Below are 56,826 nucleotides of genomic sequence, written 5' to 3'. Positions count from 1 at the left end.
GAGCTTTGCGACGCCCCGTCGTCGGCCAGTTGCGCCGCGGCGCTGCGCACGCTCGCGTGCGCCGGCTGGCCGTTCAGATCGGAAAGAGAGCTCGCCAGCACCTCGCCGGCCATAAAACGTGCGGCCTGCGCGGTCTGGATGGACGGCATCGGGCGGGCTGCGGCATTGCCGTCCGACGCACCGTTGGCCTGGCCGTTGGGCGCCGCGCCCGTGCCTTGCCGGCCTGTCGCATTAGAGGAAGAGGCCTGATCGGCGTCGCTCGCCCAGTCGAGCGGCAATTGCGCGGCGGCCGCCACCAGCTTGTTTTGCGCCTCGCCGGCCAGGGCGGCGGGCGACCGCTGCCCTGCCAGCCATTGCGCGAGATGGGATTCGTAGAACAGGCCGCTTTCGTCGACTGTCTGTTGGAGCGCGGCCGCGAGCGCCGCGACCGGCACCTGGGCCGCCGCTACATTGGGAGTGGTCGCAGTACCGGCGGTACCCATGGTGCTGGCGGTATTCGGATTCGCAGAGGATGCAGCGGGCGTGGCCGCCGTATCGAAGAGCGGCAAGCCACCTGCCTCGACGTCGAGCGCCGGCGCGGCCGGCCAGATCGGTGCCTGGCCGAGCACCGCCGGGGTCGCCTCGCCGCCTGAGTTCACAATCGCATTAAGCGTCAGCGCGACGGCGGACAGCGCGGTTTGCGCGGAAGCGGGCGGTGCCCCGGGAGGCGCCACAGGGGTGGTATTGAGAAGCTCGGTATCGACCCCCGCCGCACCGGTCTGCGAGGCGGTCGCACTACCCGGCGCGAGATTGAGCAGACTGTCAACCCGGTTCGCAAGCAGCGACGTGACGACCGCGTCGATTCCGTTCATACCGATTCCTTGGTCACATTGGCAGCGACGCGCTCAAATACAGTCAGGCGGACTCATGCAGCGTGTTGCCCGCGGGCCAATTCAGCGCGCCCCGTACAGTTCCTTGAGCACGCGAGTCGGCCGTCCGGCGAACAGCGCCGACAGATTGGCCATACGCGGATTCGCCAGATCGCGGATCGCAGCGTCGTCGGCCAGAATCTGACGGATCAGCGCGTATTTGCGCAGGCGTTCCGCATCGTCCAGCCTGACGCCGGTTTCCGCGTCTTTCAACGCGTCCACCAGCTTCCGATATTCCTCCTGCAAGTGGACCAGATCGTTCCACAGGGCGCGCCGGGCAGCTGTCAACATGCGGCGGGAAATCGCTGCAATCGCCTCGTAACGGGCGAAATATTCTGCGTTCGATGTCATCTCATGCTTTCCGCGGCCGGCTGGGCAGCCATCCGCGCGATCTCCGGGGCGATCCCGATCCATGCCTCTTCGAGTGTCGCCAGCAGGCCATCGACCTCGACCAGCATCGCCTCGCTCTGTTTTATGTTGGCTTCGAGCAGCCGGCGCGACATATAGCTATATAGCGCGTCCAACCGCTCTGCAATCTCGCCGCCCACCTCAAGGTTCAGCGACAGTTGCAGCCCGCTTTCGACGATCTGAATCGCCTTGCCGATCGCCTCACCACGAGCCGGCACATTGCCTTGCTGCACATGCATGCGCGCTTGCGCTATCGCTTGCCTGGCGCCCTGAAACAACATCACGATCAGACGATGCGGACTCGCGCCCATCACCCCTGTCTCGACGCCGACGCGTGCATACGCGTTGGCTCCAGAGTGTCCTGGGGAAAACATTGGCGCTCCTCCTCTCTTGCACTGCAGTTGGTCGTGGCCCCCGATCCGGGCACGTTGCCGCACCCGGACTTCTGCCTGTACCTGGTTATCGGATAGGCAGCGGGAAAGCTTTAGGCCGATGTAAGGAGGATTAAGGGGCCGATGGCGCCAATATCACGCTGAGCGCGGCAAGGCCGCCTGCCACAACGCGCCTAAAGACGCGCCGGGCGGACTGTCCTGCCGCGCAGCCGCACAGGGTTGCATCCGGGCGAAGGCGTTCGGGCGGGCGGAACAGCCCTGCCGCCCGAGTCGCACTTACACCGACATCTGCATGATGTCGTTATAGGCCGACACCAGTTTGTTGCGCACCTGCAGCCCGAACTGGAAGCCGACGTTGGCCTTCTGCATATCGACCATCACGTCGTTCAGCGAGACGTTGGACGCGCCGACTTCGAACGCCTGCGATTCGCCGATCGCCTTGGTCTGATCACCGCTGATCTTGTCGAGCGACGCCTTCAGCGCCGAGGCGAAACCGCCGGCTGTCGCCGCGCCTGACTGATCGGCGACGGGGCTGTTGCTGCCGGCCGCTTGCGCCGCCATCGACTGCATCTGTTGCAGCGCCGACGAGAGCGCGTTCACGGGCAAAGTCATGTTCTCTCCAGGGAATGACGACCGGCGTGCCAGAAACCGTACCGATCTGGACGAAAGCATAGCAGTGGGTTATCCGGGAAAGCCCCGAAACTAGGGGGGAAACCCCGCTCTATTCAAGCAATCGGGTTGAGCCGCGCTGCGGATAATTTCAATGGTGAAAGTCTCTGTCCGTACGCCCGCCGACCCTCGGTGCGCTCAAGCGGCAGAACGCAAAGGCATCCCGGAGATACCCGACGCATGGATTCGTCAGCCAACTCTTTGATCAACCCCGACGCCCGCATGGGCCTCGCCGGCGCGCAGCCGGGCGCCGGTGCTGCCGGCGCCGGCCAGGCCGGCGGCGCAGCGGACCTGGGCGGCCTGGGGAGCAACCTGGGCGGCAACTTCGGCCAGCGTCTGTCGGGTCTCGCGCAAATGCGCGGCAACCCGCGCGCCCCGCTGATTTTCGCGGTCGCGCTGCTGGTCGCCATCGTCGCGGGTCTGTTCCTGTGGTCGCGCGCGCCGGACTACAAGGTCCTCTACAGCAACCTGTCGGACCGCGACGGCGGCGCCATCATCACTGCACTGCAGGCGGCCAACATCCCCTACAAGTTCTCCGACGCCGGTGGCGCGATCCTCGTGCCGGCCGAGCAGGTGCATGAAATGCGTCTGCGTCTGGCTTCGCAAGGTCTGCCCAAGAGCGGCTCGGTCGGCTTCGAACTGATGGACAACCAGAAGTTCGGCATCAGCCAGTTTGCCGAGCAGATCAATTATCAGCGCGCGCTGGAAGGCGAACTGGAGCGCACGATCGAGTCGATTTCGTCGGTGAAGTCGGCACGCGTGCATCTGGCCATTCCGAAGCCGTCCGTGTTCGTGCGCGACAAGGAAGCGCCGTCTGCTTCCGTGCTGGTCAACCTCTACCCGGGCCGCGCACTCGACGAAGGCCAGGTGCTGGCGATCACCCATATGGTGTCGTCCGCGGTACCGGATATGCCGGTGAAGGGCGTGACCATCCTCGATCAGGACGGCAATCTGCTGACGCAGCCGTCCACCGGCAGCGGGCTGGACGCCTCGCAACTGAAGTACCGCCAGCAGATCGAGCGCAGCACCCAGCAACGCATCGACGCGATCCTGTCGCCGCTGTTCGGCTCCGGCAACGCGCACTCGCAGGTCAGCGCCGATATCGACTTCTCGCACACCGAGCAGACCTCGGAAAACTACGGTCCGAACGGCAACCCGCAGCAGTCGGCGATCCGCAGTCAGCAAACGAGCACGGCCACCGAAATGTCGCAAGCCGCGGCCTCGGGCGTGCCGGGCGCGCTGTCGAACCAGCCGCCGCAGCCGGCTTCCGCGCCGATCACGGCGGGCAACGGCACGCCTGGCGTCACCACGACGCCGGTCAGCGACCGCAAGGACTCGACGACCAACTACGAGCTCGACAAGACCGTCCGGCATCTGGAGCAGCCGATGGGCGGCATCAAGCGTCTGTCGGTGGCGGTGGTGGTCAACTATCTGCGGGTAGTCGACGCCAAGGGTCACGCGACGATGCAGCCGGTCTCCGCCGACAAACTCGCGCAGGTCAATCAACTGGTGAAGGACGCGATGGGCTTCGATCAGGCGCGCGGCGACTCGGTCAACGTGGTCAACAGCCCCTTCACGGTCGACGTCGACCCGGATGCCAACCTGCCGTGGTGGCGCACGCCGGACATGATCGCGCTCGCCAAGCAGATCGCGACCTACCTCGGCATCGGCGCAGTCGCCCTGTTCCTCTACTTCGTGATGGTGAAGCCGGCGCTGCGCCGCGCCTTCCCGCCGCCCGAGACCGTCGCTGCCGCCGCGCTGCCGTCGCCGGACGACGAACCGATCCTGCTCGACGGCATCCCGGCCGCCGAGCGCGAGGGCGCAGTCGTCCAGTTGGAAACGGACAGCGAAATGCTCGCGCTCGAAAGCGCCAAACACAAATACGAGCGGAACCTGGAGTTCGCGCGCAACATCGCGCGTCAGGATCCGAAGATCGTCGCAACCGTCGTGAAAAATTGGGTGACCGATGAGCGCTGAAGGCGTAATGAAGAGCGCGCTCCTGCTGATGTCGATCGGCGAGGAAGAAGCCGCGCAGGTGTTCAAGTTCCTTGGGCCGCGTGAGGTTCAGAAGATCGGCGTCGCCATGGCCGCGCTGAAAAGCGTGACGCGTGAGCAGGTTGATGAGGTCTTGCAGGAGTTCGTCCGCGAAGCGGAAACGCACACCGGCATGTCGCTCGATTCGAGCGACTACATCCGTTCGGTGCTGACCAAGGCGCTCGGCGACGACAAGGCCGGTGCGATCATCGACCGGATTCTGCAGGGCAGCGATACCAGCGGTATCGAAGGCCTCAAGTGGATGGACTCCGCGGCGGTGGCCGAGCTCATCAAGAACGAGCACCCGCAGATCATCGCGACCATCCTCGTTCACCTGGACCGCGATCAGGCTTCGGAAATCGTCGCCTGCTTCACCGAACGTCTGCGCAACGACGTGCTGCTGCGGATCGCGACGCTCGACGGTATCCAGCCGGCCGCGCTGCGCGAACTCGACGACGTGCTGACGGGCCTGCTGTCCGGCAGCGACAACCTCAAGCGCAGCCCGATGGGCGGCATCCGCACGGCGGCCGAAATTCTCAACTTCATGTCGAGCAACCATGAAGAAGGCGTCATCGAGAACGTTCGCCAATACGACGCGGAACTTGCGCAGAAGATCATTGATCAGATGTTTGTGTTCGAGAACCTTCTCGATCTGGAAGACCGCGCGATCCAGCTGTTGCTGAAGGAAGTCGAGTCCGAGGCGTTGATCATCTCGCTGAAGGGCGCGCCGCCCGCGCTGCGCCAGAAGTTCCTGTCGAACATGTCGCAGCGTGCTGCCGAACTGCTCGCCGAAGATCTCGATGCGCGCGGCCCGGTGCGCGTCTCCGAAGTCGAGACGCAGCAGCGCCGCATCCTGCAGATCGTGCGCAATCTGGCGGAAAGCGGCCAGATCGCGCTAGGCGGCAAGGCGGAAGATGCTTATGTCTGATCAGAACTCCTCGGCGAAGGAAAGCCTCTCGGCCTACCAGCGCTGGGAGATGGCCTCGTTCGATCCGGTGCCGCCCGCGCCGCCCGAACCCGAAGTCGACGACGGCGCGTTCGAAGCCGAACTCGAACGTCTGCGCGACGCCGCGCATGCACACGGCGTCGCGACGGGTCATGTGGCCGGGCAGGCGCTCGGTTATCAGGCGGGTTACGAGCAGGGTCATGCACAGGGTTTCGAGCAGGGCCAGAGCGAAGCGCGCGAAGAAGCGGCGCGTCTTGCGGCGCTGGCCGAGACCTTCAAGGCGGCACTCGACGGCGCGCAAGGCGCGATCTCCGAGACGCTGGTCGCGCTGGCGCTGGACATCGCGCAACAGGTGGTGCGTCAGCATGTGCAGCACGATCCGACCGCGCTGATTGCCGCCGCCCGTGAGGTGCTCGCCACTGAACCGGCGCTGGTCGGTGCGCCGGCGCTGATCGTTAGCCCCGCCGACCTGCCGGTCGTCGAAGCCTATCTGATGGAAGAACTGCAAACGCGCGGCTGGACCGTGCGTACCGATCCGGCCGTCGAACGCGGCGGCTGCCGCGCGCAAGCCGGCACCGGTGAGGTCGACGCCGGCATCGACACGCGCTGGGAGCGCGTCGCTGCCGCACTCGGCAAGGTGAGCACATGGTGAAGCCGACGCTGGAAGATATCCGCGCCAGCGATCTGACGCCGCTTGAACGCGAGCTGGCGCTGGCGTCGTTCGGCGCCGAAGCGCTGGTGGATGTGCCGGCTGCCCCCCCGTCCGCTGCGGAAGCAATTGCAGCCATCGAATCTGCGCTGCGCGATCCGGGCGACGGGCTTCCGGGGGCCGGCCATCCGGGCGCCGGGCACCCGGCTCATGCTCGTCCAGCGACGCGCGCGGCGGCGAGCCGCGAATCCGCCGCGTCAAATGCCCCTTCGAGCCCCGCTTCACCCCCCACCCCCGCTCCTTACGATCCCGCACTCGATAGCAACCCGCACATGCAAGCCTGGCGTGGCCGGCTCGACGCATTGCGCGCGCGCAATGCGATCGCCAAGCCGATGCGTGCCTGCGGACGTTTGACCCGCGCCGCCGGTCTGGTGCTGGAAGCAGTCGGCCTGCGCCTTTCGGTGGGTGCGGAAGTGATGATCGAACTGCCCTTCGGTAGTTCTCTGGCGATGGCCGAAGCCGAAGTGGTCGGCTTCTCCGGCGACAAACTGTTTCTGATGCCGACAACCGAAGTGATCGGCCTCCTGCCCGGCGCACGCGTCTATCCGCTTGAAAGCGCGCCCATCGCCGATCCCATGGCGGGTGCGAAACGCCTGCCGGTCGGCTGGGAATTGCTCGGCCGCGTGCTGGACGCGTCCGGCCGTCCGCTCGACGGCCTTGGCCCGCTCGGTGCGCATGCCGATGCGCCGCTGTCCTCACCGGTCATCAACCCGCTGAACCGCGAGCCGATTCACAAGGTGCTCGACGTCGGCGTGCGTGCGATCAACGCACTCCTGACCGTGGGCCGTGGCCAGCGCATGGGCCTGTTCGCCGGTTCGGGCGTCGGTAAATCGGTGCTGCTCGGTACGATGGCGCGTTACACCAGCGCCGAGGTGATCGTGATCGGCCTGATCGGCGAACGCGGCCGCGAAGTGAAGGAATTCATCGAACAGATTCTCGGCGAGGAAGGCCTCGCCCGCTCCGTCGTCATCGCCGCGCCGGCCGACGTCTCGCCGCTCTTGCGGATGCAGGCCGCGTCGTACTCGACCTCGCTCGCCGAATATTTCCGCGATCAGGGCAAGCACGTGCTGCTGCTGATGGATTCGCTGACCCGTTACGCGATGGCGCAGCGCGAAATCGCGCTCGCAGTGGGCGAACCGCCCGCCACCAAGGGCTATCCGCCTTCGGTGTTCGCCAAACTGCCGGCACTCGTCGAGCGGACCGGCAACGGCCCGGCGGGTGGCGGTTCGATCACCGCGTTCTACACCGTGCTGACCGAAGGCGATGACCAGCAGGACCCGATCGCCGACTCCGCACGAGCGATTCTCGACGGCCATATCGTGCTGTCGCGCTCGCTCGCCGAGGCCGGCCACTATCCGGCGATCGACATTGAAGCCTCGATTAGCCGGGCAATGACCGCGCTGATCGACGATAACCATCTCGAGAAGACGCGTATGTTCAAGCAGATGCTGTCGCGCTATCAGCGCAACCGCGATCTGATCAACGTCGGCGCCTATTCGAGCGGGCGCGACGCGTTGCTCGACCGTGCGATTGCGCTGTATCCGCGAATGGAAGCGTTTTTGCAGCAAGGTTTTCGCGAGTGCGCGAACTTTGAACCGAGTCTCGACATGCTGGACGCTCTGTTTGCCCAAGGAGGCTGACGATGGCGAATCACTTCCCGATCAAGACCCTCATCGGCCTGGCCCAGGACGACGTCGACGCCGCCGCACAACGTCTGGGCCGCGCACAGCGCGAGCGCAACGACGTGCAGTCGCAGCTCGACGCGCTAATCCAGTACCGCGACGAATATCACGCACGCTTCACCGCGACCGCCCAGACGGGCATGCCCGCCGGCAACATGCGCAATTTCCAGGCATTCATCGACACGCTCGATGCCGCCATCGAACAGCAGCGCAACCTGCTGGTGACCGCCAATGCCCGCGTCGAGGCTGCCAAGCCCGACTGGCAACGTCAGAAGCAGAAGCTCGGTTCATATGAAGTGCTGCAGGCGCGTGGCGAAGCGGCCGAGGCGAAAACCATGGCGCGGCGCGACCAGCGCGATTCCGACGAACACGCCGCCCGCATTCTGAGGATGCGCGCCGAGGGCATCTGACCCGCCCGAGCCCCGCCTCGGTTGACCGAACACCCCGTTTGACGGATTGACAGGATTCCCTATGTCGCTTCTTTCACAGATCGGCTCACTGCTCGGCTCTGCCAGCAGTACCTCCACCAACGCGGCCATGGCCGCGGCGGCGAACGCTATGCCGTTCTCGCAAACCTTGCAGCAGAGCATCGATCAGCAAAACAACGCGGCCGCGCAGAGTGCGAGCAAGCCACCGGCTCCGTCGTCCTCTTCGTCTTCGTCGCCCTCCTCTTCGTCTGCTTCATCGTCATCGGCATCGTCGTCGAGCGTGCACGACGCACCGCCGGCGCCCGATCCTTCGACGAACAACTCGAGTGCCGCGAGCAGCAACTCGACGAGCGCCTCTTCATCCGGCTCGTCGTCCGCTTCGTCGTCCAATACATCCAATACGCAGCAGGCCTCGAACGGCAACACCAACGCGACGCCCCCGAAGTCCGGCAACACGAGCACGCAGACCAGTGCGGGCACGGCAGCAGCAGCGGCCGCTGCGCAGGCGCAGGCTCAAGCACAGGCTCTCGCTCAGGCCAACGCGAACAGCGCCACCGACCCGGCGACAGCAGATCCCGCCACGGCGCTGACCGATGCCGCGACCACGCTGCCCGGCACGGGCACGGACGCCACGACGGGTAGCACCCCGGGCAAGAAGACGGGCGCGACCGATCCGAGGTCGGTGCAGGACGCCTTGCAGGCGGCGCTGGCCGCGCTGGCGAGCGGCCAGGGCGTGGTTCCGGCGCAGGCCCTCGTGAGCGCGGCGGCGAATGCTGCGACGCCGGCGGGCAGTCTGGGTACTGGCGCGAGCAACGGACTCAATGGAACGGCGGACGGCAAGACGCTTGCGGCCGGCTTGTTCGGCGACGGCAAGGGATCGGGCGCGGGCAAGACCGCGTTGACGGCGGCGGCCACGACGATGACGGATCCATCGGCGGCGTCGCAGGCTGCGGCTAACGCGTTGACCGCGACGGCTGCTGGTGGTGCGCAGGCTGACGATCTGGCGTCCTTCAGGAGCGCGGCCGATGCCGCGACGGCGGCGCTGGCAGCCAGCCAGGCCGCAGCGGGTGCCGCGAGTACGACGGCGGCTGTGCAAACGACGGGTAACGCTGGTGCTGCGGAAGCGGCGAATGCGTTGTCGCCGCCGGTGGGCACGACGGATTGGGACGAGGCATTGAGTCAGAAGGTGGTGTTTTTGTCGAATGCGCATTCGCAGAGCGCCGAGCTGACTTTGAATCCGAAGGATTTGGGACCGCTACAGGTTGTGCTGCAGGTTGCCGATAACCATGCACATGCGTTGTTTGTTTCGCAGCACCAGCAGGTGCGGGAGGCTGTCGAGGCAGCGTTGCCGAAGCTTCGCGAGGCGATGGAGTCCAATGGAATTGGGTTGGGGAGCGCTAGTGTGAGCGATGGGTTTGCCCGGCAGGGCGGGCAGCAGCAGAGTGCGGGGTCTGGGCAGGGCAGCAGGGCTGCTGGGAGTTTTGCCGGTGGCACTGGGGGTGATTCTGATTCTGCCCCTGTTGTCGCTAATGTTGCCGTGCGGCGCAGTGTGGGGTTGGTTGATACGTTTGCTTAATGGGGTTTTTTTGCCTGCGCGGCGCTTGTTGTTTGGTTGCATGCGGTTTTGGGCTTTGCTTGGTTTTTTTGCCTGTCTGGCGCTTGATTGTCTGTACGCCTGCGGTGTTGGCCTTTCCTTGTTTTCTTAGTGGTCTATTTGCGTTCGCCCCTGTGCGGGGCAGGCACTTACTTTCTTTGCCGCCGCAAAGAAAGATAAGCAAAGAAAGCGGCTCCAACCGCAAATTCTTAAGTGGGTCCCCTGGCTTGGAGGGGGCAGTGGTGCATCTGGAATCCGTGCCCTCGCACATTCCGCGTTAGTGACAAAGGTGTCATCAGCTCCCACTCCGCACTGCGTGCGTCGCGGATGGGTCTGCCAAGGAAACCGGGGGCTTCGTTCGTGCGCGGTGGGGGCCATCGGCTTCGCCTCGGCCGGACGGGGCTGCGTGGGAAACCAGGAACTTCGTTTTGGGGCAGTGGGCCATCGGCTTCGCCTCGGCGCGGACGAGTCTCCATGGGAGACCAGCCACTACGTTTGCAGCGAGGGCCATGCTTCGGCGCAGCGCCCAATTATTTGGCTGTGAGATGCACAGATGCGCGGTGATATGAGCTGGGCTTCGCACGAAGCGTTTGTGTGTCGGTGCCTCGTAGCGCGTTCGCGACGATGGCTGCGACCTGCTGTGCCGAGCAGTTGAGGGGGCGCGAACCCAAGCGAAAGGTTTGGTGAAATACCCTTCGGCGCGCGCAGCGCCGCCGGAAGTATGACTGCTTTGTCACCAGGGCCGAATGTGCGAGGGCACGGATTCCAGATGCACCACTACCGCGACTGTGCGGGGGACCCGCTTGGCAGGGGCTTCGAGCCGCTTTCTTTGCTTATCTTTCTTTGCGGCGGCAAAGAAAGCAAGTGCCGCCCCGCACAGCAACGCTAATAGACCACTAAGAAATCAAGGAAAGGCCAACGCCACAGGCAAACAGGCACAGGGGCAACGCTAATAAACCAATAAGAAAGCAAGGAAAGGCCAACGCCATAGGCAAACAGGCACAGGGGCAACACTAATAGACCAATAAGAATTCAAGGAAAGGCCAAAGAAGCCAGATCAAGGAAAAACCAACGCCACAGGCAAACAGACAATAAGCGCCGCGCAGGCAAAAAACCCAAACCGCGCGCCGTCAGGCAATCCCCCGCCCGAACGGGCAAAAACCAGAGATAGCCCTCAATAACCCTTCTTTTCGACCCATCGCGCCGCAGGCAAATCAACAACAATCACCCTCACCAGCACTAAAGGCAAGCAAAGCAAACCTCATGGCAACCACGACCGCAAACCAGCAAGCCGCGCCCGCCTCGCCGGGCCCCTTGAAGCGCATCATCCTGATCGTCGTCATCGCGATCCTCGCCGCAGGCGCTGCCGGCGCGGGTGTGTGGTTTTACATGTCCCAGCGCAGCCCGGCCCCCGCCTCAATGGCAACGGCCAGCGCGCCGGCGCCACTGGCCGTGCCATTGTTCTTCCCGCTCGAATCGATGACGGTCAACCTGCAATCGGACGACGGTCAGCAACACTTCCTGCGTATCGGCCTGACCCTCAAGCTCAACGACCCGAAAACCCAGCAGGAACTCTCCGACCATATGCCGGAAGTGCGCAGCCGCATCCTCCTCGCCCTGTCGAACAAACACCCGGAAGATCTCGCGCCGCTCGAAGGCAAACGCGCGCTGGCCACCGAACTCCAGACACTGATCGAACAGCCGACCGACAAAGGCGCGCCGCCGATCCACGTCCAGGACGTGCTGTTCACCGAATTCGTCGTGCAGTGACGTTATTCAGCGCCGCCATCATTAACCGCTTCGGCACGCACGAGGAATAAGAAATGGGCCACGAAGAGTTCATGTCCCAGGAGGAGGTCGATGCCCTCCTCAAGGGCGTCACCGGCGAGTCCGACTCGGAAGCCGAACAGACCGACCGCGCTGGCGTACGCCCGTACAACATCGCGACGCAGGAACGCATCGTCCGCGGCCGGATGCCCGGCCTCGAAATCATCAACGACCGTTTCGCGCGTCTGTTGCGCGTAGGTATCTTCAACTTCATGCGGCGCTCGGCGGAAATCTCCGTCGGTCCGGTGAAAGTGGTGAAGTACAGCGAGTTCACCCGCAACCTGCCGATCCCGACCAACCTGAACCTGGTCCATGTGAAGCCCTTGCGCGGCACGTCGCTGTTCGTGTTCGACCCGAATCTGGTGTTCTTCGTGGTCGATAACCTGTTCGGCGGCGACGGGCGTTTCCATACCCGCGTCGAAGGCCGCGATTTCACGGCAACCGAGCAGCGCATCATCATGAAGCTGCTCAATCTCACGTTCGAACACTACGCGGCATCGTGGAAAAGCGTGCGCCCGCTGCAGTTCGAATTCGTGCGCTCGGAAATGCACACGCAGTTCGCCAACGTGGCGACGCCGAACGAAATCGTCATCGTCACGCAGTTCTCAATCGAGTTCGGCACGACGGGCGGCACGCTGCACATCTGCATGCCGTATTCGATGATCGAACCGATCCGCGACATTCTCTCGTCGCCGATCCAGGGCGAGGCGCTCGAAGTCGACCGCCGCTGGGTCCGCGTGCTGTCGCAACAGGTGCAGGCAGCGGAAGTGGAGCTGACCGCCGATCTCGCCCAGGTGCCGGTCACGTTCGAACAGATCCTGAACATGCGCCGTGGCGATGTTCTGCCGATCAACATCCCCGAGCACATCACGGCGAAAGTCGACGGCGTGCCGGTGATGGAATGCGGCTACGGAATTTTTAATGGTCAGTACGCGTTGCGGGTCCAGAAAATGATCAGCGCAGCCGACACGATGAAGGAAGGTGGATATGAGTGACCTGAACGCAAAGACTGAGGCCGAACTGGCCGCTGGCGCGCCGCAAATGGCCGCCGACGCAGCCAGCGCCGAAGACGACGCGGCGATGGCCGACTGGGCCAGCGCTCTGGCCGAGCAGAACGACAACACGGAAGTCAGCGCAACCACGGCAGGTGTGTTCCAGCCGCTCTCGAAGGTCGAACCGACCTCGACGCGCAATGACATCGACATGATCCTGGACATTCCGGTCCAGATGACCGTCGAACTCGGCCGCACCAAGATCGCGATCCGCAACCTGCTGCAGCTCGCGCAAGGTTCGGTCGTGGAACTGGACGGCATGGCCGGTGAACCGATGGACGTGCTGGTCAACGGCTGCCTGATCGCCCAGGGCGAAGTGGTGGTCGTGAACGACAAGTTCGGTATCCGTCTGACCGACATCATCACGCCGTCCGAACGCATCCGGAAGTTGAATCGATGAAAGGTGTTGCCGGTCGCGCCGCGTTGCGTATGTCGCAGGGTTCGCTTAAGTCACACGCGTCATCTGCGTCGCGCAATGCCTTCCATCGCGCTGGCCTCCCGGCGACTGTGGCAACGACAGCGGTGACGTCGGTGCTGATGGTCGCACTGACCTCCGCGGCGACGTTCGCATCGTCGGCCGCACACGCAGCCGACATGAACGCGGTCAACAACGCCGCGAAAATTGCATCGGGTGTCGGTGCGGGCACCGCTGTTCCGGCGCTTGGCGTCGGCGCGGTGTTGCAAACGATCGTCGGCCTGCTGGTCGTGATCGGTCTGGTATTCGCCTGTGCATGGCTCGCACGCCGCTTCGGCTTGCAGCCCGCCAATCGCGGCGGCCTCGTCAAGACAATCGGCGGCGCCTCGCTCGGCGGTAAGGAGCGGGTCGCGGTGGTCGAGATCGGCGATACGTGGCTCGTGCTGGGCACGGCGCCAGGCAATGTGCGTCTGCTGCACACGATGCCCGCCGGTTCGGCCCTCGTCGACCCGGCCACAGGCACGCAACCCGCCACACCAGGCGCATCCGGTACCGGCGCAGCGTTGCCCGGCACCTTCGGCCAACGCTTTCGCGACGCTCTGAAAGGCGAAGTGGGCAAACGTTTCAATGGGCAAGGCAGCGGGGATCGGTAATGCAGTTCAGTCTTCAATCAGCGCAATCAGTGCGTCGCGCGCACGCCACTCGCAGGTCGTCTGCCGTCTCGAAAGTCATTCCCGTTCTGCGTCGTGTCGCGCCAGTCGTAGTGCCGGCGCTGATGCTCGCGCTGCCGACGCTGTCCTTCGCGCAAACCGCCGGCTTGCCGGCTTTCAATACGAGCCCGGGCCCGAACGGCGGCACGACCTATTCGCTGAGCGTGCAGACGATGCTGCTGCTCACGATGCTGTCGTTCCTGCCCGCGATGGTGCTGATGATGACGAGCTTCACGCGCATCATCATCGTGTTGTCGTTGCTGCGCCAGGCGCTCGGCACGACCACCACGCCGCCTAACCAGGTGCTGGTCGGTCTCGCGCTGTTCCTCACGCTGTTCGTGATGTCACCGGTGCTGGACAAGGCCTATAACGACGGCTACAAGCCGTTCTCCGAAGGCTCGATGCCGATGGAGACGGCCGTCAACCGTGGCCTCGCGCCGTTCAAGACCTTCATGCTGCGCCAGACCCGCGAAAGCGATCTCGCGTTGTTCGCCCGCATCTCGCACGCCGCGCCGATGCAAGGCCCGGAAGACGTGCCGTTGTCGCTGCTGGTGCCGTCGTTCGTGACGAGCGAACTGAAGACGGGATTTCAGATCGGTTTCACGATTTTCATCCCGTTCCTGATCATCGACATGGTGGTGGCGAGCGTGTTGATGTCGATGGGGATGATGATGGTGTCGCCCGCCACAATCTCGCTGCCGTTCAAGCTGATGCTGTTCGTGCTGGTCGACGGTTGGCAATTGCTGCTCGGCTCGCTCGCGCAGAGCTTTGTCTAACCGCGTCGCTTAGCTGCCTCACTTAGCTGCCTCACTTAGCTGCCTCACCTAGCCGCGCTACCTAGCTGCGTCACTCAACCCCTCACGCATCCGGTCGACTCGCCATGAATCAAGAATCCGTCATGACGCTCGCGCACCAGGCCATGTATGTCGGCCTGCTGCTTGCCGCGCCGTTGCTACTGGTCGCGCTGGTGGTCGGTCTGGTGGTGAGCCTGTTCCAGGCCGCTACGCAGATCAACGAAACCACGCTGTCGTTCATTCCGAAGCTGCTCGCCATCGCCATCACGATGGTGATCGCCGGTCCGTGGATGCTGACCACCATGCTCGACTATCTGCGCCAGACGCTCGCCAACATTCCGTCGCTCGTCAACTGAGCGCGGCGCCGGCTTCCACCCTCCCTCACCGTCATGTTTTCCGTCACCTACGCCCAACTGAACGCCTGGCTCACGGCGTTCCTTTGGCCGTTCGTGCGGATTCTCGCGCTGGTGGCGACCGCGCCGGTGCTCGGCAACCGCTCGCTGCCGATGCGGGTGAAAATCGGCCTCGCGGCCTTCATCACGATCATCGTCGCGCCTACGCTCGGCGCGCTGCCGCAAGTCACGGTGTTTTCCGCCGAAGGCGTGTGGATCATCGTCAACCAGTTCCTGATCGGCATCGCGCTCGGCATGACGATGCAGATCGTGTTTCAGGCGATCGGCGCCACCGGTGACTTCGTCGGTCTGGGCATGGGCCTCGGCTTCGCGACGTTTTTCGACGCGCAGGCGAGCAGTTCGAGCCAGGTGCTGTCGAGTTACATGACCACGATCGCGATGCTGGTGTTTCTGGTGATCGACGGCCATCTGCAGATGATCAGCGCGCTACTGACCACGTTCCAGTCGGTGCCGGTGTCGGCGAACATCCTCGGCGCGCCCGGCTGGCGCACACTGGCGAATTTCGGCAGCACGGTGTTTTCGGCGGGGCTGCTGCTGTCGCTGCCGGTGGTCGTCGCGCTCCTGATCGCCAACATCTCGCTCGGCATTCTGAACCGTGCCGCGCCGCAAATCGGCGTATTCCAGATCGGCTTTCCGCTGACGATGCTGATCGGCATGCTGCTCCTGCAACTGATGATCCCGAACATGATTCCATTCTTCATGCGCCTGTTCGACGTCGGCATCGATCAGATGGGGCGCGTAGCAGCCGGGTTGAAGTAGCGCGGCCTTTCGGTGGCGCGACGGACTTCGCGCCTGCATTGCTGACGCACGTCGGCTACGTATCGGCCACCCAAAACAAAGAAGGGCGGAACCGGCTCGCACCGGCTTCCGCCCTTCCCTGTTTCAGACTACTCGCCCGCTCAGTTCAGGTACTGGAACAGCGACACGCTCTGAATTTTCACAAACGCCTGCTGCGCTGCCTGCAGCGCATTTTGCGCCATCGTGTACTGGCCGATCGTCTTGACCATGTCAGTCTGGGTCAGATCCGCCAGGTTGCTCGCCGTCTGCAACGTGTTGGTCTGCGTGACCGTCTGCAACGCCTGCACTTGCTGCTCGCGGCCACCCACCGCCGCCTGCGCGGTCACGACGTTGTTCATCGTGTTTTCGAGCTGGGTCATGCTGGTAGTCAGCGCGCTCTGGAAACTGGCCGTGGAGGCGCCGCCGGACACCGGCGTTTGCAACGTGGTGATCAACTGGCTCAGATTGGCGAACACATCCGTGCTGCCTTGCGTGGCCGGCGTCACCGTGAAGCTGTCGCCCGCGTTCGGCGCGCCGGTGATGTTCACCGTCTGGCCGCCGAGCGTGATCGCGTTACCAGCCGTAAACGGTTGCGACGCACTCGTGGTCGGCGCCCCGGTCGGTGGGGTCTGGGTCACCGTATAGGTGGTCGCCGACGTAAAGTTGATCTGATACGTATCCGCATTGGCCGGATTCGTCGGGTTCGTCAGGCTGACGGTGCTGATCACGCCCGTGCCCGTGTTGCCGGTCGTCGCGGCCGGGACCGAGCTCGTGCCGATTGCCGCAACGCTGCCGAAGATCGCGATACCGTTGTCACCGGTCTGAACGGTGTGCCCGGCAGTAACCTGCATGGAAGGCGTGCCGCTGTCGCCTGAATAGGTCACAGCACCGGCCGAGTTGGTGGTGTATGGCTGCGTGGTGCCTTGATAACCGCCGAATAAGGCGTTGCCCTGCGGATCGGTGGAATTGGCGAGCGTGACCAACTGGCCGCGCAAGCTCTGCAATTGCGTCGCGATCGAGCCGCGGTCGCCGTTGTTCAGCGAACCGTCGCCGGCCCGCAGCACCAGCGTGTGAATGGTCTGCAGCACCGTGTTGACGCTGCCGAGCGTCGAATCTTCCTGTTGCAGTGAAGCGAGCGCGGTGCCCTGGTTGGTCGTGTACTGCGACAGGCTCTGTGCCGTCGAACTCAACAGCACCGCCTGCGCCGCGCCGAGCGGATTGTCCGACGGCGTGGAGAGGCTCACGCCGCTCGAGATCTGTGCGTACAGTTGCGACAACTGGGCTTGCTGATCGCTCATCGTCGCCACGTTCATGTTGAAGTACTGCATGCTGGAGATACGCATGTTCAATGCCTCACTGGAAGATGCCGAGCAGCGTCTGGAACAGGGTCTGCGCGGTCTGAATGACCTTGCTGTTCGCCTGATAGAGCTGCTGATACTGAAGCAGGTTGGCTGCTTCTTCGTTGATATTCACGCCCGAGACCGACTGCTGCGCGGTGGTGATCTGCGTCACCAGCGAAGTCTGCGCCGTGCTCGAGGTCTGGATCTGGTTGGTCTGGTTGCCGATCTGGTTGACGTAGTTCGCATACGCGCCCGTCAGCGTGACCGTGCCGCCCGCCAAGGTCTGCGCCGTGGACAGGTTCGACAACGCCAGCGCATTGCGGCCGTCGTTGCTCGCACCGGTGTTCGGGCCGATAGTGAACGTGTCGCCGGCAGCCGGTGTGCCGCTGATCGTCACCGAGACGTTGTTCATCTGTCCGGCTGTGGCGTTGTTGATCGTCAGCGTCGCGCCCGTGGCCGCCGAATACGGCACGACGGGCGTGGTGGCGGTATTGTAGGTCGTGCTGGTCGGCGGCGTGCCAGCCGTCACCGTCACCGTCGATCCCGTGGGGAAGCCGGTCAGCCCGGTGCCGTTGTATGACAGCGTGGTGGTCGCATTCGGCATCGTGTAGCCGGCCGTCACCGTGCCTTGCGTGATCGTGGCGGTACCCGTATTGCTCGCCGTTGCGGTGCCGAGCACCGGTGCGGCGGCGGCAATCGCCGCCGGATTCGTCGTCGCGGTGTTGAAGCTGTTCAGCGCGCCACGGGTCGGTTCGACCGTGAACGAATCGCCGGGATTCATCGTGCCGGTGGTCGAGAAATTCAGGCCGTTGATCGGCTGGCTGAGATTGGTCGCCGAGCCCACCACGCTGCCGGTCGAATTGTCGGTCAGCGTGTAGGTGGTGCCGTTATAGGCCAGGGTGTAGTCGCCCGTGGTCGGCTGCGCGGGATTGGCGAACGAGACGTTCAGCGACGCGTTGCCGGTGTTCTGCGTATTCGCATAGACGGTCGGGCCGCCGACCGAGAACAGCGCGCCGCCCTGGGTGCCGTTGAGCGTGATGCCGAGGCTGTTCTGCGCGTTGACCTGCGCGGAGAAGCTCACCGCAATCGCGCCGAGTTGCGCTTCGGCCGGATCGAGCGTCTGGCTGCGGAACGCGAGGAGACCGCCAAGCGTGCCCCCGGTGACCTTGCTGTCCGGCAGGTTTTGCGGCGCGGCGGCCGGATTCGCGCCAGCCTGGCCGAGATACTGAACCGACAGTTCGCTGGTGTCGCCCGTCGAAGGCGCCGTGCCCAGGTTGAAGCTATTGGTGGACGACACGAGCGGCTGGCCGTTACCCATGAACACGCTGTAGCTGCCGTTGGTGTTCACGACGTTCACGCCGATCAGTTGCGACAGGTTCGACACCGCGAGATCGCGCTGATCCAGCAGCTGGTTCGGCGGCTGACCTTGCGAGCTGGCCGCGGAGATCTGCCCGTTCAACTGGGCGATCTGCTGCGTGTAGCTGTTGATCTGCGAAACGGTGTTGCTGAGCTGCGTGTTGACGCTCTGGCGCAGCGAGTCGTATTGCTGACCCGCGGCATTGATCTGGTTCACGAGCGTCTGTGCGCCGCTCATTGCGGTCTGGCGCGTGGACAGCGTGGAGGCGCTGGCCGAGACGTTCTGCATGCCGGTGAAATAGCTGGTGATCGCGCTTGCAATGCCGGCGGTCGGGCTGCCGACCAGATTGTTCAGCTGCGAGATCATCGTGTTGTACGCCGACAGCGAGCTGCCCGACGACTGCGCATTGTTCAGCGCAGTCGTCAGATACTGGCTGTACTGGCGCTGCACCGTGACCGTCGAGACGCCCTGCGGCAGATAGCCGGAGCCCGTGTACTGACCGCCGGTTTCCGCGTAGACCGGCGTTTCGATCGAGTAGCCCGGCGTGGACGCGTTGCTGATGTTCTGGCCGGTCGTCGTGAGTCCCCACTGCGCAGCGTTCAGTCCGCTGAGGCCGATACTGATGAGATCTGACATGCGTCATCCTGAAGGGCGACACCGACCACTTGCCGCCACGTTACTTGAACATCCTGTTTAACGGCCCTCACGCGGAAAAATTGAGGGCCATTCCGATGCTTGTTCGACGTTTGTTTCAACGTTTGCGAGGCACGCGCGGCAAGACTTCTTCACCACTCAGCGCACCAGCGAGCGACGCTTCATTTCGAGTTGCGTAATCAGGCGTTGCAGCGTGTTTTCGGCGCTGCCCGGCAGCGTCAGAAAACGGAAGCCGAGTTGGTAGCGCTGCGTGCCGTTCGGCAACGCGGTGGAGCGGTGCGATACCAGTTGCAGATCGAGCGAAAGCCGGCCGAGCGTGCCGAGCGACAGTTCGCAATCCTGCAGCCGCGTGCCCATCGGCAATTCGGCCACGCGCTCATCCGCGGTGCGCATGCCGACGCCGCCGAGCGACAGATCGTGCACTTCGAAGCGGAACGTGTCGCCTTCGGGCAAACGGCCGGAGCACACATACGGATCGAGAATCGGCGCATCGACGCGGAAATACTCGCGGCGCTGCACGTAGAACAGCACCTCGGGGAAATCGGACTCGAATGCGGGCAGTCCTTCGTAGCGGGTTTCGCGCGGCGTGCCGGTGGCGAACTCGACGCGCACGCCGTCAGGCGACGCGTGGAACTGGCAGCGCGGTGCGCCCAATAAGCCTTTGTTCTGCTCGGCGAGCGCGCCCCAATCGAAAGTGAAGGTGCGCCCGCGCACGTCGACATCGAGCAGGCGCGTCACGAGCTGACCGCCCGCGTATTCAACGGTGAGGAAATCGCCTCGATTGACGAGGTTGCGTAACTGAACGCCGATCTCCAGCGGATTGCGACGGCCGAAATCGGGTGCGCTTTCGTCTAGGGTGGCGTGCGGCTGGCCGGGTGCGTCGGTCTGGCCGTGCGACTGGTTAGTATCCATGGGCTTGCCGGTATGCATGTTCTTGCGGGCGCGTGCCAGGGCTCCTGCCGGGGCTTTCGCGCGGTCTTCATCGAAGCCGCAGCACGCGCATTCAACCGGACATTACAACGCTTTCCGGTATCGGGTCTAACTGATTAGCGGCAGCGCCTCGCCAAAATTTAGGGGGCGGTTATGAAATATTTGCCGCAAACGTTAAAACCGATAGGCCGCGGGCGAAATTCAGGGGTATCGAATACTGGGCGGCGATCAGCCGGTCACGCGGTTCGACCGGCCGCCCGTAGGCGGCCGGCCTCATCCGTCTTGTTATGCACCTGGCCCCGTCGCGTGCATGGCTTTATTCGAGAAAATCTACCTGCATAAACTGATCAACCGTACGGTCGACTACGACCGCATATTTGCATTAACGGCAGCTCAGCCCATTTTCTGCATGATGGACATCAGTTTCTTCGCGTAATGCGGATCGGTCGCGTAACCCGCGCGCTGCATCCCGTTGGCGAAACCATTCACGTCATGCGCGGAATTGATCACCTGTGCATAACGCGGGTTGCCCTTGAGCAGGCTCGCGTAGTCGGTCATCGCTTCCTGGTACGAGTCGTACGCACGGAATTTTTCGACGGTGCGTTGCGGCTTGCCGTTCACATATTCGGTCGTGACGGTCGAGACGGTCTTACCGGTCCAGTCCTTGGTCGCCTTGATGCCGAACACGTTGTGGCTGGTCGAACCGTCCGACTTCTTGATCTCGCTCTTGCCCCAGCCCGATTCGAGCGCGGCCTGGCCGATGATGAAGCGCGCCGGTATGCCGGTTGCCGCGCTGGCAGCCTGCGCCGGCTCAGCCAGTTTGTCGACGAAGGCATCGACCTTCGGTGAGGTGCCGTCGCCTTTCAGCGGCGGAGTCAGCGCGCTGTTGGCCGAGTAGCCCCTGCCCATCGCCAGCTGACCGTTGGCCTGCGCATTGCCGTAGGCTCTCGCAAGCGCGTTCAGCGCCGCGGTCTGGCCTTCGTCGCCGCCGCTGCCGCCACCCAAAGCACCGGCGAGGCCGCCGCTTGCACCATTCGCACCGCCCACCTGCATGCCCTGATTGCGCATCATCTGCTTGAGCATCGCGTCAGCTACGCCAATGCCCTTCTGCGACAGTTGTTGCGACAACTGCTGATCCATCATCGACGTGAAGGTCGCGCTGTCGTGCGAATCGAACGGACCATCCTGCGGCGTCGCATCGCGCATGCTCTTCAACATCATCTGCGTGAACACCGCATCGAACTGCTGAGCGGCCATCTTCATGCCGGCTTGCGGCGAAGCCTTCGCCTGCGCGCTCAGCTTCGCGAAGCCCTGCACGTCGAGGGCAAAGCGGTTGGTCAGATCGTTCGCCGCACTGGCGGAATTGGTCGTATCCGAATTCATCCTGTGTCTTCCTTAGATGATTTCCAGGTCGGCGCGCAGAGCGCCCGCCGCTTTCATGGCCTGCAGGATCGACATCAGATCCGCGGGCGTCGCACCGAGTGCGTTGAGCGCCTTCACCACTTCGGCAAGGTTGGCGCCGGCGGTCACCATCTTCAGTGCGCCGTTGTCCTGCTTCATCTGAATCTGCGACTGCTTGGCCACCACCGTCTGGCCGTTCGAGAACGCGCCCGGCTGACTCACTACCGGCTGCGTATTGATCACCACCGACAGATTGCCGTGCGCCACCGCGCAGCTTTGCAGCGTGACCATCTGGTTCATCACGATCGACCCGGTGCGCGCGTTCAGAATCACCTTCGCGGCGGCTTGCGCCGGCTTGACGTCGAGGTTCTGCAATTGCGCCATGAAGGCGACCTGCTGCTCCGGATCGCTCGGCGCACGCAGTTGAATCGTGCGGCCGTCGAGCGCCGTGGCCGTGCCGCTGCCAAATGCGTTGTTCACCGCTGCCACGATGCGCTGCGTGGTGTCGTAATCCATGTCGTTCAGGTCGAGCTGCATGGTGCCCGCTTGCGACACCGAGGTCGGCACCGCGCGTTCGACGATCGCGCCGCCGGTGATGCGGCCTGCGTTGAGCGAGTTCACCTGCACCTTGCTGCCGTTCGCGCTCGCGCCGGCGCCGCCGACCGACAGATTGCCCTGACCGAGCGCATAGACCTGGCCGTCCGCGCCCTTCAGCGGCGTGAGCAGCAGCGTGCCGCCGCGCAGACTCTTCGAATTGCCGAGCGAGGACACCGTGACGTCGATCGCTTCACCCGGACGCGCGAACGGCGGCAGCACCGCCGTCACCATCACGGCGGCGACGTTCTTCAACTGGATGTTCGACAGTGAAGACTGCTGGTTGCTCAACCCCGCCGCCTGGTTGTTGATCGAGATGCCGAGGTTCGCCAGCATGTTGGCGAGCGTCTGCGTGGTGAACGGCGTCTGCGTGGTCTGGTCGCCCGTGCCGTCGAGGCCGACGACGAGGCCGTAGCCGATCAGCGGGTTGTCGCGCACACCCTGGATCTGCACGAGGTCTTTCAGACGCTCGGCATGAGCGGGGGTCGCAGCCGGCAGCGCCGCGCAAGTCAGCGCGACGATAGCCAGGACCCGGCCGAGGTGGACGAATCGCGTGAAGCGGCCGGGGCGGGAGAAGACGGTACGCATGATCACCACGGCGACACGTTGAGGAAGAAGCGCTGCAGCCAGCCCATGTTCTCGGCCTCGTCGAGATAGCCCTTCGCGGAGTATTCGATCTTCGCGTCGGCCACCTGGGTCGAGTACACGGCGTTCAGGTTGGAGATCGTGTTCGGATTCACGACGCCAGAGAAGCGCACGAATTCGTTGCCCTGGTTGATCAGCATCTGCTTTTCGCCGCTCACCGCCAGGTTGCCGTTCGGCAGCACGCCCGTCACCGTCACGGTGATCGTGCCGGAAAAGGTGTTCGACGCGTTGGCCCCGCCGGTGCCGGCGAACACGTTGGCGCCATTGGCGCTCAGGTTGGTTTTGCCGAACAGTCCGCCCAGGAATCCCGCGGTGGGCACGCTGAAGTTGGTGCTGCCCGTGCGGTTCGCATTGGCGCCCGACGACTTCGTCGCATTGACGTTTTCCTGAATCACGATCGTCAGGATGTCGCCGACGTTGCGCGGTCGCTGATCCTCGAACAACGGCCGACCCGCGTAACCCGGGTTGAAGATCGCGCCCGGCGTTTGGACCTGCGGCGGCATCGGCGGCAAGGCCGTCATCGGTTGCTGGGTGATCGGCTGCTTCGGCACGAGGCCGCAACCGCCCAACGCCGCGAGCAGCGTGAGCTGCACGAGCGCCTGAGCGGTGCGCGAATGAACCGGATTACGAGTGAAGTGCGACATCTTGATTTACCACCTGTTTGATTCCCAGTCCCTTGAGCCTTAAACCTGCATCTGGCTGAGGGTCTGCAGCATCTGGTCGGAGGTCGTCACGGCCTTGCTGTTGATTTCGTAAGCGCGCTGCGTCTGGATCATGTTCACCAGTTCCTGCACCACATTCACGTTCGATGCTTCCACGTAACCCTGGCTGAGGTTGCCCGCGCCGTTCAGGCCCGGTTGCGCGATGTTCGGCGCGCCCGACGAAGCAGTTTCCGCGAACAGGTTCTCGCCCTTCGCATCCAGACCGGCCGGGTTGATAAATGTCGCGAGCTGCATCGAGCCAAGTTGCTGGCTGTTGGTCGAGCCGGCGACGGTGATCGACACCACGCCGTCGCTGCCGATCGTGAGCGAGGTTGCGTTGTTCGGAATCGTGATGGCCGGGATGACCTGATAGCCGCTCGACGTCACGAGCTGGCCCTGCGCGTTGGTCTGGAACGAACCGTCGCGGGTGTAGGCGGTCGTGCCGTCGGGCATCTGCACCTGGAAAAAGCCCTGACCGTTGATGGCGAGGTCTTTCGAGTTACCGGTCTGCTGCAGGTTGCCCTGCGTGTACAGACGCTCGGTGGCGACCTGTTGCACGCCGGTGCCAAGCTGTATGCCGGAGGGCAGTTCGGTTTGCTGCGTCGAGTTCGCACCCGGCTGGCGGATGGTCTGATACAGCAGGTCCTCGAACACCGCGCGCGAACCCTTGAAGCCGTTGGTGCTGACGTTGGCGAGGTTGTTCGAAATCACGTCCATCTGCGCCTGCTGCGCATTCATGCCGGTAGCGGCGATGTAGAGTGAGCGATTCATTCTTCTTCTCCTAGGGGGCCGAAGCAACCCGTTAGCTAAAGCTGAGCAACTGGTTGGCGGACTGGTCGTTCTTGTCCGCGTTTTCCAGCAGCTTGGTCTGCATCTGGAACTGGCGGGCGTTGGTGATCATCGAGACCATCGCGCTGACCGGATTCACGTTGCTGCCCTCGAGCGAGGCCGGCGCCAGCGTGACGGCCGGATCGGCATCAGCGGGGTTGCCGTCGGCGGTGCGAAAGAGGCCGTCGTCGCCACGCGTCATGGTCTGCGGATCCGGATTGACCAGCTTCAACTGATCGACGGTCACGACCGCGGTCGGCGGATCGCCCGGCGTCAGCGCGGACACCGTACCGTCCTTGCCGATGGTGATTTCCGCGCCCGGCGGCACCGATACCGGGCCGCCGTTGCCGAGCACCGTCTGGTTCAAAGCGTTCACCAGTTGGCCGTTCTCATCGATATGCAGATTGCCGGCGCGCGTATAAGCCTCGTTGCCGTCGGCGGTTTGCACCGCCAGCCAGCCCGCCCCCTGAATCGCCACGTCAAGCGGGTTGCCCGTCTGCTGGATCGGCCCCGGCGTATAGTCGGCGCCCGGCGTCGACGACAGCACGAAGGTACGCGTGGTGTTGTCGTTGATCGAACTGCCGTCGCCGAACGCCATCGGCACGGCGCGGAAAGTCGCAAGCTGCGCGCGAAAGCCGGTGGTCGAGGCGTTCGCCAGGTTGTTGGCAACGATAGCCTGCTGTTCGAGCGCTTGTGTGCTGCCCGACATCGCGGTGTAGATCAGCCGATCCATGATGGGAAGTCCCGGTCGCTTACAGGTTGATCAGGGTCTGGTCGACGGTCTGCTGGGTCTTGATCGTCTGCGCGTTCGCTTGATAGTTGCGTTGCGCGGTGATCAGGTTCACCAGTTCGCTCGTCAGGTCGACGTTCGAGTTTTCCAGTGCGCCGCCTTGCAGCACGCCGTGGTTGGTCGACCCCGGCGACGAAATCTGCGCGACGCCCGATTGGGAGGTCTGCTGGTACTCGTTGTTGCCGAGGTTCACGAGACCGTTCTGGTTCGAGAAGTTCGCGAGCACGATCTGGCCGAGCGCCGCGGTTTGCTGGTTCGAATAGTTGCCGGTCAGCGTGCCGTCGGCGCCGATCGTGAAGCTCGTCAGCGTGCCGGCTGCGTAGCCGTCAGGTTGCAGCGAGTTCACGCCGTCCTTGCCGCCGTATTGCGTCGTGCCGGCGATGTTCAGCGTGAGATTCTGCGGCGTCGACGAACCATCGGTGGTCGGAATCGAGAAGTTGTACGCGAACGGCGTGGTCGTGGCGGTGAAGGTCGGCGGATTCGCCACCGGCGTCACGACCTGGGTCGTGCCGAGCAGCGTGCCCGACGAGTTGAAGTTCGCCTGGCCCACCAGATTCGCCGTGCCGGTGGACGTCCCGGCGTACACGTTCCACGTACCGGCTGAGGTCTTGGCAAAGTACATGTTGACCGTCTGCGAGCCACCGAGCGAATCGTAAACCGTCGTGCTGGTCGAATAGTTGTACGTCGAATTGCTGTTCTGGTTGAACGCGATCGGGGTCGGCGCAACCGTGTAGCTGTCCGTGCCGGCGGCGGCCGGCACGCCGTTGAACGTAATGGTCTGGCCGTTGCCGAGCGGGATCGCCGTGCCGGCGGTGTACGTGCCGTTGGTCGACGTACCGAGCGTGTTGTCGGTCACCGTGTAGGTGGTCGGGGTGGGGAACGTGACCGTGTAGTTGTCGTTGTTCGTGCCCGAAGCCGTATTCGTGATGGTCGCGCCGACGGTGGTGAGCGTGCCCGTGCTGCTAACAGGCGCCACAGTCGGCGTACCGAGCATCAGCGGGTCCTGCGCGTTCAGGTTCAGGCCAGCGACGATCTTGGTGGTGGCCTGCGGCGCGATGTTCGCGGTCGGCACGCTGAGCGGCACGGTCTGCGCGGTGTTGATGACACCCGAGCTGTTCGCCGCGTAACCCATCAGTTGCAGGCCTTGCGCGTTGGTGATGTTGCCGTTCTTGTCGAGCTGGAACACGCCGTTGCGCGAGTAAACCAGCGAGCCGTTGTTCGACAACTGGAAGAAACCGTTGCCGTTGATCGCGACGTCGAGCGCCTGATTGGTGCTGGTGATCGTGCCCTGCGAGAACTGCTGCTGCACTTCGGAGAGCTGCGTGCCGATGCCGATCTGGTTGTTCACCGCGGTCGCCACGGAATTGGCGTACATGTCCGCGAACTGCGCGGCGCCGCTCTTGAAGCCGGTCGTATTCGCGTTGGCGATGTTATTGCCGATCACGTCGAGGTCGCTCGACGCTGCCGACAAACCACTCAAACCTTGTTGGTAACCCATGACGGTCTCCGTATCTGGAAAGTCGTAACTAACTGAATCTGAATCAGAGGATGGCGGCGACGCTGCTCAGGCCCACGGTCGTGCCGTTCGACAGCACGAGGCCCGGCGTACCGGTGCTCTGCATGACGACGCTCTGCACCGTCGCGCCCGCGAGCGTCGTGGCCGTTGCCTGCTGACCGTTGATCGTGCCGACCGCGCTGATCGTGTAGGTGCCGTCGGGCAGCGTGTTGCCGGCCGTATCGGTCGGCGTCCAGCCCACCGGAATCGTGCCGGCCGACTGCTTGCCGAGGTCGATCGTGTTGACGATCGTGCCCGCCGAGTTCTTCACGACCACCTGCAGATCGCCCACCGAGTTGGCAAGCTGCACGCCAAACGAGCTGGCCTTGCCGCTCGCGACCGTCACCGAGCTGCCCGGCGCGAGCACGGTCGAGCCGATCAGGAGCGCGGCTTGCGACTGCTGGCCTGCCGACATCTGCGTGGCGAGCGAGGTGAGCGTCGTGTTCAGCTGGCTGATGCCCGACACCGTGTTGATCTGGGCCAGCTGCGAAGTCATCTGCGAGCTGTCCATCGGATTGGTCGGATCCTGATTCTTCAACTGCGCGACGAGCAGTTGCAAGAAGGTGTTCTGCAGATCGGTCGCCGAGGTGCCCGTGGTGCTGCCGGTCGAGCTGGTGGCGCTGCTCGCGCTCTTGGTGCTCTTGGTGCTGCTGCTCGCACTGTTCGTGCCGTTCATCGTATCGAGCAGCGTTTGCGAGACGGTCGGGCCGTTGTTGCCAATGGTAGTGGTCAAGGAGGTCTCCTCAGGTTCCGATCGTGAGCGTTTTCAGCATCAGCGTCTTGGCGGTGTTCAGGGTCTCGACGTTGGCCTGGTACGAGCGCGAGGCCGAGATCATGTTGACCATCTCCTGCACCGGGTCGACGTTGGGCAGCGTGACGTAACCGTCCGAATTGGCGGCCGGATTGCCGGGGTCGTACGCGGTCTTCATCGGCGTCGGGTCGTCGACCACGCCGGTGACCTGCACGCCGCCGATCTGCTGGCCGGAGGCCGTGCGCGAGCCGCCGATCGGGCTGACCGCGAAGACGACCTGCTTGGCCTTGTACGGCTGACCGTCCGGGCCGGTCGTGCTGTCCGCGTTGGCGAGATTCGACGCCGTCACGTTGAGCCGCTGCGACTGCGCTGACATCGCGGAGCCTGCAACACCGAAAATATTCATCAAAGATGGCATGTTTCCTTCCCTGTCCGGTCCCATGCAACGAAGTTGCACGGTTCGACCCGGCCTCAAGTTAATTCCCGTAGCGATTGTTCCTGCGTACTGCGGTATCTCTTTGCGGTGCCTGTTATTTACGAGCCCGACGTGATCGCCGAGAGCATCGTTTTGATCTGGCTCGACAGCACCGTCATGCCCGATTCGAAGTGCAACGTGTTGTCCGCGAACTGCACCCGTTCCGTATCGATGTCGACCGTGTTGCCGTCGAGCGCGGGTTGCGTCGGAATGCGGTATTGCAGGTTGCCGTAGTCGTCAGGCGTGCCGCCGGTCGGTGTCAGCGTCGCCTTGCCAGCCATGTGGCCCGGCGCGGTCGACACCATCGACATGCCGCTCGTCACCCCCGCGGGCTGCGTCATGGCGAGCGTCGAGTTGTTCGAGGCGCCCGTGCCCGTACTACCGTCGGCCTTCTTCAGCGCGCCGGCCAGCGACGAAGCGAAGTCGACGTCGCGCGCTTTGTACCCGGGGGTATCGGCGTTGGCGATATTCGACGACAGCAGCTCCTGCCGGTAAGCCCGCACATCGAGCGCCTGGCGGCCAAAGGCGAATTCGGCATCGAGTTTGTCCAGCATGGAAATCTCCGGAGAAGGTTCTCGAGGCTTCCCGCCTGTGCCGCACTGCGCCTCGCGTGAGGACTGCGTTGGCCGGGAAGACCTTTTTGCATGAAGTGCATCTTATGGGCCGAACGCAAGTGGCAATCGGACGAATAACCGGTAAAGGGGGCTTCTATTCAACGTTTGCGCGATGGGGGCGCTCACTAGAATGCAAGGCGTACCGATGCATTCGATGGAGAATCACGATGGACCAGCCCACCTTCGTTCTGACGCACCGCGCGAGCCGCGCGGCGGCGCATCGCGTGGGTGCGGGTCGCGCGACTCGCGCGGTGCGTCTGACTGCTGCGCTTGCTGCAACCCTGACGACACGGCTGGCGCTGGTTTCGGCGCTGTGCCTGACAGCCGGCGCCATGCTGCTGCCAGGCGCCGCGCAGGCTCAGGACGCCGGCGGGCCGATCGTGATTCCCGGCCCGGGAGAAAAGAATCCGGCCGCCCTCAACGACCTGGCCGCGCAAATGCAGGCAGCGCCGGCGAGGCGCGTGGGGTCCGCGGCGACGTTGGCCGCTGCCACCGCGCAGTCGCTGACGCCGGGGCCGGTCGCGCGCGAGGCCGATCAGTTCACGCGCGCCGCCAACGCGAGCGGCTCGATCGTCATTCCGGGCGCGGGCGAGCCGCCTGCCGCGCCGCAAATGATCCGCACCAACTTCAAGCCCGACGCAAACGGCGTCGTGACCATCCCCGCGCCGCAGCTGAACGCCGAACGGCCAGCCACCGGCGTGCAGCCGGTCGCGGCCAATGCGCCCAGCAAGGGCATCGAAAGCGCCCTCACCAGCGCACCCAACCGCGCGCCCGCGAGCGCATCGGCCGCCGCCTTCGACAGTCTTGCGTCGCGCGGTGAGCCGCCGGAATTGGGCGCGAACGGCAAGCCGGTCGTGACCACGGCAGCTGCGGCCCGGACACCCGCGCCGATGCCGACCCCGCCCGCCACCATTACCCGCACGCCCGCAACACGTCAGCTGGCGCCGGCCGTCGTGCAACAGAATCTGCAACCTGCCGCGGTGGCGCAACCCGTGCCGCTGCCTGGCCAGCAGGACGCCGAGGCGGTTCGCAGTGCCGCGCTCGCCTTCCTGCAGCAGCAATCGGCCGGCTTGCCGGGCAAGATCGATATCACCGTGGCGCCCGCCTTCCCACGGGGCCTCGCGGCCTGCACGACACTCGAACCCTTCATGCCGAGCGGCGCGCGCCTGTGGGGCCGCATGACCGTCGGCGTGCGCTGCGCCGGCGAACGGCCGTGGACCATCTATCTGCAAGCGCGCATTTCGCTGCGCGCCACCTACTATCTGGCCGCCCGCGCGATGGCGCCGGGCGAAGTGCTCACCGCCGCCGACCTCGTTGCGCGCGACGGCGACCTGACCGGCTTGCCGCAGGCGATTGTCACGGACCCGTCGCAGGCTGTCGGCTCAGTGTCGCTGGTGCGCATCGCCGGCGGCATGCCGCTGCGCCGCGACATGCTGAAAAGCGCGTCGGCGGTGTCGATTGGGCAAACCGTGCGGGTTGTCGCGGCCGGCGAGGGTTTCGCGATTTCGGCTGAAGGCAGCGCGATGAACAACGCCTCGCCAGGCCAGCAGGTCCGGGTGAGGACGGCGAACGGCCAGATCATCTCCGGCATCGTCAAGGATGGTTCGACGGTGGAGATTCAGCTGTGAAGCGGCACGACGGCATGCCCAGCGGCCTGCGCGCCGGCACGGCTTCAGACGAGACGGCCGGTGCGGCGGGCAGAGCGGACGTCGAACCTGTCTTGGGGCCGGATCTTCTTGAAAGACAAGGTAAAACCTGGAACGATTGCGCTAAAGTTTTGATCACGGGATGCCGTTATCAGAATCAAATCGTTCAGGAAGCCAATCGTGAAAGTCGATTCCACAACCAATTCGAATCTGCCGACGTTGAAAGACGCCCTGTCCCGCTCGCAGCAAAGCGACGCGGCGACCGCGAACAGCAGCGCGCAGAGTGCGGGCACGAGCTCGCAGACCACCAGCAGCGGCTCGGGCGACGCCAGCGTCAGCCTGTCGGGTCTGTCGCAGCATCTGCGCAGCCTCGCGGCGTCTGGTTCGGCCGATATCGACACGGCTCATGTCGAGTCGATCAAAGCGGCCATCAAGAACGGTTCGCTGACGATCGATTCGAGCAAGATCGCCGACGGCGTGCTGAATACCGCGCGCGAACTGTTGCAAAGCAAAACCTCGTCGACCGGCAACTAATCGACGCATCGAAGTACGGTGAATTGCCGGGCGGCATTCGACAAACCCGGTTCGCGAATCATGCGCGGGCCGTCGTGTTCAGCGAGTTGTTGAGATGAAAGACGCCCTGCTTGCCACCCTCATCGAAGAATATTCGGCCGTCGAGGCTTTTGCCTCGATTCTGACGCTCGAGACCAAGGCATTGACCGCCTTGTCGCCGCTGGAACTGCTACCGCCGATCGTCGAGAAGAAAACCGAACTGATCGGCGTGCTCGCCAGGCTCGAGAGCACCCGCGACACGCTGCTGGCGGAAATGGGTTTGCCGGCCGGCCGGCCCGGCATGGAGCTCGCGGCCGGTGCCGATGCGCGGGTTGCCGAGCAATGGTCACTGCTGCAAAAGGCCGCCGAACGCGCGCGGCGCTTCAATACGAGTAATGGCGAACTGATCCGCGTGCGGATGGACTACAACCAGCGGGCACTCACGGCGCTGCAAGTGGCCGTCCCGCAGAAAGCCGGCTTCTACGGACCGGATGGCCGGGTCCCCGCACATCAGACGGTTTGAAGATTTCGCTGGAACGGCGCGTTGCACGCGCGGGTCCGGCTGAGTAGATTGCATTCGACAAAAAGGGCTCGTCTTTGACGAGCCCTTTTTTTGTTTTCACATACCGCGTCACACAATACGACCCACCAGCAAGTTTGTGTACTCGTGTGTATATCTCGGGCCTTGTTCGAAACAGGCAGGCCTGAAATGAAGAATCTGATTTTCCCGATCGCGATCGAGGCTGGTGACACGCACCATGCGTTCGGCGTGGTCGTCCCCGACATTCCGGGTTGTCATTCGGCGGGGGATTCGCTGGAAGAAGCCTATGCGAACGCGAAAGAAGCGATCGAGGCGCATCTGGATACGCTGCTCGACGAGGGCTTACCGATTCCCGAACGGCTGACGCTGGACGAGCATCGGCGTAATCCGGACTACGCGGGGTTCACTTGGGGTTTTGTCACACGCGGAATATTCCGGCGCTGAAAAAAGCGGTGCGCATCAATATCTCACTGCCCGAGGCACTGGTTCGCGATATCGACGCTTACGCCCAGGCGCGTGGCATGTCGCGTTCGGCGTTTCTCGCGCTGGCTGCGGAGCATGAGATGGCGGACGCGTAAGAGAAGGCGGACATGTCGTGCACCGCCGGTCAAACATCAATCCACCCAACCTCAAGTCGCTTCGGCGTTCGCCCAGGCCATCTCGCGCAAGCGTGTGCGCAAACGCGCCACGGCCTGGCTGTGTAACTGGCACACCCGCGACTCACTGACTTCCATCACCGCGCCGATTTCGCGCAGATTCATGCCGCGTTCGTAGTACAGCGACATCAGCAGCTTCTCACGCTCCGGCAGGCGGTCGATCGCTTCGACCAGTGCCGAGCGCAGGCTGTCGTCGAGCAGCGCCGACAGCGGGTCTGAATGATCGACGCAGTACCGGTCGAGAAACGGTTCGTCGTCCGCGGAACGGTCGAAGTCTTCGTAATAGATCAGCTGGCTGCCGTGCAGATCCTGGAGCATCGACTGATACTCGTCGAGCGGCATTTGCAGATGCTCGGCGATTTCCGTTTCGCTCGCGGAGCGGCCCAGACTCTGTTCAACCTTGTGCACGGCCGTTTCGACTTCACGCGAGGTGCGCCGCAAGCTGCGCGGCAACCAGTCGTTGCTGCGCAACTCGTCAAGCATCGCGCCGCGAATCCGCTGGCTGGCATAGGTCTCGAACTGCGCGCCCTGGTCTTCCTTGTAGCGGCTCGCCGCGTCCAGCAGTCCGATCATGCCGGCCTGAATCAGGTCGTCGAGATCGACACTCGCCGGCATCTTGGCAACGAGCTGCAAGCCGAGGCGACGCACCAGCGGTGCGTACTTCGTCAGAACTTCGGCTTGGGAAATCTTTCCCTGAGCGTTATACATCGTGCTCCCCTTGTCCTTGCGACGCCTCTCAGGCGTGCTGCACGGACGGTTGGTCGGCGTGTTGCGCCGCTGTAACTGTCGCAGGCGCCATCCAGGGCGCTTGCGACGACATCGCTGGCCGCATCGGCCAGTACTGCAATTCGGCGGCGAGGTGACGGAAATCGCGCGCGGCCGGTGTCGATGGGAAGGCATCGACGACACACCGCGACAACTCCAGGGCTCGCGCCATCCGCGCATCGGCGGCAATGCAACCGGCGTCTTCCAGCGCCACGGTCAGGTAGCGTCCGGCCACGCCGGCGAGGTTGGCAAAAGCGGTATGCGCGTCGTCCACGCTCTGCACGTGGTTCACCAGCACGCGAAACTGCGCGGTAGCGTGTGCGTAGTGCAGACGCTTCATGCAGGCGTATGCCTCGGTGATCGCTTGCGCGGCAACCCTTGTCACGATCATCACGTCGTGCGCCTGCATCGCGAGGGGCGAAAGGTGGCCGTGCTGGTCGAGTTGCGCATCGATCAGCACGATGTCGGCGGAACCGCGCAACACCACGCTGAACTGCGCGGCCGTGTGGCCTTCGCGGTTGTGGCGCGAGGCGGCCAGCACGGAGAAGCCCAGTGCGTGGCGCGCGGCGGCATCGTCGAGCGTCATCTCGCCGCGCATCACCGCCGCGAAATTGCCTGCGCCGCGCACGCCGCCAAGCATCGCGCTCACCGATTTCTCGCCGAGACACTCGTCGATTACCAGCACGTCCTTGCCCTGCTGCGCGAGCGCCGCGGCGAGGTTCACCACCGTCGTCGTACAGCCGACGCCGGCCGAACCACCCATCACCGCAAGCACGCGCGAGCCGCTTCTCGCCAACAGGCGCCGCAGTCCTTCTGCCTGGTCGGAGATGAGCTTATCCAAAGCGGACCTCGTGCAATTCGGCCGTCGACCGCGCGGACAGCGCGGACAGCAACCCCGGAATATCGTCGTCGTGCGGCACGAACGGGGAGTTGTCGCGCGGAATGCAGAACGCGCTCTTGATCAGGAATTTTTTCGTCGCGACGTACAGGTTTTCCGGCACTTTCTGACCGGTCGACACGTAGTGCACCGGCAGCTTGTAGCGGATCACCGTATCGAGCACGCCGCCCAGATTGGTGGCTTCGTCGAGCTTGGTCAGAATGCAGCCGGCGAGCGGCTGTTGATCCGGCGCGCGCTGATAGGCCTGCACGACTTCGTTCAAGGTGTCGCCGTGGCTCGTCGCGTTGAGCAGCAGCAGACGCTGCACCGGCAGGCCGGCGCGGCACAGCATCGCGATCTGGTCGGACACCAGGCGGTCGCGCTGGCTCATGCCGATCGTGTCGATCAGCACGATGTGCTTGTTGCGCAACTCGGAAAGCGCGAGCTGCAGATCGGCGCCGTCTTTCACCGCGTGAACCGACACGCCGAGGATCTTGCCGAAGATGCGCAGTTGTTCGTGGCCGCCGATCCGGTAGCTGTCGGTCGTGAGAAGCGCCACCTTGTTGGCGCCGAAGCGCATCACGCAGCGCGCGGCGAGCTTGGCGGTGGTCGTGGTCTTGCCCACGCCCGTCGGGCCCATCAGCGCGAACACGCCGCCGCGCTCCATCAGCGCGTCTTCGTCTTCCATCACCGGCAGGTTCGATTCGAGCACCGAACGCACCCACGCCATGCCGCCTTCCATGTTGTCGACGTCGTCGGGCAGGTTGTCGACCATCATCTGCACGAGCTGCGCGGAGAAACCGGCGGCGAACAGGTGCTTGGTGAGTGCGGCACGCGTCGGGCTGCGGCGCTGGCGATCGCCCCACAGGAGGCCGGCGAAGTGTTCTTCCATCATCCCGCGCATCGACGACAGCTCGCTCATCACGGTGTCGTTGACGACCTGCTCCATGCGCACCTTGATCGCTTCGGCGACCGATGCGGGCGTGCGGGCGTCGTCGCCGGTGGGCAGCGACGGTGCAATTTTCTGAGCGGCGCGGCGCGCGGCGAGTTGCGCGGCTTCGCGAGCCCATTCGGGCGTATCAGTGTGCGGCGCGGCTGCTTGGGCAGCGGCCTGGTGCGAAGGCTGCGAGGTCGCCTGTGCAGCGGGCTCGACTGCGGCGCCGAGGCCCTTGGCCATCGCGGCGGCCGGCGTCATCGCGGCGGGACGCGCGCTGTACGCGCCTTGCTGCTGCTGTTCGGCCGCGATGCGGCGAGCGTGATCGATCAGCCAGGGATTCGATTCAGCCATCGTGCGCGGCGCATCGGCGGCAGGCGCTGCCGGCACGCCGGCGGCTTTGAGCAGATCGGCGCGGATGTCTTCGGAGAGACGCGTCGCCGCAGCGCGGGCGCTAGGCTGCTCAATGCTGATCGGTTGCGACGGCGATGCCGCAGCCGGAGCGGCCAGCGCTGCTTTAGGCGCATCCGGCAGCGCGGCCTTCGGCGCGGCGGGCGCGGCGGGCGCGGCTGGCTTCGCGGCTGAGCTCGACGACGTGCCAGCGGCGTTCGACGACAGGTTCTCGGTGCCCGCTTCGGGACTAGCGCCGAACACCGACGAGAACACATCGGGCATGCCGCTCGCATACGGATTCGCTTGCATCATCGGATTGGCGCGCGGTGCGCCGAGCGCGGGCTGTTGTCCGGCCAGTGCATTCATCGGCGCGCCTGCTCTACCGCGCGGCGCCTTCGGCGTGATGGCGGCGAGGTCGCTGTCGGCCAGTGCCACGATCTCGACGCTGCCGTCGTCCATCGTGTGATTGGACAAAACGACGGCATCCGGGCCCAAGGCTTCGCGCACGAGACGCAGAGCATCGCGACTGGTAGCACCGACAAATTTACGAATGTTCAAGCTGGACCCCCGATGAGCTAAACGGACTTACGGACTAACGGACCGGCAACCTACCGCTTCCCATTGAGACCATTATTGCGAAAGCCGTCGAGTGACGATCGATGGATAAAGACCGTTAAAGGTGGGCAATTCGGGCGATGGAAACGCGCCGCAAGTCCCGCGCATGGCGGTTTTAAACGGGCTCTTCGCGCTCGCCTGGCAGCACTTGCGCGGGCGAAGCATGACCTTCGCCGCCCGCTTGCGGCATGAAAAGTTAGGCGCCGAAATGAAAACCGGCGCTCGAGGAGCGCCAGCGGAAACCATCAGTCTGGAACACCTGCGGCCAACTATCGGACGTAGCCGCGCGGGGCTTACCCATGCGCCCCGATCAGATTCACCACCTTGATGTTGCGGGTATCGGGCACTTCCGCATAAGACAGCACCTTCAGCTGCGGCAGGCTGCGGCGCAGGAAGCGCGCGAGCATCGGCCGTAACGCATGCTGCACCAGTAGCACTGGCGCGAGCCCAAGGTTCTGCTGACGCGTCATGGCCTTCTGCGTTTCGTTCAGCAGCGTATGCGCGAGGCCCGGTTCAAGGCCCGGATTGGCGCCGGTAGACAGCGCCTGCGACAACACCCGCTCCAGATTCGAATCGAGGCCCATCACCTGCATGTCGCCCACGCCCGGGAACCACTGCTGCGTAATCGCGCGACCCAGTGCGAGACGCACGGCGGCGGTGAGATCGTGCGCGTCGGTGACCTTCGGCGTGTGTTCGGACAGGGCTTCGAGAATCGTGCGCATATCGCGGATCGGCACGCCTTCTTCCAGCAGGTTTTGCAGCACCTTTTGCAGCGTGGTGAGCGGCAGCGACTTCGGCACCAGATCGTCGACCAGCGACGGCGTGTCCTTCTGCATCCGTTCCAGCAGCGCCTGCACTTCGCGGCGGCCGAGCAGTTCGGACGCATGCGTGACCACCAGGTGATTCAGGTGCGTGGCCACCACCGTGCTCGAATCGACCACCGTGTAGCCGTACACCTGCGCCTGTTCGCGCAGATTCGTATCAATCCAGATCGCCGGCAAACCGAACGCGGGATCTTGCGTCGGCGTGCCCGGCAGCGCAGCGGACACCTGCCCCGGGTTGATCGCCAGCCACTGCCCCGGATACGCTTCACCAACCCCCACTTCGACGCCCTTGAGCGCAATGCGATAGCCGTTCGGCCGCAATTCGAGGTTGTCGCGGATATGGATCACCGGCGGCAGGAAGCCAATTTCCTGTGCGAATTTCTTGCGGATGCTCTTGATCCGTTTGAGCAGTTCACCGTCCGAGTTCCTGTCTACGAGCGGAATCAGCCGGTAACCCACTTCGAGGCCGAGCGTGTCGATCATCGTCACGTCGTCCCAGCTGGCTTCGGTGTTTTCCACCGGGGTCATCGCGGCCGGTGCGACGTCGACGAGCGTCGCGCTGTTCTTGCGATCCTCGCTGCGTTTCTTCATCGTGCGGCCGAGCTGGATCAACCCGCCACCGAGAACCAGAAACGCGAAGTGCGGCATGTTCGGAATCAGGCCCATCAGCACGAGAATGCAGCCCGTGATCACCAGCACGCGCGGGTTCGTGAAGAGCTGCCCAGTCAGTTGCGTACCAATGTCTTCGTTGGTCGCGACGCGCGAGACGATCACACCGGCCGCCGTCGAAATCACCAGCGACGGAATCTGTGCGACGAGGCCGTCACCGATCGTCAGCAGCGTGTAGGTCTTGCCCGCGGACGCGAAGTCCATGCCGTGCTGCACCATCCCGACGATCAGGCCGCCGAAGATGTTGATCACCATGATCAGCAAGCCGGCGATCGCATCGCCGCGCACGAACTTGCTGGCACCGTCCATCGAACCGTAGAACTCGGCTTCCTGGGAGACTTCCAGACGGCGCTTGCGGGCCTGATCTTCGTTGATGAGGCCGGCGTTCAGGTCGGCGTCGATCGCCATCTGCTTGCCGGGCATCGCATCGAGCGTGAAGCGCGCGGACACTTCCGCGATCCGCCCCGCGCCTTTGGTGATCACCATGAAGTTGATGACCATCAAAATGACAAAGACGACGATACCGACCGCGAAGTTGCCGCCCACGAGGAAGTGACCAAACGACTCGATCACCTGGCCCGCTGCATCCGGGCCGGTATGACCTTCGAGCAGCACGACGCGTGTGGACGCGACGTTCAGCGACAGGCGCAGCAAGGTCGAGAACAGCAGCACGCTCGGGAAAGCGGCAAAGTCGAGCGGCTTCATCGTGTACATGCTGACGAGCAGCACCATCACGGAAAGCGCGATATTGAAGGTGAACAGCAGATCCAGCAAAAACGGCGGCAACGGCAGAATCATCATGCCGAGGATCATGCAGATCAGCACCGGCCCGGCGAGGGCGCGCAAATTGGTGCCGCTCAAGGCATCCGGCCGTCGGGACAGGAATCCGACGCGAGCGTTCATGCGGAAGCTCCTGAAGTGTCGTCGTTAGCGGGGTTAAGCGTGTCGGCGGCTTCCTGCTCGGCTTCATCGTCCGATACACCGCCCTTGTCGAGGTCCGCCGGCACGTCGAACTCGGTCGGTGCGACCGGCGCGACGCCGCCTTCGGTGTTGAAACGCCGCAACTGATAGACCCACGCGAGCACTTCGGCGACCGCGCCATAGAGCGGGCCGGGAATCTCACGGTTCAGTTCGACGTTGTGATACAGCGCACGCGCGAGCGGCGGCGCTTCGAGCAGCGGCACGTTGTTTTCGGCGGCAATTTCGCGAATCCGCGCGGCCACCAGGTTCACGCCCTTGGCGACCACCTTCGGCGCGCGCATCTCGCCGTCGGCGTACTGCAGCGCGACCGCGAAGTGCGTCGGGTTGGTCACCACCACATCGGCCTTCGGCACCTGGGTCATCATGCGGCGGCGGGCAATGGCACGCTGTTGCTGGCGAATCCGGCCTTTGACGTGCGGATCGCCTTCGCTTTCGCGGTGTTCGCGCTTCACTTCTTCCTTCGTCATGCGCAGTTTCTTGTGGAACTGCCAGAGTTGATACGGCACATCGAGCGCGGCCACCACGAACATGCCTGCCACCGTCATGCCGCAGCACACCGCGATCAGATGCACGGTGTTGGCGAGCGCAAGCTGCAACGGCTGGGTGGCCAGCGCGAGAATCTCCTCGCGGCGATTCCAGAGCGCCGAGCCGCCGATGCAGCCCACCACCAGCGTCTTCGCGAGCGACAGGCCGAGCTGAACCGGTCCGTTGATCGAAAATATCTTGCCAAGCCCTTCGATCGGATTGAGCCGGTTGAACTTGGGCTCGAGTCCTTTCGAAGACAACTGCCAGCCGCCCAGCGCCATCGGCGCGAGCAGGGCGGCGGCGCCGGTGAAGGCCAGAACGGGTAGCAGCACATACAGGCCTTCGCGGCTCGCTGCGCCCGCGCCGATCATCATGCGGCGGGTTTCGAACACGCTGGCGTGATCGAACGTGAAGGCCGCGCGCAGCATCCCCTGCAGACGCTCGCCCATGCTGCCGGACATCCCCCATACGCCGAAGAATCCCGCTGCCAGCAGCGCAAACGTCGACAGCTCCCGCGAACGCACGATCTGCCCTTCCTCACGCGCCTTTTGCAGACGCCGGGGAGTGGCTGATTCGGTTTTTTCGAGGTCGCTATCCTCTGCCACAAAGACTCTCCAGTCGGCCGAGGCACGACGCCTCTTTCCAGTGAGAGCGATTATTCCCGCTCGACGCAAGCGCTGATCGACGGATAAGGGCGGAGAAAGGGGGGTATTTCGAGAGATGGGGCGGCTGGTGAGCCGCCCGGTGGGGCTTGCTGGTGGGGGCGGGGCGATTGAGCCCAGGCGACAAGGGTGCGGGCTACGGGTGGCTGACCAAGGGCCGACTGGCTAATCGTGGCAAGCGGTGCCGGCTACGGGCCAATGGACACCCGCGCGATTTCGCGCGGGTGTCCAACCAGCTCCTACGCCTGCGTTGTGCGGCTCAGAAAAAGCCGACGTAAGGCGCCTGACCGCCGTTCGCCGTCTGATCGAAACCGTAGTACACGTGACGGCCATAGAAGAACGGCAAACCGAGATCGAAGCTGCTGCTGCCGCCGATCTGCCCGGCCAGATCGTTGAACGCATAGTTGCTGGTGCTGCCGAACAGCGTCGATGCGCTGAGGATGCCGATGCTGACGCTCGCTGTCGTGCTGTTCTGGCCAGCCAGCGTGATCGACCGGGTTTGCGCGGACGACGGGCAATAGAACCCGGGGTAATTACTGCCGCACAGCGCGATCGAGCTATCGGCGAAGAAATAGGCGTTCGAACCCGAATCGAAGAACGCCTGCACCGTCGTGCCGTTGTACACACTGTTGTTCATGTCGCCGTAGCCGTCGGTGGCGAACGTCTGCGCGGGCGCCAGCGCATTGTTCGACTGCGTGCCGATGCCGAACACCAGCGTGCCGGTGGCCGAAGACTGTCCGGTATTCGACACAGGCGGCAACTGCACGATCACGCCATTGTTGTCGACCGGAAAGTTAGCGACAGGATTGGCCACCTGCTGGTTGAGCGGCACCGTGGCGCGGGTACAGGAAGTGCCGCCCGGACACGAGAAGTAATTGCTGTAGTTGACCGCAGTTGACGGGGTCGAGCAGGTGGTGCCGCAATCGGTGAGCGCTGTGCCGATGCCGAGAATACCGTTGGCGCCGAGATCGCTGACCGTGTTTTCCGCCGAACCGCTGCCGCAACCGCGCGACGGCACGGTGCTCGAAGCCAGGTCGCCGATGATCTGTATCGGAATGGCCGTGCTCGTCGTCTCGCCTGTCCCCGTCTGGTTAAGGATCTGCACGGTCGCGGTGCGCACTGTGCCCCACGTGTAGCCGTCCGCGAAGGTCGCGCACTCGGCGAGTTGCGCGCCGCTGGCCACGGAACTGACTGGCAACGCACCAAGCAGCGATTGATTCAGCACCGAGCCGACCACACGCAGCCCGAACGAACCAGTATCGACCTGGATGTTATTGATGATCTGACAATTGGTGGTCGAACCGGGCGCGCAGACGGTCACGCTAACCGTCGGAATATTGATGACGCCATTCGTCCCCACGCCGACCGTGATCGGCACGGTATTCGCTGCGGTCGAGGCGGTCGGCTGCTGGGTCGGGCTGGCCGGCAGCGAGCCGCCGTTCAGCGTGCTCGACGAATTGTTACTGGAACTGGAGCTGCCGCCACCACCGCCGCATGCGGCCACCAGCGACACCAACGCCACGGCCACGACGGCCTGCATCCAGCCCCTGAGCTTCACAGCACTTTGCATGGTTCGCATCGTTCGTCTCCGCCCTTACTGGATGTCGGAACCGCTGACGCCGGCAGGCAACGCCGGCGGCAACCAGGCCTGACCGCTGAACGCGCCCATGTGACCGCCGGAACGGACCACGAGGCTGCTCTGGTCGACCGCAACCGGGCCACGCCCGCCTCCGCGCGCCGCGCGCACGGCATTTACGCCGGCGACATACTGCGGGAAATAGCTGCCAAGCAGATCGTTGAGATCCGGCATTTGCGGACCACGCCACGCAATACCGAAGACCGAACCGTCCGCGGCGAGGTATTCGCGTACAACCGTGCCGTTGCCGAACGTCGTTTCACGAACGGTGTAGGACGCGGAAGCTGAGGCGCCCGAGGTGGAAGAAGCAGCGCTGGATGCTGAATGCATCACGCTTTGAGTCGCCGTTGCCGAACCGGCGCCGGGCTGTACGGTGTGGGAAGAAACCGACGCATCCGCAGGCGGCGTCATCGGTGTGCCGCCCAGTGCCGCATGAGCGGACTGCACGGCTGACAGCGAACAGGGTAATGCTAGCGCCATAACGAACCCGGCGCGACGTACACGACTCCACATGACAAGGCTCCTCCCGAGCTGCTGCTGCTCGGCTCGCACCTCGTACGAACCGGCCGCATGTATGCAGATCATACGGCACGGCTGCGGTCGCACTCAGAAGGGATGCCTCACCGTGCCACCGACCGGTGCCTGTCTCTCACCGGAACACCGTGCCGCTGCTTGAGTTCGTAGTATGCCTGTGGTTTGTGTCGGCAGACAGCAAGCGCACGCGGGAGCGTGGCTTGCTGCACATACCGATCCGGCGACCCGGCGGTCCGGCGATCCGGCCTCGCGCCCTTCTCGGGCGGCCCGCCGGTCAGAAGCCGAGGCTCGCCAGCAGATCGTCGACCTGCGACTGGTCCTGCATCACGTCCGTCTTGCCTTCCGGATTGATCTGCGGACCATTCAGCAGATGTTCGGGGCTGCCGGTGGACGACGGCTCAGCCGCCAGTGCCGCCGCATTCGCCGCGAACTGCTCGCGCCGCTCGAGCGCGATGTTCTCGACCAGCACGCCGAGCAGCTGCTGCTCGATCAGGTACACGACATCCGTGATCTTCTTGATGACCTGGCCGGTCAGATCCTGGAAGTCCTGCGCCAGCATGATCTCCATCAGCTGCGCGTTGGTCGCGCTCGTCGCTTCGGGCACGCCGCGCAGAAAGGTCCGCGTATCGTTCATCAACGCGCGCACTTCTTCGCGTTCGATCGGCGCCGCGTACCACTGCTCCCAACGCGCGTCGAGCTCACCCGCGTCCTGCTGCAATTGCGTCTGGATCGGCTTGGCGATTTCGATCGACGACAGCACGCGCTCGGCGGCCTGCTCGGTCATGTTCGCGATGTACTTCAGACGGTCGCGAGCATCGGGTACGGCTTCCGCCGCACGCTCGACATGCTTGTCGAGCCCGAGCTCACGCATCGAGTCGCGCAGCGTGCGCGTCAGTTGTCCGATACGGGCGAGGATGCGGTCGGACGCGAAGTCGCCGATCTCGTTCGCCGCTTCGGCGCCTTGCGCGTTGGTCGGCAAATTCACATCAGCTCCCGGCTTTCGCCATCTTCTCGAGAATCTTGTTGAGCTTCTCATCGAGCGTCGCGGCCGTGAACGGCTTGACGACATAACCGCTCGCGCCGGCCTGCGCCGCCGCGATGATGTTTTCCTTCTTCGATTCGGCCGTCACCATCAGCACCGGCAGATGCGTCAGGTGGGCGTCGGCGCGGATTTCCTTGAGCATGGCCAGACCGTCGAGGTTCGGCATGTTCCAGTCGGAGATCACGAAGTCATACGTGCCGCCGCGCAAACGCGCGAGGCCGGCCTGACCGTCTTCCGCCTCGTCGACGTTCGAGTAGCCGAGCTCTTTGAGCAGGTTGCGAACAATCCGACGCATCGTCGGAAAGTCGTCAACGACCAGAATCTTCATTCCCTTATCCATTTCATTCCCTTTGCTTGATCCATGATGCGGCGCATGACCGCCAGTTCTGTTAGGCCCTTGTCGACCGGCGTTACTTACTCCGGCCCCATGCCTGGCGCTCGCCGTCAGGCCCGCGCATCATACCCGCTGTACGCGGTCACCCATTGACGACAGACGCGCCATCACGCGACGGCTCATTTCCGGCAGCGACGCAATTTCGTCCGCGGCGCCAAGCGCAATGGCTTCGCGCGGCATGCCGAACACGATACAGCTCGCTTCGTCCTGTGCGAGGGTGTACGCCCCCGCTTTTTTCATCTCCAGCAGTCCGGCGGCGCCGTCGCGCCCCATCCCCGTCAGGATCACGCCGACCGCGTTCTTGCCCGCGTGCTGCGCGGCCGAACGGAACAGCACGTCCACCGACGGACGGTGACGGTTGACCGGCGGTTCGTCCGACAAATGCGCAATATAGTTCGCGCCGCTGCGGGCCAGCAACAGGTGAGCGTGGCCGGGCGCGATATACGCATGCCCCGGCAGCACGCGTTCGCCGTGCTCTGCCTCTTTAACGGTAATCCTGCACAAACCATTAAGGCGTTGCGCAAAAGATTTTGTAAAACCCGGCGGCATATGCTGCGCGATCAGCACGGCAGGCGCATCCGGCGGCAGCGGCACCAGCACTTCGCGGATCGCTTCGGTGCCACCCGTCGACGCGCCAACGATGATCAGCTTCTCGGTACTGAGCAGCGGATTGTTGAAGAGCGGCGCGGCGGCGGCGGGCGCATGCGCGGCATGAGCGGCCGCGTGCTGCACCGGCGCGGCCTGGCGCACCCGTGCGCGGGCCGCGGCGCGAATCTTGTCGGCGAGCTTTTCCGAGTAATCGAGCATGCCGTCGCGAATCCCGACTTTCGGCTTGGTGACGAAGTCGACCGCGCCCAGTTCCAGCGCGCGCAGGGTGATTTCGTTGCCGCGCTCGGTCAGCGACGACACCATCACGACCGGCATCGGCCGCAGACGCATCAGCTTCTCAAGGAAGTCGAGGCCATCCATGCGCGGCATTTCGACGTCGAGCGTCAGCACGTCCGGATTGTGCTGCTTGATGAGATCGCGCGCGACCAGCGGGTCGGGTGCGGTCGCCACGACCGTCATGTCCGGCTGGCCGTTGATGATTTCCGTCATCAGGCTGCGGATCAGCGCCGAATCGTCGACGCACAGTACTTTGATCTTTTGCACAGCGCTCACGCCTCCTCTGTAGTTCTGGCGTTGTTTGAATTAATCGGGCGCGGGCTTGCGCCGAACAGTTCGATGCGCGGCTTCGCGGCGCCTGCGCCCGCACTGCCGCCTGCCGCGCCGAACAGTTCGACCTTGGGCCGCGTGGCAGCCGGGGCCGAGAACAGCTCGACCCGCTTGCGCGCCGCCGCGAGCCGCTCGGCACGCGCTTCGGCACTTTGCCGCATGAGCGCCTGTTCGCGCTCGGCCACCCCCGCTTCCTGCTGCAGGCGTAACTTCTTCACCATCACCTGGCCGGTGCGCGGCATGAAAGCGACCTTGCGCGGATGCGAACCCTGCAAGTCTTCGGCGACGATGCGGATCTTTTCGAGCGCCAGATAGCGGCGCACGAATTCCGAATTGCGGTCGCCGATGTTCATCGTCGTCATGCCGGCCAGCACCGCGCCGCCGCCGAACACCTTGGCTTCGAAACGCTCGCGCCGGCCACCGGCCTTGATCAGTTCGTTGATCAGCACTTCCATCGCGTACGCGCCGTAGCGCATCGAATCCGACGCGGGCTGGCCGGCGTCCGCGCCGTCGTCGGGCAGCATGAAGTGATTCATGCCGCCGATGCCCGCAGTACGATCCTGAATGCAGGCCGCGACGCACGAACCGAGCACGGTGACGAGCACCATGTCTTCGTTCGTCGTGTAAAACTCGTTCGGCAACAGCTTCACGCCGGGGCGCTGGAAGTGGTTGTCGAAATAGAGATTGGTGGCAATCGGGAGGCTGCTGCTCATGCGGTCACCCCGTTGGTCGTTGCGCTGCCGGCATGGCTCGCATGGTTCGACGAGCGGGCCGGCGTGCGCGCGGCGGCACCTGCGTCGCGCGTCAGCTCATAAACGGTCTGGCCACGCAGCTTGAACGCCTGCGTCACATAGGTGAAGTTTTCCGAGTGGCCGGCAAACAGCAAACCACCCGATTTCATCAGCGGCTCGAAGCGCGCGAGCACCTGCGCCTGCGTCGGCTTGTCGAAATAGATCATCACGTTACGGCAGAAGATCGCGTCGAACTGCGAACGCAACGCGTAATCGCGGTCGGTCAGATTCAGTTGTTCGAAGCGCACCATCGCGCGCACTTCCGGGCGCACCTTGACCATGCCGGCGTGCGCGCCGGTGCCTTTCAGGAAGAAGCGCTTGAGCCGCTCGGGCGACAGATGCTTCACCTGGTCGAACTGATACATGCCGGCTTCGGCTTTCGCCAGCACTTGCGTGTCGATGTCGGTGGCGAGCACGCTGGCCTGACGCGCGCCGCTGTCGCCGAGCGCTTCGATCAGCGTCATCGCGATCGAATACGGCTCCTCTCCGGTCGAGGCTGCCGAGCACCACACGGAAACCGGCTGCGCGCGGTGCGGCACGAATTCGGCGAGGATCGGAAAGTGATGGGCTTCGCGGAAAAACGCGGTCAGGTTGGTGGTCAGCGCATTGGTGAAGGCTTCCCACTCGGCCGGATCGTTTTCCGCTTCGAGCAGATCGAGATACTGCTTGAAGGTCTCGAGACCACGGGCGCGCAGCCGGCGCGCCAGACGGCTGTACGCCATGTCGCGCTTGTGATCCGACAGCGAAATGCCCGCACTGCGATGAATCAGATCGCGAATGCGAGCGAAATCCGCCGACGTGAATTCGAAATCCCGTCCTTGCTCGCCGGATCTAGCCGGTTCCGCCCGCTCCGGACGTGCCGGTTGCGGACGTGCCGGTTGCGGACGTGCCGCTTGCGGAAGTTGCTGTGCGCGCGTTGCCATTATGAGAGTTCCTGCCTGCAATACGAGCCATCCCGCTTGTCACCAGAAGGATTGCTTCTGGCGAAAGGGATTGTGTTCGCGGGGTCGCGCCCGCCCGCGAGTTCTGCCAACACGCAATCGGCCCGCGACACGCCTTGTAAGCGTGCTTCGATGATTCGCCCCTCATGGAGCGAGATGCCGAATGACCGCATGTCGTTGTGCCACTTCCTAGAACGTTTCCCAATCCGCGTCCGATCCTGCCGTCGGCGCGCTTGCTGCGGCCGGACGAGCTGGGGATTCGGATGCGGCGCGGGCTGTCTTCGGTTTGAGAGCCGGTTCGATACGAGCGGGGCCGGCGCCATGAGTGGCCGAAGCCGGTGCTGCATGGGTTGCCGCGTGGGTTGCCATGTTTGCTGCCGCATTTGTTGCCGCTTGCGACGCCACCTTGGCGGGCTGCACGTGCCTGGTGTCACGCTTACCATCGCGCTCGCTGCCGTTCGCGCGTGCCGCAGCCTGCGGACGCGCCGCCACGGTGCTGCGCGTCTGGCCCCCGGCCACCTTCCACCCGTTCACCACTGTTTGCAACTGGCGCGTCTGCTCTTCGAGCGATGCCGCCGCAGCCGCAGCCTGTTCGACCAGCGCGGCGTTCTGCTGCGTCACCTCGTCCATCTGCACGACCGCGCGGCTCACCTGTTCGATCCCGCCCGACTGCTCTTCGGAAGCCGCGCTGATTTCGCCCATGATGTCGGTCACGCGGCGCACCGCCTGCACGATCTCGTCCATCGTGGTGCCCGCCCGGCCGACCAGCACCGAGCCGCTTTGCACCTTGTCGACCGAGTCGCCGATCAGTTCCTTGATTTCCTTCGCGGCGCTGGCGCTGCGCTGCGCGAGGCTGCGCACTTCGCCTGCGACCACCGCGAAACCACGCCCCTGTTCGCCGGCCCGCGCGGCTTCGACCGCCGCGTTCAGCGCAAGAATATTGGTCTGGAAGGCAATGCCTTCGATCACGCCGATGATGTCGACGACCTTGTTCGAACTGGTCGCGATATCCTGCATGGTTGTGACGACCTGGCTCACCACGTCACCGCCGCGCGTTGCGATATCCGACGCGCTGACGGCCAACTGGCTGGCCTGGCGCGCGTTCTCGGCGTTCTGCTTCACGGTGCCCGTCAGTTGCTCCATGCTCGACGCGGTTTCCTGCAGCGAAGCGGCCTGCTGTTCGGTGCGTTGCGAGAGATCGGTGTTGCCCATGGAGATTTCGCGCGCGCCGGTGTCGATCGATTCGGTGCTGCTGTGAACCGCCCTCACCATCGTCGCCATGCTTTCCTGCATCCGCTTGATGCCGGCGAAGAGACGGCCGATTTCATTACGGCTGAACACGTCGATCTGCTCGGACAGATCACCGGACGCGATCCGTTCGAAGCATGCTGTCGCGTCGTTCAGCGGCTGCACGATCAGGCCGCGCAGTGCGAAGCGGATGCCCACCACCATCAGCAGCGCGAGTACGGTGACGCCGATGATCAGCGTGGTCATCAGCGAGATGTTCGACTGCGCGCTATTCTGCTGATCCACTGCGCCTTGCTGCAATGCCTTGATGACCGCCGATGCCGCGCCGTCGTAGGCGATGAACATCGGGCTGATCTTCGTATCGGCGATCGCGTGATAGGCGGCCATGTCGTTCGCGTTCAGGGCCGCGAACTCCGGATCGACGCCGTCATGCATCACCGTCGCGCGCTTGGCGGCCACGTCGTCGAGAAGCGCCTGATCGATGCCGTTTTTCGGCGCATCGAGATACATCTGCCAGCTCTGATTGCCTTTGGTCAGCAATTCCTGCGCGCGATCGATCGCTTTCTTCGCTTCGTCCGCGTTGCCCGCGGCCGACAGCACGTTGAAGCGGTCCACCGCGAGACGCGAACGCAACAGGTACGCCGACGCATCGTCGAGCGCGTGAATGGCGACCAGATCGCCGCGCGCGATACGGTCGAGCGACTGGCTCGCGCCGTTCAGCGCGGTTAGACCAAGCGCGCCGACCACGACGGTCAGCGCAACCAGAATGATCCCCACCACCGTCAGCGATGTGCGAATCGACCACCTGCTCAGCATCTTGGCGCTCCCTGTTCCATCTGTCTTTCGTACTAACGCGTATTGATACGTACTGACGCTTAGGCGCTGAGCGTTTCGATCAGCGCCATTTCGCGGCTGGTCATCAGTTTCTCGATGTCCATCAGGATCAGCATGCGGCCATCGACGGTGCCCAGCCCCGTCAGGTACTCGGTCGTCAGCGTCGCGCCGAATTCCGGCGCCGGCATGATCTGGTCGGTGGCGAGCGTCAGCACGTCCGACACGCCGTCCACCACCATCCCGACCACGCGGTGCGCGACGTTCAGGATGATCACGACGGTCTGGTGGTCGTATTCGACGCGGCCCAGATGGAACTTGATGCGCATGTCGACGATCGGCACGATGATGCCGCGCAGATTGATCACGCCTTTGATGAATTCAGGCGCATTGGCGATACGCGTCACGTTGTCGTAGCCGCGGATTTCCTGCACCTTGAGAATGTCGATGCCGTACTCTTCGGCGCCGAGCGTGAAGACGAGGAATTCCTGACCGCCGGCGTCTGCCTGCTGCGCGTCGCGGCGACCATTCGTCGCGTTCGCGACGCTCGAATTGATGGATTGAACTTCTGCCACGTTAGCCCCCAAACGGTTGGGATGAAATAAATTGAGTGAGTGTTGCGGATGTCATGCGAGGCTCATCGCACCGTGCGCATGGCGCGTTTCGCGATTCAGCGCCGCCACGTCCACGATCAGCGCGACACTGCCGTCGCCGAGAATGGTTGCGGCGGAAATGCCGTGCACCTTGCGGTAATTCGTTTCCAGATTCTTCACGACCACCTGCTGCTGTCCCACCAACTCGTCGATCAGCATCGCAAAGCGGCGCCCTTCGGTTTGCATGATGGTGACGATGCCTTGCGTCGGTTCCTGCTTGGCGCCTTCGACAGTAAAGACTTCGTGCAGCGCGACGAGCGGCAGATATTCACCACGCACGCGCACCACCCGCTCACCGTTGGCAACCGTATAAATGTCCTCGGCTTGCGGCTGCAGCGACTCCATCACGAAGTTCAGCGGCAGAATGAAAATCTCGTTGCCGACCTTGACCGACATACCGTCGAGAATCGCCAGCGTGAGCGGCAGAACGATTCGCGTGGTGCTGCCTTTGCCCGCATGCGAGGTGATCTCCACGTGACCACCCATCGACTGGATGTTCCGCTTCACCACGTCCATGCCGACGCCGCGGCCCGAGACGTCCGTGACCTGCTCCGCCGTCGAGAAGCCCGGCAGGAAAATCAGGTTCCAGACTTCTTCGTCGGACATCGTTTCGCTGACCTGCATGCCCTGCTTGGCCGCCTTCGCGAGAATCTTGTCGCGGCGCAGACCGGCGCCGTCGTCGCTCACTTCGATGACGATGTTGCCGCCGTGATGCGCGGCTGACAGCACCAGTTGGCCGGTCGAATCCTTGCCCGCCGCACGCCGCGCTTCCACGGTTTCAATGCCGTGGTCGAGGCTGTTGCGCACGAGGTGAGTCAACGGATCGATGATCCGTTCGATGAGGCTCTTGTCGAGTTCGGTCGCCTGACCGAAGGTGACGAGTTCCACTTCCTTGCCGAGTTTCGCCGCCAGATCGCGCACGAGACGCGGGAAGCGGCTGAACACGTAATCCATCGGCATCATGCGGATCGACATCACCGCTTCCTGCAGGTCGCGGGCGTTGCGCTCGAGCTGCGCCATGCCGTTGAAGAGCCGGTCATGCAAGGCCGGATCGAACGTACTGGTGGTCTCGGCCAACATCGCCTGCGTAATCACCAGTTCGCCCACCAGGTTGATCAGCTGATCGACCTTCTCGACGCCGACGCGAATCGAGCTGCCTTCCGCGCCGGCTGCTGCCGCGGCCGGGCGCGCCGCCTTGCGGTCCTGCTCGGTGGCCGCCGCAGTGCTTGCCGCCGGTGCACTGCTCGCTGCTGCGGGTGCAGCCACGGCAGGCGCCGGGGTATTCGCCGCGCTCGAGGCCGAAGCTGCCGAACCGTCGGATAGTCCATGCGTGGCGGCCGCTTGAGCGGGCGCAGCGGTGTGGGCCACCGGTGCCGACGATGCTGCGTGCGCCGCCTTTACTGCGGGCGCCGTCTGTGCTGCTTGCGCCGGGGTCGAATCGGCAGCGTCCGGCGTTCCAGGTTCGCCTTGCTGCGTCTCGTCCGCCGGTGCGGTGCCCCGGCCGATCGAGATCTGACTTTCGTCGATCACGAAACAGCACACGGCAATGATGTCGTCGGCGGTTACATCGGTCTGGAGCCACAGCGTCAGATCGCCGCCGCTCTTGAGCTGCCCGACGATGTTGCCCAGGTTGCCGAGCTCTTCGGCCAGCAGTTCCTGGTCCTTCTCACCTACGCCCCGTAGCGTAATTTTCAGATGTGGGCCGGCGGCGCCACCTGCGTCGCCCGCGCCCGCGGCTTGCCCGGTCTGTGCCGGTTCGCCGCCAGTCCATTCATCCGCCACCTGCACCGCCTGTTCGACGACGTGCTCGGGCGGGGTGCCGCCTTGACCTGCTGCTTGTGTTGCTTGTGCTGCTACTGGTGCCGCTGCCGGCGCTGCAACCGCGGCTTGAGCCTGTGCGGCGTCGAGGCTGCTTTCCGCATGCAACTGTTCGAGCTTCGCGCAGATCGCGCGGGCGAGCGCCGCATCCGGCTCGGCGCTCGCGCGGTAGTCAGCGAGCTGGCCCGACAACACGTCCTTGGTTTCGAGGAACGTGTCGATCATGTCCTTGCGCAGCACGAGTTCGTTATTGCGTGCGCGGTCAAGCAGCGATTCGAGAATGTGAGTCGTTTCCGTCAGTGCGGTAAAACCGAACGTCGCCGCGCCCCCCTTGATCGAATGTGCCGCGCGGAAAATCGCCGCGAGGTCTTCGGGGTCCGGGTGCGCGATATCCAGATTGAGCAGCAACTGCTCCATCTGCGCGAGCAGTTCGTCCGCTTCGTCGAAGAACGTCTGATAGAACTGAGTGATGTCGAGTGTCATGCCTGGGTCACCGCGAGAGTTCCTGTCTAGGCTTGGGCTGCCGTGCCGCCGCGTCGAAAGCTTCTATAACTTGTGTAAAGGGGCGCTAAGAGGTGCTCATGCCTCGCCTGGTTCGGCTAACGCCGCCACCAGTTCGGTCAGCATGTCGGGGTCGAGCGGCTTTTCGATCCAGCCAGTCGCTCCCGCGGCCCGCGCCGCCGCCTTGAACGGCTCGCCCGATTCCGTCGTGAGGACGAGGATGGGCGTAGCCTGGTAAGCGGGGTTGCCGCGCAGTTCCGCGATCAGGTCGAGGCCGGTCTTGCCCGGCATGTGCTGGTCCGTCAGCACGAGGTCGAACGACATGGCGAGCGCATTTTCGAGCCCTTCATTGCCGTCCGCCGCGAGCGTCACTTCATAGCCGGCCGTCGTCAGCGTTGCGGCGAGAATTTGCCGCATCGATGCCGAATCGTCGATTGCCAGGATGTGCCTGATCATGAAAACCTCGCTGCACTTACGCGTTGGACCGCCTGGCCGTCCGCGCCACCTGGGCGCATGGACCGGCCAGCCGGCCGCTATCTGTTACTGGGGTGCCGGCGCTACCGCAGGCACCTTCGGTGCAACCGTCACCGGTTGCGCAAGTCTTTGCAGCAGCGGCTTGGAGCCGGCTGCATCGTCCGACAAGGTGGTCGTGGTGGAGTCGTCATGGTCAAGCGCCTCCTCCGACTTCTTGTTCAACACGATGATGCTGATGCGGCGGTTTTCCGGGTCCATCGGGTCCGCCTTGTTCAGGTTCTGCGTCGACGCGAGGCCGAGCACGCGCATCACCTTCGCTTCGTCCATGCCGCCGGCGATCAGCTCACGGCGCGACGCATTGGCGCGGTCCGCGGACAATTCCCAGTTGCTGTAGCCCTTCTCGCCGCCGGCGTACTGCGCGGCGTCGGTGTGCCCTTGCACGATGATGCGGTTCGGTACGTCGTTCAGCGTGTGGCCGATTTCGCGCAGGATGTCGCGCATGTACGGTTCCACCACATCTCTCGCGGTCGCGAACATCGGTCGCTTTTGCGAGTCGACGATTTCGATACGCAGGCCGGTCAGCGTCGAGTCGATGCGGATCTGCTGCTTGAACTGGCGCAACACCGGGTTCGCTTCGATCGCGGCCATCAGCTTGACCTGCAGATCGTGCAGACGGACCTGTTCGCGGCGCTCCAGATCGCCCTGCGACTGCTTGACCGAGTCGTCGTCGTTGTGTGAGGCGGTGTGCTCGGCGCGCGCGATCGAGCCGTCGGTGCTGCGCGTCACACCCTGTGCGTCGGTCGAAATATCGCGGCCGCCGCCCTTCAGAATGCTCGAGTCCTCGGCGCTGCGATCGCCGCCCCACAGCGTGATCTTCAACGGCTGGTTGAAGTAATCGGCGATGCCCTTCAACTGCACGGTGGAGGCCGAACTCAGCAGCCACATCAGCAGGAAGAACGCCATCATCGCGGTCATGAAGTCCGCGTACGCGAGCTTCCACGCGCCGCCGTGGTGGCCTTTCTTGGCCGGCGCGGAGCGCTTGACGACAATGGCGCGGTCTTTGTCCTTGCTCATCGAATCGGTTCCCGGCGCCCGTTACTTGGCTTTGACGCGGCGCACGTGCTCTTCGAGCTCGGCGAACGACGGGCGCTCAGTCGAGAAGAGCACCTTGCGGCCGAATTCGACGGCAATCGCCGGCGCATAGCCATTCAGGCTGGCGAGAATCGTCACCTTGATGCACTGGAACATCTTGGTCGACTCGGTCACGCGCTGTTCGGCGACGCTCGCGAGCGGCCCGATCAGCCCGTACGACAGCAGAATCCCGAGGAAGGTACCGACCAGCGCCTGAGCGATCATCTCGCCGAGGACCGCAGGCGGCTTGTCGGCGGAGGCCATGGTGTGCACCACGCCCATCACCGCGGCCACGATCCCGAACGCCGGCATCGCGTCGCCGACCTTGTTCAGGGCGTGCGCGGGCGCCTCGCCTTCCTGGTGATGTGTCTCGATCTCCTCGTCCATCAGGCTTTCGATCTCGAACGCGTTCATGTTGCCGCCGACCATCAGACGCAGGTAGTCAGTCAGGAACTCGATGATGTGCTTGTCGGCGAGGATCTTCGGATACTGGGTGAAGATCGGGCTCTTCGACGGATCGTCGATGTCGGCTTCCAGCGTCAGCGTGCCTTCCTTGCGCGCCTTGGCCAGCAGGACGTAGAGGAGCGCCATCAGCTCCATGTAGACGTCCTTGTTGTACTTCGCGCCCTTGAACAGGGTTGGAATGACGCGCAGCGTCGCCTTGATCGTCTTCATCCCGTTGCCGAGAATGAACGCGCCGACGCCGGCGCCGACGATCATCAGCACTTCGACGGGCTGCAGCAGCGCGCCAAGATGGCCGCCTTCCAGCGCGTAACCGCCGAAAACGGACAAAAGCGTCACGAGTGTTCCCACGAAAATCAGCACTGCCGAGCCCTCACAAAGAAGCGACGGTGACCGTCGTTAATCTGGTTTACGGCAACGGAGCAGAAAACTTTGGCGGAAAAGCGGCTCGTCGCTCCGGTGTAAACCAGAGGCGGGTTAAACCGGGCCGGCCTGGTCCGGCACCGGCCGGTCGGTCGGGAGAGCCCGCCGGAAGGCGCGATCGACGCGTGTAACGGCGTGTGCGACCGCGCGTGCCTGCGGTTGCGAACCGTGGGCCGGTGCCGCCCTGTGGCTCAAACCGCCAGTGCGGCGAGGTTTTCGCGGGCCCGGGCGTCGGCAAATTTCTTTGTCTTACCCGCGCGCGAAGGCGGCTGGCACAGCCCGCAGACGAAGGCGTGCTGCGGATCGTGCGCATGCGCGACAAAGTGTCCGCCGCACCGGCAGCAGGTGGTCATTTGCAGCATTCCGGAGTCGAAGAAGCGCACCAGCGTCCAGGCGCGCGTGAGACTGAGCACGGGTTCGTCGTCGTGCAACTGGACATGTTCCAGATAGAGCCGGTAGCTCTTCACGATCGACTGGATGGTCTGACAGCCGCCATGGCCGGCCATGAAACGGTAGATGTTGTAGAACAGCGATGAGTGAAAGTTCGGCTGCCAGGTCATGAACCAGTCGGTCGAAAACGGCAGCATGCCCTTGGGTGGCGACACCCCTTTCAGCTCCTTGTACAGCTTGATGAGCCGGTCACGCGACAGGCTGGTTTCAGCCTCCAGCAATTGCAAACGCGCACCAAGCTCGATCAGTTCGATGGCCAGGGTGATTTCCCTGACTTCCTGCACAACACTTTTAGATGCCATCCGCTTGCATTTCCCCCGTCCTGATCGCTTTATTTGAATTACATGCGGCCATCAGCCGAGTTGCTCGACTGGCTGGCTAGCCATCAGGATCGCGGAATGCGCCTGAGCCACGGCGCTGGATTTGCCTTTGTCCGCAAGGGCGGACAGCACGGCATGGTCATCGAAACGGAAACGGCACAACACCTGGCTGGACGCCGCCAGCTTCACGGTCTGCGCCAAAGACAGATTGGCGAGCACATCGGCTAACTGGTCCGAAATCCCCATGCGAAACATGCCCATCGGCTTGTCTTCGCGCAGCAGACGCTGAGCGAGCAGGAGATAAGACAGGTTGACTTCTCTGATCTCATTGAGCATTTCGCTTGTCGCGCTCATGATTCCCCCGGGGTGTATCTGGCTGGTCAGGCCGTTACGGAAACGTTTGCTCGAACGCGCGCACTTAAACCGCACGAATCGGCTCGTTTCTGGTCTTGCGTGCATTGTGTCGAAAGGGGGAGCGGACGAAAATCGGACAGACACCCAGCCTGCCTGACGGATTAATCCGTCATTCGTGTAGGAATTTTTCCTACACGACAGCGGTCAGAAACAGGGCTTGGCAGGCGAAGCGGCGCGCAGCTTGGGGCTCACGATGCGCTTTGGATCATTCTTCAGCAGAAATGTGAACCGAATGGTGAGTCCTGAACGACTCACGGTCCGCACCTTGCAGCGGTGAGAAAGAATTATAAGACGTTTTCACTTCTGCGCAACGCGCGTGGTGTAGGGCCAGCACTCCAGTCCCCGGGACCGTCCCTTGCTGGTATTGCCTTAGCGTCTGGCGGCCGACCCAGTCGTGCTTCCCGAGAACCGGAACAGTCCGCCTGCCGACCTGTAACGCATCATGTTTCGCGCTGTAACAACATTAAGTGTTTGAAAAATAACTCGAATTAGCGCGGCCGATCCTGATAATGAAGCTAAGGGATTACCCGATGCAGGTTCGGAGCACCCCCGGGCGGCGGCTTACCGCGCCCAACCGTCCGTCAGGCATTCGCTCCTCGCTCTACTCGAGCGCCGTTGTGCGAAGCCGTTTTGAACAGGAGAAAACGCATGCGAATCGCACAAATTGCGCCGCTGTACGAAGCTGTCCCGCCGAAACTCTACGGAGGCACCGAACGTGTCGTCTCGTATCTGACCGAAGCGCTGGTCGACCTCGGTCACGACGTCACGCTGTTTGCGAGCGGCGACTCGGTCACCTCCGCCAACCTCGACGCCTGCTGGCCTCGTGCGCTGCGGCTCGACCCGACGATCCGCGATGCGCTGGCTCCCCATGTCCTGATGATGGAAAAGGTGCGCAAGGTCGCGCATGAGTTCGACGTGTTGCACTTTCACCTCGACTACATGCCGTTCCCGCTCTTCACCACCATGGACACGCCGTTTGTGACAACGCTTCACGGCCGCCTGGACTTGCCGGAACTGCAACCGGTGTTCGACGCATTCTCAAATGTCCCGGTGGTGTCGATTTCGGATTCGCAGCGCGCGCCGCTGCCGCAGGCCAACTGGCTGAACACGATTTACCACGGCCTGCCGGAACAGTTGCTCACGCCGCAGACGCACAAAAAACCGGAATACCTGGCGTTCCTCGGTCGGATCTGTCCGGAGAAGCGCGTCGATACAGCTATCAAGATCGCTGCACAAAGCGGTTTGCCGCTGAAGATCGCCGCCAAGGTGGACAAGGTCGACCAGGAATACTTCAAGAAGGAAATCGAACCGCTGCTCTCCATGGCGCACGTGGAGTTCGTCGGCGAGATCAACGAGGCGCAGAAGCCTGAGTTCCTGTCAGGCGCCAAGGCGCTGCTGTTCCCGATCGACTGGTCGGAGCCGTTCGGGCTTGTGATGATTGAATCCATGGCCTGCGGCACGCCGGTGATCGCGTACAACCGCGGTTCGGTGCCGGAAGTCATCGACCACGGCGTGACCGGCTACATTGTCGAGGACGTTCAAGGTGCGGTGGCCGCGCTGCAGCGTCTGGACGAACTGTCGCGCACCGAGATTCGCGCGCAGTTCGAACGCCGCTTCAGTTCGAAAACGATGGCTCAGAATTACGTTGACGGCTATTCAGCATTAATCGAAGCGACGCGCCGCCCGATGTTGCGCCAGGTCGCGATGGGGTAAGCGACGCGCTTAAAACGGCTGACGCGTTTTATGCGCTCAGCCGCTTAAGTCGTCCTTCTGCCGCTTACGCCGCTTTCCGATTCGCACGCCAGTCACGCGTAAATTTTCCTGGTGAATCGTTTGCGCGAGCGGTTACCCAGAGTTAACCCGCTTCTACTACGGAAAAGCCGCCTCTCAAGGGCGGCTTTTTTAATACGGGCGCGGATGCGCTTCCATCCTGGATTAGCACGGCGGCCATAAACAACCCGCCACCGGCCAACCTTCAGTTAGCTTTCGCCTGGTCAACACGGTATTCAAACCGCGCCAATCAGAAAGCGTTCGCGATTTTTGCCGACAATCCACTTTGGCGGTTTGCCGCGCCCGCTCCAGGTATTGCCCGATTTCGGATCCTGGTACTTGGCCGGCAGCGGTGCCTTCTTCGGCGGACGTCCGCGCTTGGCGGCGACGGCAAAGCCTAGATCTTGCGCGGTGAGACCGTATTCAGCGATCTTTTGGCGGATGTCGGCGACGACGTTGTCGACTTCAGTACGACGGGCTTCGTCTGCTTGTGCCTGCAATTTGGCGATCTGCGCCTTGAGGTCTGCATATTGAGACATTTCGGTTCTCCCCTTTTCTAGAACTCATTCGCTCGCAGACTAGCTGCAATTATAAAAATTCGCAATGGACAATAATACCGATTTAGGAAGATTTCATCTGATAATTATTAAGCGTCGATGAATTGTAAAACGCCATCTTTATCAGGTAATAATAGGTAAAGGCGGCTCCACTTTGACAATTCTTGACACCTGATTTTGGAGTCTTT

54 protein-coding genes and 1 pseudogene (1 of these 55 only partly in view) are annotated in these 56,826 nt (G+C 63.7%); 18 read left to right on the top strand and 37 right to left on the bottom strand.

The features are described from left to right. From fliK to fliE, 4 genes are all read right to left on the bottom strand, one after another. Positions 1-851, bottom strand: the 5' portion of a protein-coding gene (gene fliK, locus PQQ96_RS16845; RefSeq protein WP_408293822.1) for a flagellar hook-length control protein FliK. It extends 580 nt beyond the left edge of the window; only the first 851 of its 1,431 coding nucleotides appear in the window; the start codon lies at positions 849-851; the stop codon falls past the left edge of the window. 81 nt (positions 852-932) lie between these two features. Continuing rightward, a complete protein-coding gene (locus PQQ96_RS16840; RefSeq protein ID WP_211612755.1) occupies positions 933-1,259 on the bottom strand; it encodes a flagellar protein FliT in 327 nt (108 codons plus the stop codon). Then, positions 1,256-1,690: a flagellar export chaperone FliS gene (gene fliS, locus PQQ96_RS16835; RefSeq protein ID WP_408293820.1), complete on the bottom strand. Its 435-nt coding sequence runs from the start codon at positions 1,688-1,690 to the stop codon at positions 1,256-1,258. The genes PQQ96_RS16840 and fliS overlap by 4 nt, the downstream gene beginning before the upstream one ends. Positions 1,691-1,984: 294 nt before the next feature. Continuing rightward, positions 1,985-2,320: a flagellar hook-basal body complex protein FliE gene (gene fliE / locus PQQ96_RS16830; protein WP_408293817.1), complete on the bottom strand. Its 336-nt coding sequence runs from the start codon at positions 2,318-2,320 to the stop codon at positions 1,985-1,987. 237 nt (positions 2,321-2,557) lie between these two features. Between fliE and fliF the strand changes: the two genes are divergently transcribed. The 13 genes from fliF (at position 2,558) to fliR (ending at position 15,740) form a co-directional block, all read left to right on the top strand. After that, positions 2,558-4,354, top strand: a complete 1,797-nt coding sequence (gene fliF, locus PQQ96_RS16825) for a flagellar basal-body MS-ring/collar protein FliF (protein ID WP_408293814.1) — start codon at positions 2,558-2,560, stop codon at positions 4,352-4,354. Beyond that, on the top strand, positions 4,344-5,339 hold the full coding sequence (fliG, locus tag PQQ96_RS16820) for a flagellar motor switch protein FliG (RefSeq protein WP_408293811.1): 996 nt from the start codon (positions 4,344-4,346) through the stop codon (positions 5,337-5,339). The genes fliF and fliG overlap by 11 nt, the downstream gene beginning before the upstream one ends. Continuing rightward, positions 5,326-6,009, top strand: coding sequence for a flagellar assembly protein FliH (gene fliH / locus PQQ96_RS16815; RefSeq protein WP_408293808.1), 684 nt, complete (start codon positions 5,326-5,328; stop codon positions 6,007-6,009). The genes fliG and fliH overlap by 14 nt, the downstream gene beginning before the upstream one ends. Next, positions 6,003-7,706, top strand: coding sequence for a flagellar protein export ATPase FliI (gene fliI, locus PQQ96_RS16810; RefSeq protein ID WP_408293806.1), 1,704 nt, complete (start codon positions 6,003-6,005; stop codon positions 7,704-7,706). Before fliH ends, fliI begins: the two co-directional genes overlap by 7 nt. A 2-nt stretch (positions 7,707-7,708) precedes the next feature. Continuing rightward, on the top strand, positions 7,709-8,158 hold the full coding sequence (fliJ, locus tag PQQ96_RS16805; RefSeq protein ID WP_408293803.1) for a flagellar export protein FliJ: 450 nt from the start codon (positions 7,709-7,711) through the stop codon (positions 8,156-8,158). Positions 8,159-8,219: 61 nt separating this feature from the next. Continuing rightward, entirely contained in the window at positions 8,220-9,752 is a 1,533-nt protein-coding gene (locus tag PQQ96_RS16800) for a flagellar hook-length control protein FliK (protein WP_408293800.1), read from the top strand. Positions 9,753-11,033: 1,281 nt separating this feature from the next. Continuing rightward, positions 11,034-11,540, top strand: a complete 507-nt coding sequence (gene fliL / locus PQQ96_RS16795) for a flagellar basal body-associated protein FliL (protein ID WP_408293797.1) — start codon at positions 11,034-11,036, stop codon at positions 11,538-11,540. Positions 11,541-11,593: 53 nt separating this feature from the next. Beyond that, positions 11,594-12,592: a flagellar motor switch protein FliM gene (fliM, locus tag PQQ96_RS16790; RefSeq protein ID WP_408293796.1), complete on the top strand. Its 999-nt coding sequence runs from the start codon at positions 11,594-11,596 to the stop codon at positions 12,590-12,592. Beyond that, positions 12,585-13,049, top strand: a complete 465-nt coding sequence (gene fliN, locus PQQ96_RS16785; RefSeq protein WP_408293793.1) for a flagellar motor switch protein FliN — start codon at positions 12,585-12,587, stop codon at positions 13,047-13,049. Before fliM ends, fliN begins: the two co-directional genes overlap by 8 nt. Before the next feature lie 137 nt (positions 13,050-13,186). After that, positions 13,187-13,717 carry a flagellar biosynthetic protein FliO gene (fliO, locus tag PQQ96_RS16780; protein ID WP_408293906.1) on the top strand — a complete coding sequence of 177 codons (531 nt, stop codon included), beginning with the start codon at positions 13,187-13,189 and terminating at the stop codon, positions 13,715-13,717. Next, positions 13,717-14,550, top strand: coding sequence for a flagellar type III secretion system pore protein FliP (fliP, locus tag PQQ96_RS16775; protein ID WP_408293790.1), 834 nt, complete (start codon positions 13,717-13,719; stop codon positions 14,548-14,550). Before fliO ends, fliP begins: the two co-directional genes overlap by 1 nt. Positions 14,551-14,654: 104 nt before the next feature. Next, complete coding sequence (gene fliQ, locus PQQ96_RS16770; RefSeq protein ID WP_408293788.1) at positions 14,655-14,924, top strand: flagellar biosynthesis protein FliQ; 270 nt, start codon at positions 14,655-14,657, stop codon at positions 14,922-14,924. A gap of 33 nt (positions 14,925-14,957) precedes the next feature. Next, entirely contained in the window at positions 14,958-15,740 is a 783-nt protein-coding gene (gene fliR, locus PQQ96_RS16765) for a flagellar biosynthetic protein FliR (RefSeq protein ID WP_408293785.1), read from the top strand. A gap of 140 nt (positions 15,741-15,880) precedes the next feature. Here the strand turns inward: fliR and flgL are convergent, their stop codons facing one another. The 12 genes from flgL to flgB all read right to left on the bottom strand — a co-directional run bounded on the left by flgL (position 15,881) and on the right by flgB (position 28,333). After that, entirely contained in the window at positions 15,881-17,101 is a 1,221-nt protein-coding gene (gene flgL / locus PQQ96_RS16760; protein ID WP_408293782.1) for a flagellar hook-associated protein FlgL, read from the bottom strand. Between the two features lie 10 nt (positions 17,102-17,111). Further along, positions 17,112-19,091, bottom strand: coding sequence for a flagellar hook-associated protein FlgK (gene flgK / locus PQQ96_RS16755; RefSeq protein ID WP_408293779.1), 1,980 nt, complete (start codon positions 19,089-19,091; stop codon positions 17,112-17,114). Positions 19,092-19,247: 156 nt separating this feature from the next. Continuing rightward, on the bottom strand, positions 19,248-20,021 hold the full coding sequence (locus tag PQQ96_RS16750) for a flagellar brake protein (protein ID WP_408293778.1): 774 nt from the start codon (positions 20,019-20,021) through the stop codon (positions 19,248-19,250). A 411-nt stretch (positions 20,022-20,432) separates the two neighbouring features. After that, positions 20,433-21,422: a flagellar assembly peptidoglycan hydrolase FlgJ gene (gene flgJ, locus PQQ96_RS16745; protein WP_408293775.1), complete on the bottom strand. Its 990-nt coding sequence runs from the start codon at positions 21,420-21,422 to the stop codon at positions 20,433-20,435. 12 nt (positions 21,423-21,434) lie between these two features. After that, on the bottom strand, positions 21,435-22,622 hold the full coding sequence (locus PQQ96_RS16740) for a flagellar basal body P-ring protein FlgI (RefSeq protein ID WP_408293772.1): 1,188 nt from the start codon (positions 22,620-22,622) through the stop codon (positions 21,435-21,437). Positions 22,623-22,624: 2 nt separating this feature from the next. Continuing rightward, positions 22,625-23,323 (bottom strand): flagellar basal body L-ring protein FlgH, encoded by a 699-nt coding sequence (gene flgH / locus PQQ96_RS16735; protein ID WP_408293769.1) that lies wholly within the window; start codon positions 23,321-23,323, stop codon positions 22,625-22,627. A gap of 39 nt (positions 23,324-23,362) precedes the next feature. After that, on the bottom strand, positions 23,363-24,151 hold the full coding sequence (gene flgG / locus PQQ96_RS16730; RefSeq protein WP_408293766.1) for a flagellar basal-body rod protein FlgG: 789 nt from the start codon (positions 24,149-24,151) through the stop codon (positions 23,363-23,365). Positions 24,152-24,182: 31 nt separating this feature from the next. After that, a complete protein-coding gene (gene flgF / locus PQQ96_RS16725) occupies positions 24,183-24,941 on the bottom strand; it encodes a flagellar basal-body rod protein FlgF (RefSeq protein ID WP_408293763.1) in 759 nt (252 codons plus the stop codon). Between the two features lie 19 nt (positions 24,942-24,960). Continuing rightward, on the bottom strand, positions 24,961-26,496 hold the full coding sequence (locus tag PQQ96_RS16720) for a flagellar hook-basal body complex protein (protein ID WP_408293761.1): 1,536 nt from the start codon (positions 26,494-26,496) through the stop codon (positions 24,961-24,963). A 43-nt stretch (positions 26,497-26,539) separates the two neighbouring features. Beyond that, a complete protein-coding gene (locus tag PQQ96_RS16715; protein ID WP_254074513.1) occupies positions 26,540-27,229 on the bottom strand; it encodes a flagellar hook assembly protein FlgD in 690 nt (229 codons plus the stop codon). Positions 27,230-27,296: 67 nt separating this feature from the next. Next, on the bottom strand, positions 27,297-27,722 hold the full coding sequence (gene flgC, locus PQQ96_RS16710) for a flagellar basal body rod protein FlgC (protein ID WP_074281879.1): 426 nt from the start codon (positions 27,720-27,722) through the stop codon (positions 27,297-27,299). Positions 27,723-27,838: 116 nt separating this feature from the next. After that, positions 27,839-28,333, bottom strand: a complete 495-nt coding sequence (gene flgB / locus PQQ96_RS16705) for a flagellar basal body rod protein FlgB (RefSeq protein WP_408293758.1) — start codon at positions 28,331-28,333, stop codon at positions 27,839-27,841. Positions 28,334-28,560: 227 nt separating this feature from the next. Between flgB and flgA the strand changes: the two genes are divergently transcribed. The 4 genes and pseudogenes from flgA to PQQ96_RS16685 all read left to right on the top strand — a co-directional run bounded on the left by flgA (position 28,561) and on the right by PQQ96_RS16685 (position 31,710). Beyond that, complete coding sequence (gene flgA / locus PQQ96_RS16700) at positions 28,561-30,021, top strand: flagellar basal body P-ring formation chaperone FlgA (RefSeq protein WP_408293755.1); 1,461 nt, start codon at positions 28,561-28,563, stop codon at positions 30,019-30,021. A 198-nt stretch (positions 30,022-30,219) separates the two neighbouring features. Further along, entirely contained in the window at positions 30,220-30,573 is a 354-nt protein-coding gene (flgM, locus tag PQQ96_RS16695; protein ID WP_408293753.1) for a flagellar biosynthesis anti-sigma factor FlgM, read from the top strand. A 94-nt stretch (positions 30,574-30,667) separates the two neighbouring features. Beyond that, positions 30,668-31,114 (top strand): flagella synthesis protein FlgN, encoded by a 447-nt coding sequence (locus tag PQQ96_RS16690; protein ID WP_408293750.1) that lies wholly within the window; start codon positions 30,668-30,670, stop codon positions 31,112-31,114. 186 nt (positions 31,115-31,300) lie between these two features. After that, positions 31,301-31,710, top strand: a pseudogene (locus tag PQQ96_RS16685) (type II toxin-antitoxin system HicB family antitoxin). A gap of 51 nt (positions 31,711-31,761) precedes the next feature. Here the strand turns inward: PQQ96_RS16685 and PQQ96_RS16680 are convergent. The 20 genes from PQQ96_RS16680 to flhD all read right to left on the bottom strand — a co-directional run bounded on the left by PQQ96_RS16680 (position 31,762) and on the right by flhD (position 54,251). Then, positions 31,762-32,496 (bottom strand): RNA polymerase sigma factor FliA, encoded by a 735-nt coding sequence (locus tag PQQ96_RS16680; RefSeq protein WP_408293747.1) that lies wholly within the window; start codon positions 32,494-32,496, stop codon positions 31,762-31,764. A 28-nt stretch (positions 32,497-32,524) separates the two neighbouring features. Then, a complete protein-coding gene (locus tag PQQ96_RS16675) occupies positions 32,525-33,394 on the bottom strand; it encodes a nucleotide-binding protein (RefSeq protein WP_408293745.1) in 870 nt (289 codons plus the stop codon). Further along, a complete protein-coding gene (gene flhF, locus PQQ96_RS16670; RefSeq protein ID WP_408293742.1) occupies positions 33,387-35,315 on the bottom strand; it encodes a flagellar biosynthesis GTPase FlhF in 1,929 nt (642 codons plus the stop codon). Before flhF ends, PQQ96_RS16675 begins: the two co-directional genes overlap by 8 nt. 350 nt (positions 35,316-35,665) lie before the next feature. Beyond that, positions 35,666-37,768 (bottom strand): flagellar biosynthesis protein FlhA, encoded by a 2,103-nt coding sequence (gene flhA / locus PQQ96_RS16665; protein WP_408293741.1) that lies wholly within the window; start codon positions 37,766-37,768, stop codon positions 35,666-35,668. After that, positions 37,765-38,976 (bottom strand): flagellar biosynthesis protein FlhB, encoded by a 1,212-nt coding sequence (flhB, locus tag PQQ96_RS16660; protein WP_408293738.1) that lies wholly within the window; start codon positions 38,974-38,976, stop codon positions 37,765-37,767. The genes flhA and flhB overlap by 4 nt, the downstream gene beginning before the upstream one ends. Before the next feature lie 316 nt (positions 38,977-39,292). After that, positions 39,293-40,612, bottom strand: a complete 1,320-nt coding sequence (locus PQQ96_RS16655) for a DUF3443 domain-containing protein (RefSeq protein ID WP_408293737.1) — start codon at positions 40,610-40,612, stop codon at positions 39,293-39,295. 15 nt (positions 40,613-40,627) lie between these two features. Beyond that, positions 40,628-41,182 (bottom strand): DUF2844 domain-containing protein, encoded by a 555-nt coding sequence (locus tag PQQ96_RS16650; RefSeq protein ID WP_408293734.1) that lies wholly within the window; start codon positions 41,180-41,182, stop codon positions 40,628-40,630. Positions 41,183-41,477: 295 nt separating this feature from the next. Further along, positions 41,478-42,188 (bottom strand): protein phosphatase CheZ, encoded by a 711-nt coding sequence (gene cheZ / locus PQQ96_RS16645; protein WP_408293731.1) that lies wholly within the window; start codon positions 42,186-42,188, stop codon positions 41,478-41,480. A 1-nt stretch (position 42,189) separates the two neighbouring features. Beyond that, positions 42,190-42,585: a chemotaxis response regulator CheY gene (cheY, locus tag PQQ96_RS16640; RefSeq protein ID WP_074281865.1), complete on the bottom strand. Its 396-nt coding sequence runs from the start codon at positions 42,583-42,585 to the stop codon at positions 42,190-42,192. Positions 42,586-42,702: 117 nt separating this feature from the next. Continuing rightward, a complete protein-coding gene (locus PQQ96_RS16635; RefSeq protein ID WP_172310544.1) occupies positions 42,703-43,791 on the bottom strand; it encodes a protein-glutamate methylesterase/protein-glutamine glutaminase in 1,089 nt (362 codons plus the stop codon). A 5-nt stretch (positions 43,792-43,796) separates the two neighbouring features. After that, positions 43,797-44,567 (bottom strand): chemoreceptor glutamine deamidase CheD, encoded by a 771-nt coding sequence (gene cheD / locus PQQ96_RS16630; protein WP_408293729.1) that lies wholly within the window; start codon positions 44,565-44,567, stop codon positions 43,797-43,799. Next, entirely contained in the window at positions 44,564-45,571 is a 1,008-nt protein-coding gene (locus PQQ96_RS16625) for a CheR family methyltransferase (RefSeq protein ID WP_408293903.1), read from the bottom strand. The genes cheD and PQQ96_RS16625 overlap by 4 nt, the downstream gene beginning before the upstream one ends. Positions 45,572-45,775: 204 nt before the next feature. Next, the gene (locus PQQ96_RS16620; protein ID WP_408293727.1) at positions 45,776-47,650 is read right to left on the bottom strand and encodes a methyl-accepting chemotaxis protein; all 1,875 of its coding nucleotides are present in this window, start codon (positions 47,648-47,650) and stop codon (positions 45,776-45,778) included. 59 nt (positions 47,651-47,709) lie between these two features. Beyond that, positions 47,710-48,240: a chemotaxis protein CheW gene (cheW, locus tag PQQ96_RS16615; protein WP_054038497.1), complete on the bottom strand. Its 531-nt coding sequence runs from the start codon at positions 48,238-48,240 to the stop codon at positions 47,710-47,712. Between the two features lie 51 nt (positions 48,241-48,291). Further along, positions 48,292-50,619 carry a chemotaxis protein CheA gene (gene cheA / locus PQQ96_RS16610; RefSeq protein ID WP_408293724.1) on the bottom strand — a complete coding sequence of 776 codons (2,328 nt, stop codon included), beginning with the start codon at positions 50,617-50,619 and terminating at the stop codon, positions 48,292-48,294. 96 nt (positions 50,620-50,715) lie between these two features. After that, positions 50,716-51,093: a response regulator gene (locus tag PQQ96_RS16605; RefSeq protein WP_408293721.1), complete on the bottom strand. Its 378-nt coding sequence runs from the start codon at positions 51,091-51,093 to the stop codon at positions 50,716-50,718. Between the two features lie 84 nt (positions 51,094-51,177). Then, positions 51,178-52,185 (bottom strand): flagellar motor protein MotB, encoded by a 1,008-nt coding sequence (gene motB, locus PQQ96_RS16600; RefSeq protein WP_408293718.1) that lies wholly within the window; start codon positions 52,183-52,185, stop codon positions 51,178-51,180. A gap of 21 nt (positions 52,186-52,206) precedes the next feature. Then, a complete protein-coding gene (gene motA / locus PQQ96_RS16595) occupies positions 52,207-53,067 on the bottom strand; it encodes a flagellar motor stator protein MotA (RefSeq protein WP_073427790.1) in 861 nt (286 codons plus the stop codon). A 251-nt stretch (positions 53,068-53,318) separates the two neighbouring features. Then, the gene (gene flhC / locus PQQ96_RS16590; protein ID WP_408293715.1) at positions 53,319-53,879 is read right to left on the bottom strand and encodes a flagellar transcriptional regulator FlhC; all 561 of its coding nucleotides are present in this window, start codon (positions 53,877-53,879) and stop codon (positions 53,319-53,321) included. Between the two features lie 51 nt (positions 53,880-53,930). Continuing rightward, positions 53,931-54,251 carry a flagellar transcriptional regulator FlhD gene (gene flhD, locus PQQ96_RS16585; RefSeq protein ID WP_408293713.1) on the bottom strand — a complete coding sequence of 107 codons (321 nt, stop codon included), beginning with the start codon at positions 54,249-54,251 and terminating at the stop codon, positions 53,931-53,933. A gap of 708 nt (positions 54,252-54,959) precedes the next feature. Between flhD and PQQ96_RS16580 the strand changes: the two genes are divergently transcribed. After that, positions 54,960-56,024 carry a glycosyltransferase family 4 protein gene (locus PQQ96_RS16580; RefSeq protein ID WP_408293710.1) on the top strand — a complete coding sequence of 355 codons (1,065 nt, stop codon included), beginning with the start codon at positions 54,960-54,962 and terminating at the stop codon, positions 56,022-56,024. A gap of 293 nt (positions 56,025-56,317) precedes the next feature. Here the strand turns inward: PQQ96_RS16580 and PQQ96_RS16575 are convergent, their stop codons facing one another. Next, positions 56,318-56,620: an H-NS histone family protein gene (locus tag PQQ96_RS16575; RefSeq protein WP_054038506.1), complete on the bottom strand. Its 303-nt coding sequence runs from the start codon at positions 56,618-56,620 to the stop codon at positions 56,318-56,320. Positions 56,621-56,826: the final 206 nt, after the last annotated feature.

The sequence above is a fragment of the Paraburkholderia sediminicola genome (genome assembly GCF_046027825.1).
GTDB lineage: Bacteria > Pseudomonadota > Gammaproteobacteria > Burkholderiales > Burkholderiaceae > Paraburkholderia > Paraburkholderia sediminicola_D.
The sequence above is the reverse complement of the archived record's forward strand: the minus strand, read 5'-3'. Positions and strand labels throughout refer to the sequence as shown.

What these genes read in the sequence shown, in the direction of transcription:
- fliN (WP_408293793.1), top strand. Translation starts at nt 12,585, where the DNA reads ATGAGTGACCTGAACGCAAAGACTGAGGCCGAACTGGCCGCTGGCGCG.
- flhC (WP_408293715.1), bottom strand. Translation starts at nt 53,879, where the DNA reads ATGGCATCTAAAAGTGTTGTGCAGGAAGTCAGGGAAATCACCCTGGCC.
- fliG (WP_408293811.1), top strand. Translation starts at nt 4,344, where the DNA reads ATGAGCGCTGAAGGCGTAATGAAGAGCGCGCTCCTGCTGATGTCGATC.
- flgH (WP_408293769.1), bottom strand. Translation starts at nt 23,323, where the DNA reads ATGTCGCACTTCACTCGTAATCCGGTTCATTCGCGCACCGCTCAGGCG.
- flhD (WP_408293713.1), bottom strand. Translation starts at nt 54,251, where the DNA reads ATGAGCGCGACAAGCGAAATGCTCAATGAGATCAGAGAAGTCAACCTG.
- fliF (WP_408293814.1), top strand. Translation starts at nt 2,558, where the DNA reads ATGGATTCGTCAGCCAACTCTTTGATCAACCCCGACGCCCGCATGGGC.
- flgK (WP_408293779.1), bottom strand. Translation starts at nt 19,091, where the DNA reads ATGTCAGATCTCATCAGTATCGGCCTCAGCGGACTGAACGCTGCGCAG.
- PQQ96_RS16800 (WP_408293800.1), top strand. Translation starts at nt 8,220, where the DNA reads ATGTCGCTTCTTTCACAGATCGGCTCACTGCTCGGCTCTGCCAGCAGT.
- fliM (WP_408293796.1), top strand. Translation starts at nt 11,594, where the DNA reads ATGGGCCACGAAGAGTTCATGTCCCAGGAGGAGGTCGATGCCCTCCTC.
- PQQ96_RS16575 (WP_054038506.1), bottom strand. Translation starts at nt 56,620, where the DNA reads ATGTCTCAATATGCAGACCTCAAGGCGCAGATCGCCAAATTGCAGGCA.
- fliR (WP_408293785.1), top strand. Translation starts at nt 14,958, where the DNA reads ATGTTTTCCGTCACCTACGCCCAACTGAACGCCTGGCTCACGGCGTTC.
- PQQ96_RS16650 (WP_408293734.1), bottom strand. Translation starts at nt 41,182, where the DNA reads ATGTGGAGTCGTGTACGTCGCGCCGGGTTCGTTATGGCGCTAGCATTA.
- fliJ (WP_408293803.1), top strand. Translation starts at nt 7,709, where the DNA reads ATGGCGAATCACTTCCCGATCAAGACCCTCATCGGCCTGGCCCAGGAC.
- PQQ96_RS16750 (WP_408293778.1), bottom strand. Translation starts at nt 20,021, where the DNA reads ATGGATACTAACCAGTCGCACGGCCAGACCGACGCACCCGGCCAGCCG.
- PQQ96_RS16840 (WP_211612755.1), bottom strand. Translation starts at nt 1,259, where the DNA reads ATGACATCGAACGCAGAATATTTCGCCCGTTACGAGGCGATTGCAGCG.
- flgG (WP_408293766.1), bottom strand. Translation starts at nt 24,151, where the DNA reads ATGAATCGCTCACTCTACATCGCCGCTACCGGCATGAATGCGCAGCAG.
- fliP (WP_408293790.1), top strand. Translation starts at nt 13,717, where the DNA reads ATGCAGTTCAGTCTTCAATCAGCGCAATCAGTGCGTCGCGCGCACGCC.
- cheY (WP_074281865.1), bottom strand. Translation starts at nt 42,585, where the DNA reads ATGGATAAGGGAATGAAGATTCTGGTCGTTGACGACTTTCCGACGATG.
- motB (WP_408293718.1), bottom strand. Translation starts at nt 52,185, where the DNA reads ATGAGCAAGGACAAAGACCGCGCCATTGTCGTCAAGCGCTCCGCGCCG.
- fliQ (WP_408293788.1), top strand. Translation starts at nt 14,655, where the DNA reads ATGAATCAAGAATCCGTCATGACGCTCGCGCACCAGGCCATGTATGTC.
- flgC (WP_074281879.1), bottom strand. Translation starts at nt 27,722, where the DNA reads ATGCCATCTTTGATGAATATTTTCGGTGTTGCAGGCTCCGCGATGTCA.
- PQQ96_RS16605 (WP_408293721.1), bottom strand. Translation starts at nt 51,093, where the DNA reads ATGATCAGGCACATCCTGGCAATCGACGATTCGGCATCGATGCGGCAA.
- flgJ (WP_408293775.1), bottom strand. Translation starts at nt 21,422, where the DNA reads ATGAATTCGGATACGACCAATTCCGCCAGTGCGGCGAACGATCTGACC.
- flhA (WP_408293741.1), bottom strand. Translation starts at nt 37,768, where the DNA reads ATGAACGCTCGCGTCGGATTCCTGTCCCGACGGCCGGATGCCTTGAGC.
- PQQ96_RS16715 (WP_254074513.1), bottom strand. Translation starts at nt 27,229, where the DNA reads ATGAACGGCACGAACAGTGCGAGCAGCAGCACCAAGAGCACCAAGAGC.
- PQQ96_RS16655 (WP_408293737.1), bottom strand. Translation starts at nt 40,612, where the DNA reads ATGCGAACCATGCAAAGTGCTGTGAAGCTCAGGGGCTGGATGCAGGCC.
- PQQ96_RS16680 (WP_408293747.1), bottom strand. Translation starts at nt 32,496, where the DNA reads ATGTATAACGCTCAGGGAAAGATTTCCCAAGCCGAAGTTCTGACGAAG.
- PQQ96_RS16720 (WP_408293761.1), bottom strand. Translation starts at nt 26,496, where the DNA reads ATGGGTTACCAACAAGGTTTGAGTGGTTTGTCGGCAGCGTCGAGCGAC.
- PQQ96_RS16690 (WP_408293750.1), top strand. Translation starts at nt 30,668, where the DNA reads ATGAAAGACGCCCTGCTTGCCACCCTCATCGAAGAATATTCGGCCGTC.
- fliI (WP_408293806.1), top strand. Translation starts at nt 6,003, where the DNA reads ATGGTGAAGCCGACGCTGGAAGATATCCGCGCCAGCGATCTGACGCCG.
- PQQ96_RS16620 (WP_408293727.1), bottom strand. Translation starts at nt 47,650, where the DNA reads ATGCTGAGCAGGTGGTCGATTCGCACATCGCTGACGGTGGTGGGGATC.
- PQQ96_RS16580 (WP_408293710.1), top strand. Translation starts at nt 54,960, where the DNA reads ATGCGAATCGCACAAATTGCGCCGCTGTACGAAGCTGTCCCGCCGAAA.
- flgF (WP_408293763.1), bottom strand. Translation starts at nt 24,941, where the DNA reads ATGGATCGGCTGATCTACACCGCGATGTCGGGCAGCACACAAGCGCTC.
- flgL (WP_408293782.1), bottom strand. Translation starts at nt 17,101, where the DNA reads ATGCGTATCTCCAGCATGCAGTACTTCAACATGAACGTGGCGACGATG.
- PQQ96_RS16740 (WP_408293772.1), bottom strand. Translation starts at nt 22,622, where the DNA reads ATGCGTACCGTCTTCTCCCGCCCCGGCCGCTTCACGCGATTCGTCCAC.
- fliH (WP_408293808.1), top strand. Translation starts at nt 5,326, where the DNA reads ATGCTTATGTCTGATCAGAACTCCTCGGCGAAGGAAAGCCTCTCGGCC.
- flgB (WP_408293758.1), bottom strand. Translation starts at nt 28,333, where the DNA reads ATGCTGGACAAACTCGATGCCGAATTCGCCTTTGGCCGCCAGGCGCTC.
- flgA (WP_408293755.1), top strand. Translation starts at nt 28,561, where the DNA reads ATGGACCAGCCCACCTTCGTTCTGACGCACCGCGCGAGCCGCGCGGCG.
- fliO (WP_408293906.1), top strand. Translation starts at nt 13,187, where the DNA reads ATGGTCGCACTGACCTCCGCGGCGACGTTCGCATCGTCGGCCGCACAC.
- cheD (WP_408293729.1), bottom strand. Translation starts at nt 44,567, where the DNA reads ATGAGCAGCAGCCTCCCGATTGCCACCAATCTCTATTTCGACAACCAC.
- fliS (WP_408293820.1), bottom strand. Translation starts at nt 1,690, where the DNA reads ATGTTTTCCCCAGGACACTCTGGAGCCAACGCGTATGCACGCGTCGGC.
- fliL (WP_408293797.1), top strand. Translation starts at nt 11,034, where the DNA reads ATGGCAACCACGACCGCAAACCAGCAAGCCGCGCCCGCCTCGCCGGGC.
- fliE (WP_408293817.1), bottom strand. Translation starts at nt 2,320, where the DNA reads ATGACTTTGCCCGTGAACGCGCTCTCGTCGGCGCTGCAACAGATGCAG.
- cheA (WP_408293724.1), bottom strand. Translation starts at nt 50,619, where the DNA reads ATGACACTCGACATCACTCAGTTCTATCAGACGTTCTTCGACGAAGCG.